The sequence below is a fragment of the Streptomyces sp. NPDC060002 genome (assembly GCF_042737245.1).
GTDB lineage: Bacteria > Actinomycetota > Actinomycetes > Streptomycetales > Streptomycetaceae > Streptomyces.
Genome location: NZ_JBHWUW010000013.1, coordinates 112,694 through 165,903 on the forward strand (window position 1 = coordinate 112,694; position 53,210 = coordinate 165,903).

Consider the following 53,210-nt stretch of genomic DNA (forward strand, 5'->3'; position numbering starts at 1 on the left):
CGTGCGGCTCGTGCGGCTCGTGCGGCTCGTGCGGCTCGTGCGGCTCGTGCGGCTCGTGCGGCTCGTGCGGCTCGTGCGGCTCGTGCGGCTCGTGCGGCTCGTGCGGCTCCTGCGGCTCGTGCGGCTCGTGCGGCTTGCGCTGCCCTTTCCGCCCTTCCGGCGGCCCCTCCTGCCCCTCCCGCCCCTGCGTCCCTTCCAGGCCTTCCGGCTTCCGGGTGTTGTCGGCCCCCGGGCCGGGCCCGGCCGCTTCTCCATGGCACCGCCGTGACCAGCCTCTCCGCCCACCGCCGGCCCTGTCCATCCGTCACGACACCCATGTCGTCACCGTACGGGTGGATGGCAGCATGGCGGTTTTGGGCACTGTCCCTGACGTCCCAGGAACGACCATGAAACGCCCAGCAAACGACCAGCAAGGGGAAGAAACGTGTCTGCTCCACGCCTCCGGACGACACCGCTGCCAGGCATCGGAGTCCAGTACGACCTCGTGACGCGGGAGCAGCGCCACCTGTCCGTGGTGGCCCACCGCGACGGCACGCGGACGGTCGGTCTGTACCAGGCGGACGACCCCGAGTCGTGCGCCGAGTCCCTACGGCTGACCGGAGCCGAGGCGGGCTCGCTGATCGACGCGCTGATGCCGTCCCACCACAGCGCGAGCCTGCTCTACACCACGGACCTCGGACTGGTCGCCGAACGCATCGAGGTGGCGGCCACCTCGCGCTGGAACGGGCGGCTGCTGGGCGACACCCGGATGCGGACGGAGACCGGTTCCTCGATCGTGGCGGTGCTGCGGCGGGCCGAGGCGATCCCGTCCCCGGCCCCGGACTTCCGTCTCGCGGGCGGCGACACCCTCATCGTCATCGGCACCCGCGAAGGTGTGGACGCGGCCGCGGCCATACTCGGCCGGGAGTGATCGAGTGCACTCCGCGGTCCTGCTGATCGAGTTCGGTTCCATCATCCTCGGCCTCGGCCTGCTCGGCCGGTTCGCCGCCCGTTTCCGGTTCTCGCCGATCCCGCTGTACCTGCTGTCCGGTCTGGCCTTCGGCGAGGGCGGGCTGCTGCCGCTCGGCGCGAGCGAGGAGTTCGTCGCCACCGGTGCCGAGATCGGCGTCATCCTGCTGCTGCTGATGCTCGGCCTGGAGTACACGGCCAGCGATCTGGTCTCCAACCTCAAGGCCCACTATCCGGCCGGTCTCGTCGACTGCGCCCTCAACGCCCTGCCGGGCGCGGCCGCCGCGCTGCTGCTGGGCTGGGGTCCGGTGGCGGCCGTGGTGCTCGCGGGCGTCACCTGGATCTCGTCGTCCGGGGTGATCGCCAAGGTGCTGGGCGACCTGGGCCGGGTCGGCAACCGGGAGACCCCGGTGATCCTCAGCGTGCTGGTCCTCGAGGACCTGGCCATGGCGGTCTACCTGCCCATCGTCACCGCCCTGGTGGCCGGGGTCGGGCTGGCGGCCGGCAGCGTCACCCTGGCGATCGCGCTGGGCGTCGCGGGACTCGTGCTGTTCGCGGCGGTGCGCTACGGCCGGGTCATCTCCCGGTTCGTGTCGAGCGACGACCCGGAGAAACTGCTCCTCGTCGTGCTGGGGCTCACCATCCTGGTCGCCGGCGTGGCGCAGCAGCTCCAGGTGTCGGCGGCCGTAGGGGCGTTCCTGGTGGGCATCGCGCTGTCCGGGGAGGTCGCCGAGGGCGCGCACACGCTGCTGAGCCCGCTGCGCGACCTGTTCGCCGCCGTCTTCTTCGTCTTCTTCGGGCTGCACACGGACCCGGCGAGCATCCCTCCCGTCCTGCTGCCCGCCCTCGCGCTGGCGGTCGTCACCGCCGCGACGAAGATCGCCACCGGCTACTGGGCGGCCCGGCGGTCCGGGATCTCGGTCAAGGGGCGCTGGCGTGCGGGCGGCGCGCTGGTGGCTCGCGGGGAGTTCTCGATCGTCATCGCCGGGCTGGCGGTCACCGCCGGGGTCGAGCCCTCACTCGGACCACTGGCCACGGCGTACGTCCTGATCCTGGTCGTCGTGGGCCCGCTCACCGCCCGCTACACGGAGCCGCTGGCTGCTTGGTGGGCACGGCGCCGGACGCCGCACGACCACGGCACGACCGAGCCGCTGTCCGAGGCGAGGACGCGGACTCCGGTGCGCGACTGAGGCGGGGTGAGGGCCCGGACCCCCCTCCGGGCCCTCACCACACCCCGTGGCATACGTCACAGCACAGCGTGTCCGGATCACGGAGTGGTGAGGAGACGGTCATGGCATGCTCATGGCTCGTTACCGGCCAGTAGGAATCCGCTGCCAGGCCGGTCCCCCCTTCCTCTCCCCCACCTCCAGGACCGACCTTGCGCACACGCACGAGGCACTCCCGTGCCCTCATGCCCGCCTTAGCCGTATCCGCCCTCCTCCTCGCCGCGGGCTGCTCCTCCCCCTCCTCGCAGGCCGAACCCTCCTCCTCGGCAGCCGGCCGTCAGGCCGACGCGGAGACCGCCGCCTCCGCCGCCGACCGCTCGCTGGCGGTGGCCGCCGCCCCCACGGGCAGCACCGCGACCGCCACCGCCCACCCCGGGGACTCCGACGGACGAGCCCATCGGACGAAGCTCAGCGTCAGCTCGTACGACGGCAAGACCCGACGGGCCGTCATCGCCTCCGACACCGCACCCTCCTCCACGAGCTCCTCCACGCCCTCGGTCCCCTCCTCGTCCCCGGCCTCGCCAGGCGCGTCGTCCACGCCGCACCGCACCGCCGTCGGCGACGTCATCGCCAGCGCCCCCGCGCCCGGTGCGCCGGACGGGCTCCTCGCCGAGGTCACGAAGGTGATCGGCGAGACCGACGAGGGCACCGAGGTGCAGACCGCGCCGGCTCAGCTCAACGCCCTGCTCGGGGACGACACCGCCAAGGGCAGCGTGCCGGTCGACCCGGCCGCGTTCGCCGTCGACGAGCTGCTGCCCGACGTCGACGTCTCCTGGTCGAAGACGGCTGGCGTGCACGTCGGCCCGCAGGGCGCGACGGTTCCGCTCGGCAGCCTGCGGCTCGACGTGCGGGCCGACCTTCCGACCGTCGCGAACACGTCCGCGTCGGCGGCCGCCTCCGTCTCCGGCTTCGTGCAGGTCGCCCCGCAGGTCGACTTCCGCTACGGCGGCGAGGGCGCCGACGCCGCGCCCGCCTCGGCATACCTGGGCGTGTCCGGCGACTGGACCTCGGGCTGGTCGCTCACGGGCCGCGCGGGCGCCTCCGCCACTCCGGTGCGGATCCCCTTCGCCACCCTGCACGCCGATCCGGTCCTCCAGGTCGGCCCCGTGCCCGTCGTGGTCAACCTGGACCTGACCTGCTACCTCCAGATCAGCGGCGACGGCAGGATCACCGTCGACGTGGAGCAGAGCCTCCAGGGCGACTTCGAGGCAGGCGGCACCTTCAACCTCGGCCAGGGCTGGGCCCCCGTCAGCTCCTCGGACATGAAGAGCACCCCGGTGCGCACCTCCGTCACCACCGCCGGCAACGTGAAAGCGGCCCTCGGCGCCCAGGCCACGGTCGGCCTGTACGGCAGCGTCGGCGTCGTCGCCGATCTGGCGCCCTACGTCCGCGGCGAGGGCACCGGCACGGTCACCGGCACCGACTCGGTCTTCGATGCCGACGGCGCCTGGGCCGTGTACGGCGGTGTCGACCTGAGCGGCACCCTGCGACTCCAGCTGACGATCTTCGGCACGCCCGTGTTCCAGCGGGACATCCCGCTGGGCGCGCTGCACCGGGAGTGGAAGCTGGCGGGCGGCGGCTCAGCCTCCTGACCGGACCACCGGCTTCAGGCCGCGCCGCCAGGGGTCCAGCCCTGGCGGCGCAGCACCGCGGACACGTCCGGTATCTCGTAGTGCTCGCCCTTGAGGACCTTGCCGTCCGCACGGCGGGCGACCTGGCCGCCGGGGCCCAGCTTGGTCATGTTGGACCGGTGGATCTCGGCGAGCACCGCGTCGAGGTCGATCCCGTGCACCAGGGCCGTGCCGTAGGCGACGTAGACGACGTCGGCCAGCTCGTGCGCGAGCCGGTCCAGCGGGCCGCTCACCGCCACCTCGGCGACCTCCGCCGCCTCCTCGGCGAGGAGCTCTCCGCGGTGCGCGGCGAGGCGGGGCGACACCTCCGCCGGCGTGCTGCGGGCGTCGAGCCCGAAGGCACGGTGGAACTCACGGACCAGTTCGGCGGGCGAGGAACTCATGCACCGACTGTAACGACGGCCACTGACACTCCGGTCCGGAACCGGCCCGGTGAGCCCCGCCCTGGTCAGCACCGCGTCCCGGCTGGCAGGATCGCGCCCATGTCCCCGTTGTTCTCCCGTATCGGCAGGCGCCGCGCCCTCCAGGGCACAGCCGCCGGTGTCGTCGTCCTCGGGCTGCTGCTGTGGTGGCTGCTGCCGCTGGGCGAGGACCCGCCGAGCGGGTCGATCACCTTCAGCACGGGCACGTCGAGCGGCGTCTACTACGAGTACGGCAGCCGCCTGCGCGCGGAGCTTGCCCGCGACATGCCCGACCTGGACGTGAAGCTGTCGACCAGCAACGGATCGCAGGAGAACGTCGCGCGCGTGGCGACCGGCGAGGCCGACTTCACCATCGCCGCGGCCGACGCGGTGGAGACGTACGAGCGGCAGCACCCCGGCTCGGCCGCCCGGCTGCGCGGGGTGGCCCGCCTGTACGACGACTACGTCCAGCTCGTGGTGCCACGCGACTCGGACGTCCGGTCCGTCGCGGACCTGCGGGGCACGACCGTGGCGACCGGGCTGCCCCGCTCGGGCGTGCGGCTGATCGCCGAGCGGGTGCTCAAAGCGGCGGGCCTGGACCCGGCGAAGGACATCAAGGCCGTGTCGCAGGGCATCGACACCGGTCCCGAGCAGCTGAAGAAGGGCAGGATCGACGCCTTCTTCTGGTCCGGCGGGGTGCCGACGGCCGGGCTGGAGAAGCTGGCCGACAACTTCACCTTCCGGTTCGTGCCGATCGGCCCCGACCTCGTCGCCAAGATGCACGACCAGGACGACTCCACCGGGTTCTACCGGGCCACGAACATGCCGGAGTCGGCGTACCCCACGATCCAGAACGGCTCGACCGTGGCGACGATCGCGGTGTCCAATCTGCTGATGACCCGTACGGACATGGCGCCCCGGCTCACCGAGTGGCTGACCCGGACCGTGATCAAGAGCCGGGACGGAATCGGTGCGCATGTGCACTCCGCGCAGTTGGTCGACCTGCGCACGGCCATCTACACCGACCCGCTGAAACTGCACGAGGGCGCCCGGCGCTACTACCGCTCCGTCAAGCCGTAGGAGCCCCGGCTACGACGTCGGCGACCTCGGCACCGACACCGTCGCCGTCAGTCCACCGGGCTCGTGGTGGTCGTACGAGAGGGAGCCGCCGCCCGCCGCGAGCAGGGCCCTGGAGATGGACAGGCCCAGCCCCGAGCCCTTGATGTTCTGGTGGCGGCCGCTGCGCCAGAAACGGTCGCCCACGCGGGTGAGTTCCTCGTCGGTCAGCCCCGGTCCGTTGTCGGTGACGACGACGGTCGAGGTCTCGCCGTCGGCCGCTACCGTGACCGTGACGCTCTCCCCCTGCGGGGTGAACTTCACCGCGTTGTCGATCACGGCGTCCAGCGCGCTGGACAGCGTCACCGGGTCGGCCCATGCCGTGGTGGGCGGGCAGTCGCCGACCAGCCGGACGCCCTTGGCCGCGGCGGTGGGCGCCCAGGCGGCCACGCGCTCGGCGGCCAGCGCGCCGATGTCGGTGACCCGCAGGTCGGCCTCGGCGTGCTCGGCCAGGGCCAGGTCGAGCAGGTCGTCCAAAACCTGGGCCAGTCGCTTGCCCTCGTTCTGGACGGAGGCGATCTCCTCGTTGCCCTCCGGGAGTTCGTACGCCAGCAGTTCGATGCGCAGCAGCAGTGCGGCGAGCGGGTTGCGCAGTTGGTGCGAGGCGTCGGCGACGAAGGCGCGCTGCTGCTCCAGCACGTCCTCGACGTTGTCCGCCATCTCGTTGAACGCCCCGGCCAGCCGCCGCAGTTCCGGGGGCCCGCCGGCCACCGCGACCCGGGACTTCAGGCGGCCGCTCGCGATCTCGTGGGTGGTGGCGTCCAGGACCCGCACCGGCCGCAGCACCCAGCCGGTCAGCCGCAGCGCGGCGCCGATGGCCAGCAGCATCGCGGCGATCTCGCCCGCGCCGACGACCAGCCAGCCGTGCAGGATCCGTGACCGCATCGGCCCGGTGGGCGAGTCGGTGACGACGACGGCGACGACGTCACCGTCCCGGATGACCGGCGACGCCACGACGAGCCGGTTGCGCTGCCACGGCCACACCTGCCGGGGGTCGTGGCTGCGACGGCTGAGCAGCGCCTCCTCGAAGGCTTCCCGCACCTCCCCCGTTTCGGGGAGGTACCAGTCCCTCGGGGCATGAGCCATGGGGGTGTCCGTGCCGTAGAAGACACCGGCACGAATGCCGTAGACGTCGTAGTAGCTGTCGAGCTCCCTGCTGAGCGTCGCGCGTCGCTCGTTCGTGGCCGACGCGGAGTCGTTGACGCCCGACGAGGCGGTGACGAACTGGGCGAGCGCCGCGAACCGCGCGGTGTCGTCGATGCGGTCGACGACCACGTTCTGTTGCTGGGCGCCCGCCACACTGGCGGCCAGCGGCACCCCGAGGGCCAGCAGCACGGCCGCCATCAGCACGATGAGCAGCGGCAGAAGACGTGTACGCAACCGCGGTCCCCGCTACGCGCCCGGGGCGACGAGCCGGTAGCCGACGCCGCGTACGGTCTCGATCAGCGCGGGCATGCGCAGCTTGGCGCGCAGCGAGGCCACGTGCACCTCCAGGGTGCGCCCGGTCCCCTCCCAGCTGGTGCGCCACACCTCACTGATGATCTGCTCGCGGCGGAAGACCACACCGGGACGCTGGGCGAGCAGCGCCAGGAGGTCGAACTCCTTGCGGGTCAGCTGGACGACCGAACCGTCCACCGTGACGCGCCGGGTGGGCAGTTCGATGTGCACGGGGCCCAGGCGCAGCGCGTCCTCCCCGCCGGCCTCCGGGTCCTCGTGGACGGTGCGGCGGCTGACGGCGTGGATACGGGCGAGCAGTTCCCCGGTGTCGTACGGCTTCACCACGTAGTCGTCGGCGCCCAGGTTGAGGCCGTGGATGCGGGAGCGCACGTCGGAGCGGGCGGTCACCATGATCACCGGCGTGGCGGTGCGCTTGCGGATCTTGCCGCAGACCTCGTACCCGTCCTGGTCGGGAAGGCCCAGGTCGAGCAGCACGACGCTGAAGCCGGGGCCCTCCGGGACGAGCGCCTGGAGCGCCTCCTCGCCACTGCGCGCGTGGGTGACGTCGAAACCGTGCCGCTTCAGGACCGCGGACAGGGCGGCGGCGACATGGTTGTCGTCCTCGACGAGCAGCAGTCTCATGCCGGCCTCCTCCGGTTCATCGGTCGTACGGTCTGACTCACTAAAACGGGCGTTCGGTTCTCCGGTCGGAAAAACACGGGCACACGCGTGTGTGCATCATGGCAGTCACGCTGATGGACGAGGACGCAGTCAAGAGGGTTCCGGTTGCACCGGGCTTCCGTTATCCGCCCGATACGCCCGCAGGTCGCAAGTGCTACGACACGTGTCCGATTGCTATCGGATCGTGATGCTCAGATTCCCCTCAGATGTAATGACGCTGGTCGCGGCAGGTCACTACTGTCCTCCGAAACCGAGGAGGACGGAGCACCAGAGCGATGACCGAAGTATCGGTGACCAAGGAAGACGCGGTCGCGAGCGGTGAACTGGTCGTCCTGAAGAGCGTCAACAAGCACTTCGGCGCGTTGCACGTTCTCCAGGACATCGACCTCACGATCCACCGCGGCGAGGTCGTCGTGGTCATCGGACCCTCCGGGTCCGGAAAGTCGACCCTGTGCCGCACCATCAACCGCCTGGAGACGATCGACGACGGCGCGATCACCATCGACGGGAAGCCGCTGCCTCAGGAGGGCAAGGCACTGGCCCGGCTGCGCGCCGACGTCGGCATGGTGTTCCAGTCGTTCAACCTGTTCGCGCACAAGACGGTGCTCGAGAACGTGATGCTCGGCCAGGTCAAGGTCCGCAGGACCGACAAGAAGCAGGCCGAGGAGAAGGCGCGCGCCCTCCTCGACCGGGTCGGTGTGGCCACCCAGGCCGACAAGTACCCCGCGCAGCTCTCCGGCGGTCAGCAGCAGCGCGTCGCCATCGCACGGGCGCTGGCGATGGACCCGAAGGTCATGCTCTTCGACGAGCCGACGTCGGCTCTGGACCCCGAGATGATCAACGAGGTCCTCGAAGTCATGCAACAGCTGGCCAGGGACGGCATGACGATGATCGTCGTCACCCATGAGATGGGTTTCGCACGATCGGCTGCAAACCGCGTGGTGTTCATGGCGGACGGACGCATCGTCGAAGAGGCTGCGCCCGACCAGTTCTTCAGCAATCCGCGCAGCGACCGTGCCAAGGACTTCCTGTCGAAGATCCTGCACCACTGACCTGCATCACTGACGGAACCCGCACCGCACGCAGTACTTCATCACTCTTCTAAGGAAGTTCCTCATGAAGCTTCGCAAGGTCACCGCCGCCTCCGCCGTAGCCCTCGTCCTCGCCCTGACCGCGACCGCGTGCGGCGGCGACGACAACAAGGACGACAGCGGCAGCAGCAGCTCCAGCGGCGGCAGCGGCAAGATCAAGGTCGGCATCAAGTTCGACCAGCCCGGCCTCGGCCTGAAGAAGCCCGACGGGTCGTTCGCCGGCTTCGACGTGGACGTCGCGACCTACGTCGCCAAGCAGCTCGGTTACGAGCCGGACCAGATCGAGTTCGTCGAGACCAAGAGCGCCGACCGCGAGAACGCCCTCGGGCGCGGTGACGTGAAGTTCATCGCGGCCACCTATTCGATCAACGACGAGCGCAAGAAGAAGGTCGACTTCGCCGGCCCCTACCTGCTTGCCCACCAGGACCTGCTGGTCAAGTCGGACTCGAAGATCGCCAAGGGCGACGACCTCAACGGCAAGAACCTGTGTTCCGTCACCGGTTCGACCTCCGCGCAGAACGTGCAGAAGTCGATCGCCCCGAAGGCGAACCTCAAGGAGGTGAGCTCCTACTCGGAGTGCATCGCCGGCCTTCAGAACGGCTCCGTCGACGCGGTCACCACCGACGACTCGATCCTCGCCGGCTTCGCCTCGCAGGACCAGTACAAGGGCAAGTTCAAGCTCGCGGGCCTGAAGCTCAGCAACGAGAACTACGGCGTCGGCGTCAAGAAGGGCGACACCGCGACCGTCGACAAGATCAACAAGGCGCTGGAGCAGATGGTCAGTGACGGCGCCTGGCAGAAGGCCGTCGACGCCAACTTCGGCCCGGCGGGCTACAAGAACGAGCCTGCCCCGAAGATCGGCGTCATCGTCCCGAACGCCTCGTAACCACAGCTCAGCAAAGCGGGGTATCCGCGGTGCGCCGCCGTCCGTCGCGATCACGGCGGCGGCGCGCCCCGCCCACCACATACGCCACCCACCCGGAAGCGCGGGAGATCGTGTTCGACTTTCTTGAAGGTTACGACGTCCTAGGGGCGTTCTGGATGACGGTGAAACTCACCGCCCTCTCCGCCGTGGGCTCCCTGATCTGGGGCACCCTGCTGGCCGGGATGCGGGTCAGCCCGGTCCCGCTGATGCGCGGGTTCGCCACCGCCTACGTCAACATCGTCCGGAACATCCCCCTGACGGTCATCATTCTCTTCAGTTCGCTCGGCCTCGCCGACGTCTTCGGCATGACCCTGGGCGCCGAGGACTTCAAGGTCCAGGGCTTCCGGCTCGCCGTGCTCGGTCTGATCGGCTACACGGCGGCCTTCGTGTGCGAGGCGATCCGTTCAGGCATCAACACGGTGCCGATGGGGCAGGCGGAGGCGGCCCGGGCCATCGGGCTGAGCTTCACCCAGACCCTGACGCTCATCGTGTTGCCGCAGGCCTTCCGTTCGGTCATCGGCCCGCTGGCCAACGTCCTGATCGCCCTGACCAAGAACACCACGGTGGCGGCCGCCATCGGCGTCGCCGAAGCCGCCTACCTGATGAAGACGATGATCGAGAACGAGGCGCAGACGCTGCTCATCGGCGCGGTCTTCGCGTTCGGGTTCGTGGTACTGACTCTGCCGACCGGCCTCTTCATGGGCTGGCTCAGCAAGCGACTGGCGGTGAAGCGATGAGCTCGGTCCTCTACGACACTCCCGGCCCCCGCGCCAAGCGGCGCAACGTCATCTTCTCGGTGGTCTTCTTCGTCCTGCTCGCCCTGTTCGTGTGGTGGGTGTGGCAGAAGATGGACGAGAAGGACCAGCTCACCTCCGCCCTGTGGAAGCCGTTCACCGAGTCCGAGGCCTGGACGACGTACCTGCTCCCCGGCCTCGCCAACACGCTGAAGGCCGCGGCCCTCGCCATGGTGATCGCCCTGCCGCTGGGCGCCGTCTTCGGTATCGCGCGGCTGTCCGACCACCGGTGGGTGCGGGGCGTGGCCGGCACGGTGGTCGAGTTCTTCCGGTCGATCCCGGTGCTGCTGCTGATGCTGTTCGCCAACGAGTTCTACGCCCGCTCCACGGACGTCACCAGCGGGGACCGACCGCTGTACGCGGTCGTCACGGGCCTGGTGCTCTACAACGCCTCGGTGCTCGCCGAGGTCGTCCGGGCCGGCATCCTCTCCCTGCCCAAGGGCCAGACGGAGGCCGCGTACGCGATCGGCCTGCGCAAGGGCCAGACGATGAACAGCATCCTGCTTCCGCAGGCGGTCACCGCGATGCTCCCGGCGATCGTCAGCCAGCTCGTGGTCATCGTGAAGGACACCGCGCTCGGCGGTGTGATGATCGGCTTCACCGAGCTGCTCAACTCGCGCGGCACGCTGGCGGCCAACTACGCCAACGTGATCCCGAGCTTCATCGTCGTCGCGATCATGTTCATCGTGCTGAACTTCATCCTCACCAGCTTCGCGAGCTGGCTGGAGCGCTACCTGCGGCGCAGCAAGCGCAGCACGGGCGCGGTCCTCGGCGTCGACAAGGTGGACGACCTGAACGCGGCCGAGGTCGGCGGCGGCTTCGGCGCCGGCGCGGGCGGCGGCATCTGACGCGCGATCAGGTGCTGTGACCTGTACGGAGGCAGTGGCGTGCGCGCCGCTGCCTCCGTCACTTGACGCAAGCAGCGGCAATGGGTTGCATACGTTCTGTGATCGTGCACCCTGCTCCTACCTCTTGTTCCCTTACGTCCCTGAGGACACCGTCGCGGGCAGGGGGCGGCACGCCGTGGACCCGGTGATCATCGTCGGAGCGGGGCCGGTGGGGCTCACGCTCGCCCTGGCGCTGGCGCGCCAGCAGGTGCCGTCCGTGGTCCTCGACGAGGGCCCCGGCAAGGACGAACCACGGCTCGCGCGCACCGTCGTCCTGCGCGAGGACACCGCCGCCCTCGTCGAGCGGCTCACCGGAGCATCCCTCGACGAGGCCGGGGTCCACTGGGCCGGATGGCGGTCGATGCGGCGCAAGCAGGTGACGCGCGAGGTCGTGTTCGACGACGCGGCGGATCCCGCTCCCCTGCACATCGCCCAGCATGTGCTGACGGGCATCCTGCGCGCCGCCCTCGTGGGACAGCGGCTCGTGAAGATCGCCGTGGACAGCCGCCTGGCCGGCGTCGAGCAGGAACCTTCCGGCGTCACGGCCCACACCCGCGGCCCGCACGGCACCTGGTGGCGGGGCAGCCACCTGGTCGGCTGCGACGGGCCGCGCTCCACGGTCCGCAAACTCCTCGACATCCGCTTCCCCGGCCGTACGGCGGTGGAACGACACGCCGTCGCCGCGCTGCGCACGGAACTTCCGTGGCCCGACGAGGCGTTGCTGCATCGGACACCGCCGTGGCGGGTGTCCGGTCCCTCCGCCGGGGAAGTCACCGGACGCCCGCTGCCGGACGGCGTCTGGCGCCTCGACTGGCTGCTGCCGCCCGGCAAGGACCTCGTCACGCCCGAGCTGCTCGTGGCCCGTGTCCGCGAGACCCTGGCCGGCTGGAGCGGCGGTTCCACGCCCGCCTACGAACTGCTCGACACCGGCGTCCACACCGTGCACCACCGGCTGGCCCGCCGCTGGCGCGTGGGGCGGGTCTTCGTCGCCGGGGACGCCGCGCACCTGCTCGGCGCGCTCGGCACCCAGGGCCTCGACGAGGGCCTGCGGGACGCCGACAACCTGGCCTGGAAGCTGGCCCTGGCCTGGCACCACGGGTCGCACGAGGCGTTGCTCGACAGCTACCAGGCGGAGCGGCGCGCGGCCGTCGCCGCCCGGCTGCGCGCCGCCGACCAGGCGCTGCCGGTGCTGCGCGGCGGCGCGGGCATAAGGGCGTACGTCCCCGGCACGGCCCGCGGTCACGACGTGCTGCTCACCGACGGTCACCTGGGCCGGGGTCCGCTGGGCGCGCCGGGCGCCTACGACGGCTCGCCGCTCGCGCCCCGGCACCTGGAGGCGGAGGTGCCGGTGGACACGCCTTTGGGCGCGCCGGTGGAGGACGTGCGGGTGACGGCGGAGGACGGCTCGTTCGTACGGCTGCGGGACCGGCTGGGGCGCGGTGCCCTGCTCGTCCTGCTGATCGCGCCGGGCACCGGCGTGTGGGAGCGCAGGCACTGGGTGGGCGCCGGGATCATGCCCCGGCTCGCCGCCGCGGTGACAGCCCTGCCGAGCCCGGCCGAGCTGCTCGTGGCCGAGAGCTACCCGGGCGCGGCCGCGCACACCGTTCTGCTGATCCGGCCCGACGGCCGTCTGGTCACCGCGCTCAACGGGGTACGCGCGGCCGACCTGTACGCGGCGGCGGAGGCGACGGTGGGCGGTCCTACGGGGCCGCGGGAGACGTCGGAAGCGGGGGCCACGGCGGGCTCCGCGGCCAAGTGACGTAAGTCCCCACCCGGCATCCGCCCGCGAGAAGACCGGACGACGACCGAACGACGACCCGAGGAGAACCGGGAAAGAGCCGAACGGAAAACACACGATCGTACCGGCGGTGACGGTGCGGTCCACATGGTGACAGTGAGTTGACCGGGGTACACCGGCGTGGTGTACTCCGGATCGTGACCGACACCGATGTGCGCCTGTGGCGGAGGGTCCATATGGACCTCGTCCGCTATGCGGGCTGCGTGTGTCGCCCGTCCTGCTGAACTCGCATCCCCCTTTCCCACCGGCGCGCGCCGCCGATGCGCACCTCGCCGCGTGCGCGGCCGTGCGCTCCCGCGAACGTTCTCAGGACGGTACCCGTGTCTGTCTCCCCCTCCGTGCCCACCGCCGCCGTCGCCGCGCCCACGCAGGCCGACCTCCTCGACTTCGTCCGGCGCACGGCCGCCGATGCCGAGCTGATCGCCTCGCTCCCCCTCGACCCGGAGGGCCGCACCTGGGTGCGCCTGGAGGGTCCCGGCGGCAGCGAGGCCTGGCTGATCGGCTGGCCGCCCGGCACCGGCACCGGCTGGCACGACCACGCCGACTCGGTCGGCGCGTTCCTGACCGCGCAGGGCGAGCTGCAGGAGTACTCGCTCGCCGCGCGGCTGCCCACCGACGGCTGGAAGACCCTCGAGCTGACGGACGGCGTGGACCGGGAGCGCGCGCTGCCGGCCGGCCGGGGCCGCTCCTTCGGACGCCACCACGTCCACGAGGTCCTCAACCGGTCCACCGAGGAACACGCCGTCTCCGTCCACGCCTACTACCCCCCGCTGCCGCGCATCCGCCGCTACAGCCGTACGGGACACGTCCTGCGGCTGGAGCAGGTCGAGCGCCCGCAGGACTGGCAGTGAGCGGTCCGGGCGCACCTCGGGAGGGACGTCCGGCGGGCGAACGGCCGACGGGCGTGGACGAGCTGCTCGAGCGGGTGCGTGCGGGGTACGCGCGCGTGGAGGCGCGGGAGGCGTACGAGGCCGCCCGCGCGGGTGAGGCGCTGCTCGTCGACATCCGGTACGCGGCCCTGCGCGAGCGGGACGGTCTGATCCCCGGTGCCCTCGTCGTGGAGCGCAACGAACTGGAGTGGCGCCTCGACCCCCAGGGCAGCCATCGCCTTCCCGAGGCCACGAGTCATGACGTGCGGGCGGTCGTGATCTGCAACGAGGGTTACGCGTCGAGCCTGGCCGCCGCCTCCCTGCACCAGCTGGGGCTGCACCGGACCACCGACCTCGTCGGCGGTTTCCAGGCGTGGCGGGCGGCGGGGCTGCCCGTGACGTCGTAGCGGGGCTGTGGTGCGCCGGGCTCAGTCCCGCGGCGGGCAGTACAGCGGGGCCGTGTCCGCGTTGTCCCTGGTGACCAGGCGGACGGGTGTCTTGTCGATCCTGTCGGCCCTCTTGTCCTTGCGCAGCAGGGAGATGACGTTCTGCACCGCCAGTTCGCCGGTGTCCGCGGCCGAGTTGGAGACGGTGGCGGCGAGGCTGCCGGCCTTGAGCGCGGCCAGCGCCTCGTCGGTGCCGTTGACCGTCACGATCCTGACGTCCTCGGCACCGGCCGCGTCGAAGGCCTTGCGGGCGGCGAACGCCATCTCCTCATTGGCGACGAAGGCGTAGTCCAGGCCGGGATTGTCCTTGATCATGGCCGCGGCGACCTTCCCCGCCTTGACGGGGTCGTACATGCCGGGCCGGCTCGCGACCACCTGGGCGTTGTCCGGCAGCCTCTTGGTGAACGCCTCGGTGAGCAGGTCGGAGGCGGCACCGGGGGCTCCCGCGATCACGGCGACGCCGACCTCGCGGCCGGCGGCGTCCCGCTCGATCCACTCGGCGTCGAGCTTCCCGACCTCCTGCAGGTCGACCACGACGGCCCCCAGGAGGTCGGACGTGTCGTCGGGGGCCACCGAGGTGAGGAAGATCGGCACCCCTGCGGCCTTCGCCTCGGCGATGTCCCCCTTGAGGGCGTCGACGTCGACGGTCTGTACGACCAGCGCGTCCACCTTGCGGGCGATCATGTCCCCGATGTTGGAGACCTCCGTGGCGCCGTCCTGGCGCGAGTTGGCCGTGAAGAGATGGACGCCGTTGTTGCGGGCCGTCCGCTCGACGGACTCCTGGAGGCACGTGTGGAACTCGGTGGTACCGCCGTTGACGAAGCCCAGCGTGATCCTGCCCTCGACCGCGCCCGCGGGTGCCGTGGCCTGCGAGGGCCACAACGCACAACCGGTGAGCAGCAGACCGGCGCCGAGGACCGAGACGACGAGCGGTCTTCGGGAGCGGGTGGGCACGGGCATGGCAAGGCCGCCTGTCGGAAGGTGCGGGAGACAACCCCGCAGGAGAGAAGGGGGTTCACGGGCGGCAGCAGACGGTACCGGCAGGCCGGACGAGCTCACCCTTCTGGGAGCGCAAGGTAATCCTGCGCTCCCCGGGGGTCTCGGAGATCACTTCTACCGGTAGGGAGGGGAGCGTCGCTCACTCCTTCGCCGTCGCCACCGTCACCGCGCGCACCCTCAGCGCCACGCGTCCGGGCACAGCGGTGGCGACCAGCGCGAGAAGCCCGGCCCCTGCGACCACCGTGGCGTACACGAGCGGTACGACCGCCGGGGCCGCCCGCCCGGTCATGCCGATGCTGAACGCGGTCAGGACCGCCACGGCGATGGCACTGCCGAGGGCGACGGCGAGGAGCAGGACCGACAGGGCCTCGGTACGCAGCATGCGCAGCACCTGCCGACGGGTCGCCCCCGCGAGGCGCAACAGCGCGAACTCCCGGACCCGCTCGGCGACCGACATGGCGAGCGTGTTGACCACGGCGATGGCCGTGAACGCCAGCACGAGTCCCATGGCCAGGAAGTTGACCTCGGCGTTCGCCCGCTGCCGCTCGGCCCGCAGCGTGTCGGCGACGGTCGGGGAAATCACCCTGAGTCCCGGGAACTCACGCAGCGTAGTCGCGAGTTGTGTCTGTGTACGGGTCGTGCTGACGAGCAGGGAGGAGGCGAGCGGGTTGTCGACGTGGCGGGCGACCAGGTCGTGCGCGAAGGTGAGGTCGCCGAAGCCGAGACCCCTGGCGTAGACGGCGGTGACGGTGAGTGTGGCGGGCGTGCCGTCGCCGAGCGTGAGCTTCAGGGTGCTTCCCGGCGCCAGATGGAGCTGGTCCGCGGCCAGTTCACTGACGGCGACGGTGTGCTCGGTGAGCCCGTCGAGGGAGCCGGCGGTGACATCGGGGTCCCAGGTACGGCTGACGGCGGCCGGAGTGACGCCCTGGGCCGCGTACTTGTCGAGGCCGACCCGGACGGTCGTACGGACCACTTCGGTGACGACGTCGTGCTGCGTACGCAGTCGTCGTGCCGCCTCGCCGGGCACACCGGGCCCCTGGGAGGCGACGACCCAGTCGGCGCGTACGCCCTCGCGGACCTGGGCGCGGGCCGCGTCGCCGAGCGTGGGCTGGACGAACAGCACCGTGCAGGCCATGCCGACGAGCAGGGTGAGAGGGGTGACGACGGAGGCCATGCGGGCGGCGTTCCCGTGGAGGTTGGCGGTGGCGAGCCTGCCGCCGGGACCGGTCAGGCGCAGCGGACCGGCGAGGAGAAACGCGGCTGCCTTGACCAGGAGCGGCCCGAGCAGCGCGACGGAGGTGGACAGGACGACGACGGCGAGGAATGTCACGGGCGTCGAGGCGGGCTCGGTGCGCAGGAAGCCGAGCAGGGTGACGAGGACCGCCCCGGCCGCGAGCAGCAGCAGGCCGGCGAGGAGGCGCCCCCAGGCTGGCCGGGTGGGCTCGGTCCGGGCCTCGGCCAACGCCTCGGCAGGGCGGATCCGGGACACTCGGCGGGAGGCGATCCGCGCTGAGCCCCAGGCACCGAACAGGGTCGCGGCGACGGCGGCGAGCGGAGGGAGGGCACTCACGGTGTGCTGAAGCGTGGCCGGTACGGCGCCGAGGGCGACGAACCTGTCGTGCAGCCAACTCCCCAGAGGAAGCCCCAGAAGCGCGCCGGCCGTGCCCGCGGCCAGCGCGACGATCAGGGCCTCGCGCCCGAGGAGGCTGCGGATCTGCCCGGAGGTCGCGGCGATGGCGCGCAGCAGGGCGAGTTCGCGCCGGCGCTGCTGGACGGAGAGCGCGAAGGTCCCGACGACCACCAGGACCGCCACGAGCAGCGAGGTGCCACCCATCGCTCCGCCCATGCTGACCAGCTTGACGCGGGCCGCGGCGGCGTCCAGGAACTCGACGGGCCCTCGGTCGTCCCCGGTGCTGACCTGGGCTCCGGTGCCGTGCAGCGCCGCGGCCAGGGCCTCGCGGAGCCGGCTCGGGTCGGTGCCCGCCTTCGGCAGCACGCCGAACGCGGTGACCTGCCCGGGGTGTGCGGCGAGACGGCGGGCCTCGCCGGTGGAGAAGAAGAGGGCGCTCTGGTGGCGTACGGCTGTGGCGGGGGCGGCGATGCCGGAGACGCGGTAGGTGCGCGGGGCCTGTGTCGACTGGACGGTGAGCCGGTCGCCGGGGACGAGGCGGGCGCGTGCGGCAAGGTCGCGGTCGACGACCACGTCGGTGGCGGCTGCGGGCGCGGTGCCCGCGGTGAGCCGGTACGGCGTCAGCGCGGCGGAGTCCCAGGCGTGGCCGTAGGCGGGCCTACCGTCGGTGTGCGGGGTACCGGCGGCGGTCAACGGCTCGGCGAGGAAGGTGAGTTCGGGGATCACTCGAGCGACACCGGGTGCGGTGGTGAGTCTGCGCTCGAGAACGGCCGGGAGCCAGGCGCGTTCGGCGATGGGTTTGGCCTTGTGCTTGACCTTGGTCTTGCCCTTCTTGTGCTTGACGGTGGTCCGGTGGACGTTCTGGTCGGCGGAGACCACGACCGGCGACGCGGCATAGCGCTCGGTGCGGATGGTGCCCCGCAGCCCCGTCTCCAGGAGGGTCCCGCACGCACTGATCAGGGCGGCCGCGCACAGCAGCGCGAGGAAGGGGCCCAGGAAGCCCGCTTTGCGGGCACGAACGGTCTTCAGGGCGTAGCGCAGCATCATGAGGGATCGACCTCGCTTCCGTCACTGACGGAGAGGGTGGTGGAGGGAGTGACGGAGAGGGCGACGGAGGGGGTGGGATCGGGAGGGGAGGCGGGGAAGGCGAGGAAGCGGGTGAGGAGGGCGCGCGCGCCCGCTGGTGTCGCTGATTCGGGTCGCTTGTAGCGGTTGAGGAGAGCGATGTACTCCTCGAAGAGGTCCCGGAGTTCGGGCAGTGTGAGCCGGATGGTGCCGCGTGAGTAGGGGAACGCGTCCGCCCACGGGCCGTCCTCCTCCGCGTCCCGCTGGAGCCGCTCGAAGAGGTCCAGATCGGCTGCGTAGGCATGGTGGTTCAGCTCGTCCATGACGAGCCGCATCTCGGGACTCTGACGGCTGCGCGGCGGGAACCGGCGGTCCCCGGGGACCGCCCGCCACCAGCGCTCCCGATGCGTGGACGGCTCCGCGTGCCGCGCTTCGGCCGGGTTCTCGCCGTTCTCGCCCCGGTGCGCGGACCTCTCTGTGTGGGCCTCCTCGACGAAGCCGTACCTGGCCAGCTCACGCAGGTGGTAGCTGGTGGATCCGGTGTTCAGGCCGAGGGCGCGGGCGAGGGTCGCCGAGGTGGCCGGGCCGTGCAGGGTGAGGTGTTCGAGCATGCGCTGACGGCGCGGCTGGGCGAGCGCCCTGAGAGCGGCGAGGTCGCCGAGTTCGGCGGGGGCCACGGAGGCGTGTTCCGCGTCCGGGGGCTCGTTGGCACCGGGTTCCTGGGACATGCGCACACACTCGCCTGTGCACAGCTGCTTGTGCACTGCGGTGGCCCGGCGTCCTCAGTGGGGGGTTGTCCCCACCCCACTGCCGGAGAACGCCGCGTTGGGCACCCCTCGTTCAGAACCCCTCGTTCAGAACCCCTCGTCGTCCAGGAACTCCGTGTCCTGGCCCTCCTCCTCCAGTGCCCGGCGGACCACTCGCAGGGCCATGCCCTCGGGGTAGCCCTTGCGCGCGAGCATGCCGGCGAGGCGGCGCAGCCGTTTGTCGCGGTCGAGACCACGGGTCGAGCACAGCTTGCGGGCGACGAGCTCGCGCGCCGTCGCCTCCTCCTGATCGGAGTCGAGCTGGCCGACGGCCTCTTCGATCAGTTCCGAGTCGACCCCCTTGGTCCGCAGCTCCTGGGCGAGCGCTCTCCGGGCCAGCCCCCGGCCGTGGTGCCGGGACTCCACCCAGGCGTCCGCGAAGGCGCCGTCGTTGATCAGCCCGACCTCCTCGAACCGCGAGAGCACCTCCTCCGCCACGTCGTCCGGGATCTCCCGTTTCCTCAGGGCGTCAGCGAGTTGCTTCCGGGTGCGCGGGGTCCCGGTGAGCAGGCGCAGGCAGATCGCCCGTGCCCGCTCAGCCGGATCCCCTGAAGGCTCCCCCTGCCCGCCCCTCGACGAGGAAGAGGTGCCCTCGTCCTCGGCGGACGGTTCCGCGAAGCCGCGCCGACGGCGCCCACGCCCCCCGCGTGGACCTCCCTCGCCGCCGCGCCGCGCCCGGCCGCCACGGGGCCGGGCGTCGCCGTCCGTCCCCTCAGCACGGTGCGAGCCGCTCTCCGGCCGGTCGCCGCCGGCCTGGGCGGGGCCGCCGTCGGCCCCGCCCCCCGCCCCCCGGGGGGCGTCGGGGGAGACGTACTCGGCCCAGTCCGTTCGTCGCGTCACGGATCAGCTCTTGGCGGCCGCGGCCTTGGTCTTGGCCGTCTTGGCCGCGGCAGCCGGAACCGGCTTGGCGGCGTCGTCCGCGGGCGGGCCCGCGGTGCCCGCGGTGCCCGCGGTGGCCGCAGTGGCCGCGGCCGGCTCGGCGGCGGGCTCCTCCGGACGCACGCCGACGCCCAGCTTCTCCTTGATCTTCCTCTCGATCTCGTTGGCGAGGTCGGGGTTGTCCTTCAGGAAGTTACGGGCGTTCTCCTTGCCCTGTCCCAGCTGGTCGCCCTCGTACGTGTACCAGGCGCCGGCCTTGCGGACGAAGCCGTTCTCCACGCCCATGTCGATCAGACCGCCCTCGCGGCTGATGCCATGCCCGTAGAGGATGTCGAACTCGGCCTGCTTGAAGGGCGGCGCGACCTTGTTCTTGACGACCTTGACGCGCGTGCGGTTGCCGACCGCGTCCGTACCGTCCTTCAGGGTCTCGATGCGACGGATGTCGAGGCGCACCGAGGCGTAGAACTTCAGCGCCCGGCCACCGGTGGTGGTCTCCGGGGAGCCGAACATCACGCCGATCTTCTCGCGGAGCTGGTTGATGAAGATCGCGGTGGTCTTGGACTGGTTGAGCGCGCTGGTGATCTTCCGCAGTGCCTGGCTCATCAGACGGGCCTGGAGACCGACGTGGCTGTCACCCATCTCGCCCTCGATCTCGGCGCGCGGGACGAGCGCGGCGACGGAGTCGATGACGATGAGGTCGAGGGCGCCGGAGCGGACCAGCATGTCCACGATCTCGAGGGCCTGCTCGCCGTTGTCCGGCTGCGAGAGGATCAGGTTGTCGATGTCGACGCCGAGCTTCTTCGCGTACTCGGGGTCGAGGGCGTGCTCCGCGTCCACGAAGGCGACCTGTCCGCCGGCCTTCTGCGCGTTCGCCACGGCGTGCAGCGTCAGCGTCGTCTTACCGGAGGACTCCGGGCCGTACACCTCCACCACGCGGCCACGCGGCAGCCCGCCGACCCCGAGGGCGACGTCGAGTGCGGTCGACCCGGTGGGGATGACCTCGATGGGCTCGTTCGGTCGCTCGCCGAGACGCATCACGGCGCCCTTGCCGAACTGCCGTTCAATCTGTGCGAGTGCGGCATCCAGTGCCTTCTCGCGGTCGGTTCCTGCCATGGGTTCCACCCGGTTTGCTTGAGTCGATCGCTTCACGTCAAAGACGCTAACGCCTGCCACTGACAATGCGCCCCGACGCCGGTCCGGCCTGTGGATAACTCGGGCGCTTCTCCGTCCAAACCGGGACGGAACACCCGACCAGCGTCTCACCGGAGCTTTAATAAGAATGGATGTTCGATTTCCGTGTCAAGCGCACCACGCGGCACTTCCGAGGCTACGTTCACGCGCCGACAACACCGTCCGACCCGGCTCACGCGGGCCTCTCGTCCCGCGTGAGCCGGCTGCTTCCCCGGGCGTACGGCGGGTGTCTTCGGCGGGACGACGACGGCGTACGACGTGGCCGGGACGCTCGGTGCATGGACCAGCAGAAGACCGGACACGCCCGCGGCGGAGCGGCAACCGGGCACCCGATCCCGCACCCACGCCCCCTGGACAGCCGGTACCACCAGTACCTCCGGTACCCCCGATACCGCCGATACCACCTCTACGAGGCGACGGCGCTCCTGCTGATCCTCTCCGGGCTCGTCCACCTCGTGGTGTTCGCCGTCGACGGCGGCCCCTGGAACGGGCCCGTCTCCTGGCGCAAGCCGGTGACCTTCGGACTCGCCTTCGGGGTGACGCTCCTCGCGGTCGTCCGGGTCACCTCGTACGTGCGTGTCGGACCACGGCTGTGTGCCGCGCTGCTCGGGGCGTTCGCCGCCGACTGCGTCGTGGAGGTCACGGGCATCACCCTCCAGGCGTGGCGCAAAGTGCCCTCGCACCTGGACACGGAGACGCCCTTCGACACGGCCGTGTCCATGACGCTGGCGGTCGGCGGCGGGGTCCTCGTGGTGCTGCTCGCCTGGTTCGCCGTGGCGTCCTTCCGGCACCGGCCGACCGGCCCGGCCGGGATGGCCCTCGCGGTGCGCTCCGGTTTCGCGGTCCTGCTCGTCGCGCTCGCCTCGGGGGCGGCGATGATCGCGCGCGGTGTCGTGCTCTCCCGCACCGGACACCAGGAGGCGGCGTACCACTCGACGGCCTCGCTCAAGCCCCTGCACGGGGTGAGCCTGCACGCCGTCCTGGTGCTGCCCGCCCTGGCCTGGCTGCTGTCCCGCACGCCCTGGAGCGAGGCCGTACGCCGGCGGATCGTAGCCGCGGCGGTGGGTTGCTACGTGGCCGCGGTCGCCGCGGCCGGAGTGTGGGCGGTCCTCAGGTACTGACTGCCGCTCCCCTCAGCCGGACTCGTCCCGCGACCCTTCCGGCCGGTGCCGCACCCGCCCCCACAGCTGCCGCGCGCGCGTGAGCGGCCCCTCCCCGCGTCCCCGGTGTCCGTGGACGCGGGGGTCGTCCGTGACGTCGTAACGCTTCACGTAGGCGCCCAGGAACGCCTGGAGCGTCGCGACCGCCGGGATGGCGATCAGCGCGCCGACGGCCCCGAGCAGGGCGGTGCCCGCGATGACGGAGCCGAAGGCGACCGCGGGATGGATGTCGACGGTCTTCGAGGTCAGCTTGGGCTGGAGCATGTAGTTCTCGAACTGCTGGTAGACCACGACGAAGACAAGCACCCACAGCGCGTACAGGGGCGAGACCGTGAAGGCGATCAGCATGGGCAGGGCGCCCGCGAGATAGGTACCGATGGTGGGGAGGAACTGCGAGACCACGCCGACCCAGACGGCGAGCACGGGCGCGTACGGAATGCCGAGGGCCTCGAGCAGCACGTAGTGCGCGACGCCTGAGATCAACGCCATCAGCCCGCGCGAGTACAGATAGCCGCCGGTCTTGTCGACGGCGATCTCCCACGCCCGCAGCACCTCGGCCTGCCGGGCGGGCGGCAGGACGGAGCACAGCGCGCGGCGCAGGCGCGGTCCGTCGGCGGCGAAGTAGAACGAGAACAGGGCGATGGTCAGCAGCCGGAAGAGACCGCCGAGGACCTGTGTGGAGACGTCCAGCACCCCGGCGGCGCTGTTCTGGGCGTACTTCCTCAGCCACTCGGAGTGGAGCAGGCCCTCCTGGATGTCCACGCGCCTGAGGTCGGTGTGGAACGTGGTGTTGACCCAGTTGATCACCGAGTCGAGGTACTCCGGAAAGCCCTCGATCATCTTGATGATCTGACCCGCGAGCATCGAACCCAGCAGCGTGAAGAAGCCGGCGACCACGATCAGCAGGCCGAAGGAGACCAGGAAGGTGGCCAGCCCCCTGCGCATCCCCCGGGCCGACATCCGACTGACCGCCGGCTCTATGGCGAGGGCCAGGAAGAACGCGATCAGGATGTTGAGCAGCAAACCGATGAGCTGGTGGAAGGCCCACAGACCCAGTTGGAACACACCGATGAGAGCGAGCGCGAGCACCATGGCGCGCGGAAGCCAGCGGGGCATGCGCGCGCCCTGCCCGGCGCCGCCTTCGGCCGGGGGCGGTCCGGTGGGCGGCGTCGCGCCGAGCGGGGATGTGTGCCGGGCGACCTGCCCGGTCTCGTCAGTGGGTGCCACGGACCAAGTCTCGCCTACGGCACCGACAATCGGAGAACCGCCTGCGGTCTTCCTGTGGGATCAGCGCATCTCCTGTGGAACGTTCATCACCGTGCACACCACGCGCCACACGTCCTTGGCCTCCCAGCCGCGCGCCAGCGCCTCGTGCACCGTGCGTCCGCCGAGTTCCGCCATCACGTGATCGCGCGCGAACGTCTCGGCGTACCCCGCGCCGAAGTGCTCGTCCATTCGCTGCCAGAAGACCGTCAACCGCATGACATCAGTATCCCGCGCGCGGGGGTGGCCCTCGCCGGGACCGCCTGCCGAGACCGCTTTCCGCCCTACGGTCTGACGCATGGCCGAATCCGGAGCATCCCCACTCCCCCCGACGCCCCCGGCGCGCTCCCCCCTCTTCCGCGCCGAGCACTTCGTCTGGCTCACCGCGCGCGTGCTGGAGCAGCGCCTCTTCGCGCACGACTTCCTGCACGGCGCCGCCGACCCCGTCGAGACCGCCCTCGACGCCTACCGCAACGAGGACGGCGGATACGGCCACGCGCTGGAGCCCGATCTGCGCGGCCCCGTGAGCCAGCCCCTGCACACCGCGCGGGCACTGCGCGTCCTGGACTGCGTCGGGCGCCTCGGCGGCCAACGCGTGGAGCGGGTGTGCCGCTACCTGACCTCGGTCTCCACCGGCGACGGCGCACTGCCGGCGATCCATCCCAGCCAGCGCGGGTACCCGGCGGCCCCCTTCATTCCGATCGTGGACGACCCGCCCAGCGACCTTCTGTCCACCGGGCCGGTGGTGGGTGTGTTGCACCGCAACGACGTATGGCACGCCTGGCTGTTCAGGGCCACGGACTTCTGCTGGCAGGCGGTGGATTCCCTGGGGCGGTCCCACCCGTACGAGATCCAGGCCGCCGTGGCCTTCCTGGACTCCGCCTCCGACCGCCCGCGCGCGGAGGCGGCCGCCGACCGTCTGGGCCGCCTGGTGCGCGCGCACCGGCTCGCGGTGCTGGACCCGGACCACCTGGACGGGTATCCGGTCGCACCCGGCTACGCCCCCGGCGAGCACCACTTCCCGTACGACTTCGCGCGGACACCGCACTCCCTCGCGCGGGCGTGGTTCACCGACGACGAGATGGCACGCTCCCTGGACCACCTCGCCGGCGATCAGCAGCAGGACGGCGGCTGGCCCATCCGGTGGCGCCACTGGGCACCCGGCACCGCCCTGGAGGCCCGCCCCATCGTGACGATCGAGGCCCTGCGCACCCTCAGGGCCTACGGCCGCGCCATCGGCTGATCCCGCCCGTGCCGCCGGCGCCGCCCATCACCTGGACCGGCCTTCCTTGCCTTGCCCTGTCTCTCACCCGCCCAGGGCCCGGACTCCCGCCGTCACCACCACGGCGGCCGCGACGACCAGCAGGAAGGGAGCCCGCAGCACGAGGGCGACGACGGCCGCGGTGAGCCCCGCGGCCCTCGCGTCCAGCACGAGTGCCTGCCCGTCCGCGAAGGTCTGCTGGGCGGTGAGGGCGGCGAGCAGGGCCACGGGGAGCAGGGCGGCGAACCGCCTGACGAGGGACCGTTCGAGAAGGCCCGCGGGGACGAGCAGTCCGGCGAGCTTGACGGCGTAGCAGCCGAGAGCGGTCGCGCCGATCGCGATCCAGGTGTTCAACGCTCCTTCTCCCCCGTGTCGACCCCACCGGCCTCGCCGCCCTGACGCCGACCCTCGAGGTACAGGACGACCGGCGCGGCGAGCGCGGCCGCCAGCACGGGCACTCCGGCGGGCAGCACGGGCAGCAGGCCCAGCCCCAGGAGCACCGCGAGCCCGGCGACGGCCCGCTCGGCGGTGGTCTTCAGCATGGGCGCGAGCAGCGCCAGGAAGACGGCGGGCCCGGCCGCGTCGAGCCCCCACGCGTCCGTGTCCCCGATGGCTTCGGCGCCCAGGGCGCCCAGCAGCGTGGTGAGGTTCCACAGCACGTAGAGAGTCAGCCCGGTGACGCCGAAGCCGATGCGCGCGGCACGCCGTCCGGGCTGGGCGAGGGAGACCGCCGCCGTCTCGTCGATCACCCATTGGGCGGCGAACGGGCGCACCGCGCGCGGGAGCGCCAGCGACTGCGACAGACGCAGGCCGTAGAAAGCGTTGCGCACGCCCAGGAAGAAGGCGCCCGCAGCCGCCGTCAGGGGATTGCCGCCCGCCGCCAGCGCCCCGACGAGCGCGAACTGGGACGCCCCCGTGAAGACGAGGAGACTGAGCGCGCAGGTCTGCCACACCGAGAGTCCGCTGCCCGCCGAGGTCACCCCGAAGGCGAACCCGGAGAGTCCTACGGCGATCCCGACCCCGAGGGCGTCCCGTACGACGGCGGCGTCGGGCCGTCCTCCGCCGTCGGCGCGTATGTCCGTGAGAGCTGTCTGTTCTGCCACGGCCACGACGGTACGAGCAGCCCTCCGGGTGGGTCTTGTACGTTCTTGCGCTCACGCTGGTACGCCCCCGGAGGGACTCCGACGATCCGGGCGAAGTGGCGGTTCAGGTGCGGCTGGTCGGTGAATCCCACCTCGACGGCCGCCTCCGCGGGTGCGGTCCCCGCGTCCAGCAGCCGCCGCGCCCGCCGCACACGGGCATCGGTCAGCCAGGCATGGGGCGGCAGCCCGTATGCGTCCCGGAAGGCCCGCAGCAGCGCGAACGAGCTGGTCCCCAGGTCCGCGGCCAGTTCCTCCAGCGTCGGCGGATCGGCCAACCGCTCCTCCAGCACGCCACGCGCGCGGGCGGCGATCCGTGCCCCGGCCGACCGCACCTCCCGCTGCGGCAGCGGCCCGCCGTTGAGCCGCAGCAGCCGCGTCACCGCCACCCGCAGGAGCGTGTCGGCGGCCAGCGCGTTGCCCTCCTCAGCGGCTCGGAGCACCTGGTGCACCAGACCGACGGCGTACGCGTCGTCCAGCACGGGACTGACGAATCCCGGGTCACCCCGAAGCGTCGTGGTCTCGGCCGCGATCTCGGCCACCACGTCGGGCGACGGATACACGGCCCCGTACCGCCAGCCCTCCGGCACCCCGGCCCGCCCCGTGTGCGGCGTGTCCGGGTTGACCAGTGCGAGCGCCCCGGCCCCCGCGTACTGATCGGCCCCACGGTGGTGAAAGACCTCCACCCCCTCGGCGATGCCTGCGATCACGAAGTGCTCGTGGGTGTGCCTTACGAACGTCTTGCGGACATACCGGGCCCGCAGCAGATCGACACCGGGCAGCTCCGCATACCGCCAGTGCCGCGCCAGCTCGCCCGGTCCAGGACCCGAATGCGCCACCTACCCATTCTCCGCGACGCGCCGCCGGACGGCCGCGCCACAGCGCCTCCGGGTCACCGCGCCTCCCGGGCCACCGCGACGCCGGCCGCCGCGGCCCCCGCCGCACGGCGAACGCCGACGGCCCGGGCGCGAGAGACGCCGTATCTGCGCAGGTCAGAGGAATTGTCAGTGGCCGGGTGCAGGATGGACGCATGGTCAGCTCCGCACACCGAGCCCTCGACGGCTTCTCCCCCGCGACCCGCGGCTGGTTCACGGGGGCGTTCTCCGCGCCCACCGCGGCCCAGGCGGGCGCGTGGCAGGCTATCGGCGAGGGCTCGGACGTGCTGGTGGTGGCCCCGACCGGCTCCGGGAAGACCCTGGCCGCCTTCCTGGCCGCCCTGGACCAGCTCGCCTCGGCGCCCCCTCCCGCCGACCCGAAGAAGCGCTGCCGAGTCCTCTACGTCTCCCCCCTCAAGGCCCTCGCGGTCGACGTGGAGCGCAACCTGCGCAGCCCCCTGACGGGCATCCGCCAGGAATCCGTACGTCTCGGCCTGCCCGAGCCGGAGGTCAAGGTCGGCATCCGCTCCGGCGACACCCCGCCCGCCGAGCGCCGCGCGCTGTCCACCCGCCCCCCGGACATCCTGATCACGACCCCCGAATCGCTGTTCCTGATGCTGACGTCGGCCACGCGCGACGCGCTGACGGGTATCGAAACGGTGATCCTGGACGAGGTGCACGCCGTGGCGGGCACCAAGCGCGGCGCGCACCTGGCGCTCTCCCTGGAGCGGCTGGACGAACTGCTGCCGAAGCCGGCCCGCCGCATCGGCCTGTCGGCCACGGTCCGGCCGGTCGACGAGGTGGCGCGCTATCTCTCCCCGCACCGCAAGGTGGAGATCGTCCAGCCGAAGTCCGGCAAGCAGTTCGACCTCTCGGTCGTCGTCCCGGTGGAGGACCTGGGCGAGCTGGGCGGCTCCCCGGTCGCCGAAGGCTCCGAAGGGGCGGAGCGCCCGTCGATCTGGCCGCATGTCGAGGAGCGGATCGCGGACCTCGTCCAGGCCCACCGCTCCACGATCGTGTTCGCCAACTCCCGCCGACTCGCCGAACGCCTGTGCAACCGGCTCAACGAGATCGCCTACGAGCGGGCCACCGGCGAGCCGCTGGACGAGCACCACTCCCCCGCCGAGCTCATGGGCGGCTCGGGCGCGGCCCAGGGCGCCCCGCCCGTCATCGCGCGCGCCCACCACGGCTCGGTCTCGAAGGAACAGCGCGCCCTGGTGGAGGAGGACCTCAAGGCGGGCCGGCTGCCCGCCGTCGTGGCGACCTCCAGCCTCGAGCTCGGCATCGACATGGGCGCGGTGGATCTCGTCGTCCAGGTCGAGTCCCCGCCTTCGGTGGCCTCGGGCCTCCAGCGCGTCGGCCGCGCGGGACACCAGGTGGGCGCGGTGTCCACCGGCGTGGTCTTCCCGAAGTACCGCGGTGACCTCGTCCAGGCCGCGGTGGTCACCGAGCGGATGCGCACGGGCTCGATCGAGGCCCTGAAGGTCCCCGCCAACCCCTTGGACGTCCTGGCGCAGCAACTCGTCGCCATGACGGCGCTCGACACCTGGCAGGTCGACGACCTGCTGACCACGGTCCGCCGTGCCGCCCCGTTCGCGTCCCTCCCGGAGTCCGCGTTCACGGCGGTCCTGGACATGCTGGCCGGCCGCTACCCGTCCGACGCGTTCGCCGAGCTGCGCCCGCGCGTCGTGTGGGACCGCGTCGCCGGCACGGTCACCGGCCGCCCCGGCGCCCAGCGTCTCGCCGTCACCTCCGGGGGCACGATCCCCGACCGGGGCCTGTTCGGCGTCTTCCTGGCGGGGGCCGACCCCAAGAAGGGCGGCGGCCGGGTCGGCGAGCTCGACGAGGAGATGGTGTACGAGTCGCGCGTGGGCGACGTCTTCACGCTCGGCACCAGTTCCTGGCGCATCGAGGACATCACCCGCGACCGGGTCCTGGTCTCCCCCGCCCCCGGAGTCCCGGGCCGTCTGCCGTTCTGGAAGGGCGACCAGCTGGGTCGCCCGCTGGAGCTCGGCCGCGCGGTGGGCACGTTCCTGCGCGAGGTCGGCTCCCTGTCCAAGGAGGACGCCCGGCTCCGGCTGCTCACCGCGGGGCTGGACACCTGGGCGGCCGACAACGTGCTCTCCTACCTGGACGAGCAGCGCCAGGCCTGCGGGCATGTCCCTGACGACCGCACGATCGTCGTGGAGCGCTTCCGGGACGAACTGGGCGACTGGCGGGTCGTCGTGCACTCCCCCTTCGGCGCCCAGGTCCACGCCCCCTGGGCCCTCGCACTGGGCGCCAAACTCTCCGAGCGCTACGGCATGGACGCCCAGGTCATGCACGCCGACGACGGCATCGTCCTGCGGCTGCCGGACGCCGACCTCATGAGCCTGGACCTGCTCGACCGGGAGCCGACGAAGGCCGGCACGGAATACGACGCCGAGCAGGCACCCGTCGGCGCGGCGGACGTCGTCTTCGACAAGGGCGAGGTCGATCAGATCGTCACCGATCAGGTCGGCGGCTCGGCCCTGTTCGCGGCCCGCTTCCGCGAGTGCGCCGCCCGCGCGCTGCTGTTGCCGCGCCGCAGCCCCGGCAAGCGCACCCCGCTGTGGCAGCAGCGCCAGCGCGCCGCCCAACTGCTCCAGGTGGCGAGCGAGTACGGCTCGTTCCCGATCGTCCTGGAAGCGGTCCGCGAGTGCCTTCAGGACGTCTTCGACGTTCCCGGCCTCGTGGAGCTGATGGGCGACCTGGAAGCCCGCAAGGTACGCCTGGTCGAGGTCACCACCCCGGAGCCGTCGCCCTTCGCCCGCTCCCTCCTCTTCGGCTACGTCGCCCAGTTCCTCTACGAAGGGGATTCCCCGCTCGCCGAGCGCCGCGCGGCCGCCCTCTCCCTGGACTCACGCCTGCTCGCCGAGCTGCTCGGCCAGGCGGAACTGCGCGAACTGCTCGACGCCGAGGTCCTCACGGAACTGGAGCGGGAACTCCAGTGGCTCACCGAGGACCGCCGGGTGAAGGACACCGAAGGCATCGCGGACATCCTGCGCCTCCTCGGCCCGCTCACCGACGCCGAGCTGGCCGAGCGCGGCGCCGAACCCCACTGGGCGCAGGAACTGGCCGCCGCCCGCCGCGCCATCCGGGTCCGTATCGCCGGCGCCGACCACTGGGCCGCGATCGAGGACGCGGGCCGGCTGCGGGACGCACTCGGCACGGCACTCCCGGTAGGTGTGCCGGAAGCCTTCACGGAACCCGTCAAGGACCCGCTCGGCGACCTCCTCGCTCGCTACGCACGCACCCACGGCCCGTTCACCTCGGCGGGCGCGGCCGCCCGCTTCGGCCTCGGCGTGGCGGTGACCGAGGGCGCCCTCCAGCGGCTCGCGGCGGGCGGGCGCGTCGTCCAGGGCGAGTTCCACCCGGCCGGCATCGGCCAGGAGTGGTGCGACGCGACGGTCCTGCGCAGGCTGCGCCGCCGCTCCCTGGCCGCCCTGCGGCACGAGCTGGAGCCGGTCCCGCCGCCCGCGCTGGCCCAGTTCCTGCCCCAGTGGCAGCACATCGGCAAGGGCCACTCCCTGCGCGGCGCCGACGGACTGGTGCGCGCCGTAGAGCAGCTCCAGGGCGCGTCGGTGCCCGCCTCGGCCCTGGAGAAGCTCGTCCTTTCCTCCCGTGTGCGGGACTACGCCCCGGCGATGCTCGACGAACTCACCGCGGCCGGAGAGGTGCTCTGGGCCGGAGCGGGCGCCCTCCCCGGCAAGGACGGCTGGATCTCCCTCTACGTGGCGGACGCTGCGCCCCTGCTCCTGTCGCCGCCCCACCCTCTGGAGCTGACGGCACTGCACCAGTCGGTCCTGGACGCCCTCTCCGGGGGCTACGGCCTGTTCTTCCGCCAGATCGCCGACCAGGTCCGCGCCACCACACACCCCGACGCCACCGACCCGCAGCTCGCCGACACCGTCTGGGACCTGGCCTGGTCCGGTCGGCTCACCAACGACACACTCACCCCCCTGCGCGCCCTGCTGGGCTCGGGGCGCACGGCCGGCTCCACGGCCCACCGCGCCAAGCGCAGCGTCCCGCGCGGTCGCTACGGCTCGCTGACGGCCGCGGCCCGCCCCGCTTCCCGCAGCGGCCCCCCGACCGTCGCCGGACGCTGGTCCCTCCTGCCGGCCCACGAGCCCGACCCCACGGTCCGCGCCCACGCCCTCGCCCGTACCCTCCTCGACCGACACGGCGTGGTGACGCGGGGCGCGGTCGCGGCCGAGGGCGTCGAAGGCGGCTTCTCGGCGACGTACCGCATTCTGTCCGTCTTCGAGGAGAGCGGTCAGGCCCGTCGCGGGTACGTCGTCGAAGGCCTCGGCGCAGCACAGTTCGCCATGGACGGCGCCGTGGACCGACTCCGCGCGGTGGCCAACGCCCGCGACCGCGGCGAGCCGCTGCCCGGCCCGAACTCGGCGAGGAGTTCCTCGGACGGCTTCGCCTTCCCCGACGGCTCCCCGTCCGACGACGCCTGGGACGTCCCGGGCCTCGACGCCGGCCCCCCCTCCCCCTTCGACGCCCCGGCAGCCCCCGCCTCGCCGGACGAGTACGTCTCGCCCCGCGACTTCGCCTCCCCGGGCGCAGGCGGCCCCCGCGGAGGCAGCGGCTTCCCGAACGGCTCAAGCGGTCCGAACGGCTCAGGCTTCCCCGACCAACGCAACCCCCGGCACGCCCAGAACCGCAACCGCCACGGCACCCCGTCCGGCGTCTCCCGTGCCGTAGTCCTCGCCGCCGCCGACCCGGCGAACGCGTACGGCGCCGCCCTGGGCTGGCCCGAACCGCCGAGCGGCGCCGGGCACAAGCCGGGCCGCAAGGCCGGCTCCCTGGTAGTGCTCGTGGACGGCGAACTGACGCTCTACATGGAGCGCGGCGGCAAGACCCTGCTGGCCTGGCCCTCCACCCCGGACGGCGAGGGCACCCCCACCGACGACCCACGCCTGCACACCGCCGCGGAGGCTCTCGCGGACGCCGCGCGTGCCGGCTCCCTCGGCACGGTCACGGTGGAGCGCGTCAACGGCGCCTCGGCCCTCACCTCCCCCATCGGCACCCTGCTGGAAGGAGCGGGCTTCATCGCGACCCCTCGCGGTCTGCGACTGCGCGCATGACCGCCGCACTCCGCCCGGAGCGACTCGCGTGTCACCCTTGACCCATGCCCGAAGGTGACACGGTCTGGCAGGCCACGAGGCGACTGCACGACGCCCTCGCGGGCAAGGTACTGACCCGCTCGGACCTCCGGGTGCCCAAGTACGCCACCGCCGACCTCAGTGGCCGCACCGTCCTGGACGTCACTGCACGCGGCAAACATCTCCTCACCCGCGTCGAAGGCGACCTGACGCTCCACTCACACCTGCGGATGGACGGCTCCTGGAAGGTGTTCACGAACGACCAGCGCTGGACCGGCGGCCCGGCGCACCAGATCCGGGCGATCCTCGGCACCCACGACCGCACCGCCGTCGGTTACCGCCTCCCCGTCCTCGAACTGTTGCGCACCGCCGACGAGTCACGAGCCGTCGGTCATCTCGGCCCCGACCTGCTGGGCCCCGACTGGAACCCCGAGCGAGCCCTCGCCAACCTCCTGACGGACCCCGCCCGCTCCCTCGGCGAGGCCCTGCTCGACCAGCGCAACCTCGCCGGCATAGGCAACGTGTACAAGAGCGAGCTCTGCTTCCTCCTCGGTGTCACCCCATGGCTCCCCGTCGGCGTGCTCCCCGCCGACCGCGCCGCGAAGCTGCCCGCCCTCGCGAAGAAGCTCCTGGAGGCCAACCGCGACCGTCCGGTCCGCAACACGACAGGCCGCCGCGGCCAGAACCTGTTCGTCTACGGCCGCGCACCCCGCCCCTGCCTGCGCTGCGGAACACAGGTCCGGGTCGCCGACCAGGGCGACGGCTCCCGTGAGCGCCCGACCTACTGGTGCCCCGTCTGCCAGATCGGCCCCGTCCCGGCACCGGGCTCCCCGCCGACGCGTCGCCTCCGCCCCCGCACCCCCCGTTGACCCTCCACAACGACCGTTCCGCGAAACCGTGTTGCCGTCCCGAGCCCGTCCAGTCTCTCCAGCACCCGGACATGCCATCATAATTGACGGACCGTCAGAAACCCTCGTACCGTCCTTTCATGGCCGTCAAGGCGTACGACCTCACCGGACGCACCGCATTCGTCACCGGCGCCGCGAGCGGAATAGGCCGCGCCTGCGCCGTGCTGCTCGCCCAGGCGGGCGCCACCGTGCACGGCGCGGACCGCGACGAGCAGGGCCTGCACGAGACGGCGACGCTGATCAAGGACCGGGGCGGCACGGCCCGCACCCACCCTATCGACGTCACCGATCGCGCCCAGGTCCGGCAGGCCGTCGAGTCCTGCGGGCGGCTGGACGTCATGGCCGCCGTCGCCGGGATCATGCACAGCAGTCCGGTCCTGGAGACCCGGGACGAGGATCTCGACCGGGTCCTGGCCGTCAACTTCAAAGGTGTGCTGTACGCCTGCCAGGAGGCGGCCCGTCTGATGCTGGCGCGCGACACCGGCGGCAGCATCGTCACCATGGCCTCGGGTGCCGTGGACACCGGCGGCCCCGGCCTGCTCTGCTACGGCGTCGCCAAGGCGGCCGTGGTCCAGTTGACGAAGACTCTGGCGACTGAGGTCGGCCGGCACGGCATCCGCGTCAACGCCGTCGCCCCGGGCTGGATCCGCACCCCCATGACCGACCGCCACGACGCCGGCGCACAGGCGCACACCGAGGCGCTCATGGCGCGTATGTCGCCGCTGGGCCGGGTCGGTGAACCCGAGGACATCGCTCACGCCGTGCTCCACCTGGCCTCGGACGCGTCGGCGTTCACAACGGGCCAGATCCTGCGCCCGAACGGCGGCGTAGCCATGCCCTGGTAACCACCACCTCCAGACACCTTCTCGGCCCCCTCAATATCCGCAACACTCCCCCCCAGACCGACCGCACCCGCACCCCACCCAGCCCCGACCCACCCCCCAGCCCCACCGCACCCCCGCTCCACCCAGCCCCGACCCACCTCACCGCACCCGCACCCGCACCCGCCCCACCTCGTCCCGACCCACCCCGGCCTCCCAGCCACACACCCCGGCTCGACCGCACTACCAGGCCCCCACCCCGAACCGGAGGCCGTCCACACATCGCCAACCCGCCCGCGACGGCCTCGGCCTCCTCCCAGGCCCCACTCCACAACAGGCTCCCCGGCGCCCAGCCCTCTGCCAAGCCCACAGCCGCCAGTCCACAGCCACTCGCCGCCCGCCGCCCGCCGCCCACACCCCCAGACTCCCCAGATTCCCCAGCCAGTGCTGCCCTTCAGCCCGCCCAACCCGAGACCGTGTTCCAGCCGGGAGCGTGTTCCAGACAGGAGCACAGAGCATTCAGGCCGAGCGCCGCGCCGAGGACCAGGGCGGCGCCGCCCAGCCGCCTACTCACCCCACCCGGGACAGGCCACCCGGCCCCCATCCACAGACACCTTCGACCCGGCGGCTCCCCCACAGCCCCACCTGCCGCCCCGCCGCCGTCCCCCACAGCCCCGCCGCCGTCCCCCGCGCCCCGACCGTCCCCGCCGCCCTCACCGTCGGCTCTCCCACCCCCCCACGACGCCCCGCCAAGCGGCTTTCCATCGCCCCTCCCCGACCGCCCCCACCGCACGCGCCTTGGCCACGCAGTGCACCGGGAGCAGGCTCAGCCCCCATCCTCCGGCGGCTACCGCACCCTCCAGCGCCCCGGCGTCGGGCGCCACGGCGAGCCTCAGCACGGCCCACCACCACGCCACGCCCAGCCCCAGGCCCAGCCCCAGCGCGGCCCCTCGCCCCGCTATTCGCCCCACCATGGCCGTCGCCTCCAGCCCGAGCCTCACCACGACACCCAGTAACCCCCCGCGCCTCCCCAGAGACCGACGCTAGACGCCCGCCCCCACCCCAGGCAGGGCGCACGGGCGGCACACCGGCGCATCGCCGAGCCGATCCGCCGCCCGCGCCCCTGCCGTCTCACACGCTCTCCGCCTGGAACATCCAGTGATGCTTCTCGAGATCGCCGGTGATCCCGATGAAGATGTCCTGGCTCACAGGATCCGCGTCACCCGTGGCCGCCACCCGTTCCCGCATCCGGGTGATCACCGCGCCCAGAGCGGCGACGAGCGTGCCCACCGCGTCGGAGTCCTTGACCCAGCCCCCCGGCGCCGCGCCGATCCCGCTGCCGGCCGCCACCGTCGCCGCACGTCCGTCCGGCGAGACACCCAGCGCCGAGGCACGCTCCGCAACGGTGTCGGAGTGGGTGCGGGCGACGTCCACGACCTCGTCGAGTTGGAGGTGGACGGACCGGAAACGGGGCCCGACAACGTTCCAGTGGACCTGCTTGGCGACAAGCGACAGGTCGACCAGGTCGACGAGCGCGCCCTGCAACGCCTCCGCGACGGTCTTCAGGTCGGCGTCGGACAGGGGACTTTTCACGACGTTCATCCGTACCTCCGGTGGTTGGCCCCCGTCGTGCCCCTCCACGATGACCGCGGCACCTCGCACCGGCAAACGGACGACGGACGCGAAAGACCCCGGCCGCACCCTCTCCGGATCTTCCCGGAGAGGCCCCGGCCGGGGCCTCACACATGCCTACATACGTGCCTGCGTCGCGTCACACGCTCACGCGTCACACGCCCGCGCGCGTGAATGTCACGCGGCGACCACGTCCACCGCCTCGGCGGGTGCCTTGATGGTCACCCGCTCCGGTGGCACACCGGTCACCGATACGGAACCCAGCATCGGACGAACCGACGTCGGTACAGGCTCCCTGGGGGTGGCGGCAGCAGACTGAGCCAGCTCGGCGAGAGCGAGCTCGTCGCTCACTTCCCGCATGAGCTCGGACATCCGTACGTCCAGCGCGTCGCAGATGGCGGAGAGCAACTCGGAGGATGCCTCCTTCTGCCCCCGCTCCACCTCGGAGAGATAGCCGAGTGAGACTCGGGCGGACGAGGAGACTTCGCGCAGAGTACGGCCCTGGCGCTGGCGCTGCCGACGCAGCACGTCACCCAGCAGGCGACGGAGCAGAATCATCGGTGGCTCCCTCCTCGGACCGCGTAGCCGCATCCTTCACGCCCCACCGTACCGCCTCGCGCTGCGGCCGTGCGGGGAGCGATGTCGTGTTCACTCAGGGCTGCAAACATCAAAACCCCCCGTTCTGTTCCGTATCCTGTGCCCGCTCGTTCCCGGCGTGTTCGCCGACAAGCTCTGTCAGGAGCAGTGCGAGTACGCTCCGTACACTCTCTCTACGAATTTCCGCCCGGTCGCCGTTCAACCGCAGGGCCTCCACTTTTCCGCCGCCGGCGGAACCGGAATCCGCCCCGAAAGGGCCGTCCACCGCCACGAAAACCGTCCCCACCGGCTGTCCGTCCTGGGGGTCGGGGCCGGCGACGCCCGTGGTCGCGATGCCCCAGTCGGCCCCCAGCGCCTTCCGCACTCCGGCGGCCATCTGGGCCGCGACCTGGGCGTCCACGGCTCCGTGCGCGGCCAGCAGGTCCGCGTCGACCGCGAGCAGGCCGTGCTTGAGGTCGGTGGCGTAGGCGGTCACGGAACCACGGAAGGCCTTGGACGCGCCGGGGATCGTGGTGATCTCCGCCGCGACCAGGCCACCGGTCAGCGACTCGGCCACGGCGAGCGTCTCTCCCCTCACCGTGAGCAGTCGCACCACGTCGGCGGCCGGGGAATTCACGCTTGCGTCTCCTCCGACGCGGCCTTGCGCTCGGCGATTCCCTGCCTGCGCAGCACCACGGCCTGTCTCACGTAGTCGAGCCCGGTCACCACGGTCAGGACGACCGCCGCGGCCATCACCCACCACCTCAGGGTGGCCAGCCACCCCGTCAGCGCCAGGACGTACATCCCGACCGCCACGCCCTGCGTGAGCGTCTTCAGCTTGCCGCCCCGGCTCGCCGGGATGACCCCGTACCGGATGACCAGGAAACGCAGCAGCGTGATCCCGAGTTCCCGGCCGAGGATCACGATCGTCACCCACCACGGCAGGTCGCCGAGCGAGGAGAGGCAGATCAGCGCCGCTCCCATGATCGCCTTGTCGGCGATGGGGTCGGCGATCTTCCCGAAGTCGGTGACGAGGTTGTACCTCCGCGCCAGATGACCGTCGAACAGGTCGGTGATCATGGCGATCGCGAACGCCGCCCAGGCGAACGCCCGCCATGCCGGGTCGTAGCCGCCGTCGGCCAGCATCAGCGCTACGAAGCCGGGCACCAGGATCAGCCGAAGCATGGTCAGCAGATTGGCGATGTTCCACACGCTCGCCTGGTTGACGGCGGCGGCTGCCAGCTTCGCACCCCGCGGCGGCCTGCCGCCGTCCTCCGGATCGGCGATCGCGGCCGCGCCGGCCGGCACTCCCGAGGGAACCACCACGGCTCCCGCCGCCTGCGCGGCGGCCTGCGAACCCGGGGAACCCGGTGAGGTCTGCGAGACCGGTGAGGTCGAGGGCGGGGAGGTCTGCGAAGCCGGTGAGGCCTGCGAGGAGCCGCCCGCAGCCGATGCCGGAACACCCGTCATCTGCCCGCCTCCTCACTACACCCGATCGAGCCCGGCAGGGGCTCGGCCACCAGGTCGACACCTTCCGTACCGACCACCTTCGCCTCGACCATACGACCGACGCTCAAGTTTTCGCCCGATGTGAGCAGCACCTGGCCGTCCGTCTCCGGAGCCTGGTGCTCCCCACGGCCGTACACGCCCTCCTCGTCCACCGACTCGACCAGTACGTGCACGGTCTCGCCGACCCGCTCCTCGGCCCGCTGCGAGACCAGCTCCTCGGCGAGTCGGGAGACCCGGGCGAGCCGCTCGGCCACGACGTCCACGTCGAGCTTGTCGTCGTACGTCGCGGCCTCGGTGCCCTCCTCGTCGGAGTAGCCGAAGACGCCGATCGCGTCGAGGCGCGCGCCGTTCAGGAAACGCTCCAGCTCGGCCAGGTCGGCCTCGGACTCGCCGGGGAAGCCCACGATGAAGTTGGAGCGCACACCCGCCTGGGGCGCCTTGCTCCGGATGGTGTCGAGCAGTTCCAGGAAGCGGTCGGTGTCGCCGAAGCGGCGCATCGCGCGCAGCACGCCGGGCGCCGAGTGCTGGAAGGACAGGTCGAAGTAGGGCGCGATCTTCGGCGTCGAGGTCAGCACGTCGATCAGGCCGGGCCGCATCTCGGCCGGCTGGAGGTAGCTGACACGCACCCGCTCGAGGCCGTCGACGTCCGCCAGTTCGGGCAGCAGCGACTCCAGCAGCCGGATGTCGCCGAGGTCCTTGCCGTAGGAGGTGTTGTTCTCGGAGACCAGCATGATCTCCTTGACGCCCTGCTCGGCCAGCCACCGCGTCTCGTTCAGCACATCGCTCGGCCGGCGCGAGATGAAGGAACCGCGGAAGGACGGGATGGCGCAGAAGGTGCAGCGCCGGTCGCAGCCGGAGGCGAGCTTGACCGAGGCGACCGGGGCGCCGTCGAGCCGGCGGCGCAGGGGCGCGCGGGGGCCGGAGGCCGGGGCCACACCCTCGGGAAGATCGTTCGGCCCGTGCCCGGGCAGGGCGACCGACGCGGCCGAATCCTGCCGCTCCGCCGGACTGATCGGCAGCAGCTTGCGCCGGTCGCGCGGGGTGTGGGAGGCGTGGATGCCGCCGTTCAGGATGGTCTGGAGGCGGTCGGAGATGTCGGAGTAGTCGTCGAAGCCGAGCACACCGTCGGCCTCGGGCAGGGCCTCGGCGAGTTCCTTGCCGTACCGCTCGGCCATGCAGCCCACCGCCACGACGGCCTGGGTTCTGCCATGCCCCTTGAGGTCGTTGGCCTCCAGCAGGGCGTCCACGGAGTCCTTCTTGGCGGCGTCGACGAAGCCGCAGGTGTTGACGACGGCGACGTCCGCGTCCTCGGCGGCCTCCACGAGCTGCCAGCCGTCCGCCTCCAAACGGCCTGCGAGCTCCTCCGAGTCCACCTCGTTACGGGCGCAGCCAAGGGTGACCAGTGCGACGGTACGGCGTTCAGGCATGGGCTCAAGACTACTTTGTCCCACCGACACCGAACGTCGACGGGGTTGGCGATCTTCGCCAACCCCGTACACCCGAAGGCACGCCTGGCCTATCCGACCTGAGGGTCGCCCTTCGTGTACGTCAGCCGCTCCACGGCGCCGGGCCGGAAATCGTCGTCGAGCTTCTTGCCGTTGACGTAGAGATCGATCGCACCGGCGTCGCCGAGGACGAGGTTGATCTTCTCGCTGTCCTGGAAGGTCTTGGAGTCGCCCTGCTTGAGCAGGCCGTCGAAGAGCAGCCGGCCGTTGTGGTCCTTGGCGGCGACCCAGCTGCGGCCGTCGGTGGCGCTGACCTGGACGGTCACCTTGTCCTGGGGGGCCGCGGCGATGGCGCTGTCGGAGGGTTCCGGCTTCTGGCCGACGGGCTTGTCGGTCTTCGTCGTGGGTGAGGCGGTCTTGCCGGTCGCGGGAGTGGTGCCCTCGGCGACCTGCTCCTTCGACCCGTCGTCGTCGCCGCCCGTGAAGGCGGTGAAGCCGACGAAGCCGACCACGGCGACGATCGCGGCGACCATGGCCGCGGTCCAGTTCGGTCCGCGCCGCTCGGGGCGGATACGTTCCGCCTCGAAGAGGGGCGCGGCCGGGGTCGGCGCCGGACGGCCGCCGTGGGTGTCGTCGAACCGCTCCATCAGCGGGGCGGGGTCGAGGTGGACGGCCCTGGCCAGGGTCCGGATGTGCCCGCGGGCGTAGACGTCCCCCCCGCAGGGGGCGAAATCGTCGGACTCGATGGCGTGGATGATGGCGATGCGGACCCGGGTGGCGGAACTGACGTCATCGACGGTCAGCCCGGCCGTGATGCGGGCCTGCTTCAGGGCGCGGCCGATGGAGAGGGGGGCTTCCTCGGACGGGTCTTCGAACGGACGCTCGTCTTCAGGGGAGTTGCCGATGGACACGGGGGCGCCTTTCGAGCGTGTAGCCACCTGTGCTGGAGGTTCAGTCTAGGGGGGGTGCCAAAGGGAGGGGCAACCGGGCGGTACGACTTTGTACGCCATCGGTATGGCCGGTCACACCGATGACGGGCCGGTTACGGCCCCGGCGGGGAGCCGCACCTGTCCTCTCGCTCAACTGGACGTATGCCAAAGGGAAACGGTTGCCCACTGCTCTCTAACGGGTGAGTCACGGCCGGCCTGCGCTTCCCTGACTGACGTCTACCCCCCAGAGTCCCCCCGGATCACGGCGAGCACGCCGTCCAACTCGTCCGGCTTCACGAGAACGTCACGCGCCTTGGAACCCTCGCTGGGCCCGACGATGTTCCGCGACTCCATGAGGTCCATCAGCCGTCCGGCCTTGGCGAAGCCGACGCGCAGCTTGCGCTGGAGCATGGACGTCGATCCGAACTGGGTGGAGACGACCAGCTCGGCGGCCTGGCACAGCAGGTCGAGGTCGTCGCCGATGTCCTCGTCGATCTCCTTCTTCTGCTTGGTGCCCACCGTGACGTCGTCCCGGAAGACCGGCGCCATCTGGTCCTTGCAGTGCTGTACGACGGCCGCGACCTCGGCCTCGGTCACGAAGGCGCCCTGCATACGGGTCGGCTTGTTCGCGCCCATCGGCAGGAACAGCCCGTCGCCCTTCCCGATCAGTTTCTCGGCGCCCGCCTGGTCCAGGATGACGCGCGAGTCGGCGAGCGAGGAGGTGGCGAAAGCGAGCCGCGAGGGCACGTTCGCCTTGATCAGGCCGGTGACGACGTCGACCGACGGGCGCTGGGTGGCGAGCACCAGGTGGATGCCGGCCGCGCGCGCGAGCTGCGTGATGCGCACGATCGAGTCCTCGACGTCACGCGGCGCGACCATCATCAGGTCGGCGAGCTCGTCGACGATCACCAGCAGGTACGGGTACGCCTGGAGCTCGCGCTCACTGCCCGCGGGCGGCTTGACGGTGCCCTCGCGCACCGCGCGGTTGAAGTCGTCGATGTGCCGGTAGCCGTACGCGGCGAGGTCGTCGTAGCGCAGGTCCATCTCGCGTACGACCCACTGGAGCGCCTCGGCGGCCCGCTTGGGGTTGGTGATGATCGGCGTGATGAGGTGCGGAATGCCCTCGTAGGCGGTGAGCTCGACCCGCTTGGGGTCGACCAGGATCATCCGGACGTCCTCCGGGGTCGCCCGGATCATGACCGAGGTGATCAGACAGTTGATGCAGGACGACTTGCCGGAGCCGGTGGCGCCGGCGACCAGCATGTGCGGCATCTTCGCCAGCGAGTGCATGACGTAGCCGCCCTCGACGTCCTTGCCGAAGGCGACCAGCATCGGGTCGTCGTCCTCGGCGGACTCGGCGAGCCGCAGCACGTCGCCGAGGTTGACCATCTCCCGGTCGGTGTTCGGGATCTCGATGCCGACCGCGGACTTGCCGGGGATCGGGCTGATGATCCGCACATCGGGGCTGGCGACGGCGTACGCGATGTTCTTCGCCAGCGCGGTGATCCGCTCGACCTTCACGGCCGGGCCCAGCTCGACCTCGTAGCGGGTGACCGTCGGCCCGCGCGTGAAGCCGGTGACGGCCGCGTCGACCTTGAACTCGGTGAAGACGTTCGTCAGCGAGGCGACGACCGCGTCGTTGGCCGCGCTGCGCACCTTGCCGGGGCCGCCGCGCTCCAGCAGGTCGAGCGAGGGCAGCGAGTAGGTGATGTCGCCGGACAACCGGAGCTGCTCCGCGCGCGGCGGCAGCTCGCGCGTCTCCTGGGGGGCCGACTTGGTCAGGTCCGGGACCGCTCCCCCGCCCGTCCTGAGCTTCTCCTGCTTGGGCCGGGAGGCCGGTGCCGGAACGGGCGTGGGCGTGGTCGGCTCCCCGTCGCCGCCGCTCACCCCCTGGGTGAGGTCGGCGACGATCCGCGAGGGCGGCATGCCGTGCAGGACGGCGCCGTCGAGGTCGGCCGCGGCGGCCGCGGCGATGTCCACGGCGTCCAGCCGCCGGTCCATGGCCGGCTGCGGCACCGCGGAACGCCTGGGACGGCCGCTCCGCCGGGAGAGCGCCTCCTGCTCGGCGTCCTCGGGATCGTGCGCCTGGGGGGCGCCCGAGCGCCGGCGGGGGCGCCCGGGGGGCAGCGCCTCGCGCCACTGCTCGTCGTAGCGCGCGTCGTCGTCGAGGTCGTCGTACTCGTCCGCCGCCGGGTCGTGCAGCACACCCAGCCGCACCCCGAGCTGCCGCAGCCGCTGCGGGATGGCGTTGACCGGGGTCGCCGTGACGACCAGCAGCCCGAAGACCGTGAGCAGCACCAGCAGCGGGACGGCGAGAACCTCGCCCATGGTGTACGTCAGCGGAGTCGCCGCACCCCAGCCGATGAGTCCGCCCGCGTCCCTTATCGCCTGCATGCCGTCGCTGCGGGCGGGCGCGCCGCAGGCGATGTGGACCTGGCCGAGCACGCCGATGACGAGCGCGGACAGGCCGATCACGATACGGCCGTTGGCCTCGGGCTTCTCGGGGTGCCGGACGAAGCGCACGGCGATGACCGCCAGCAGGATCGGCACCAGCAGGTCGAGCCGCCCGAAGGAGCCGGTCACCAGGATCTCGACGAGGTCGCCGACCGGGCCGCGCAGGTCTGCCCAGGTCCCCGCGGCGACGATCAGCGCGAGGCCGAACAGCAGCAGCGCGACGCCGTCCTTGCGGTGGGCGGGGTCGAGGTTTTTCGCGCCGTTCCCTATGCCGCGGAACACGGCGCCGACGGCGTGCGCCAGTCCGAGCCAGATGGCGCGCACCAGCCGGTAGACGCCCCCCGTGGGGCTGGGGGCCGGCGCGGACACGGGTTTCCTGGCCGCGGCTTTCCTGGCGGGCGCCTTTTTCGCCGGGGCCTTTTTGGCGGCGGCCCTCTTCGCCGGAGCCTTCGCGGGAGCAGCCGCCTTCCTGGCGGGCTGCTTCTTGGCTGCGGACGGACGTGAGGCCATGGGTGTGAGGTTACCGGTGGAGACCACAGCGGACACGTGTGCCTACTGCTTCACCCGTTCGTGTCGCCGTTCCGAAGGCGCGGAACTGACACGTTCTCCTTCGGTGAAGGTGGAACTGACGCGCCCTCACGCACAACTGGATGCGTCGCACGCGTCAGTTCCGTTCAGTTCGGCGACGGCAGCGCGGCCGTGCCGCTGCCGGTGCCCGGCTCCAGGGCGTCCAGCGCCCGGCGCAGACCGGTGAGTTTGCGCTCCAGGTGCGCCGCCGTGGCCACCGCCGCCGCGTCCGCCGACTCATCGTCCAACTGCTTGGACAGGGCCTCGGCCTGCTCCTCGACGGCCGCGAGCCGCGCGGAGAGCTCGGCGAGCAGCCCCGCCGACTCCTTGACGCCACCGCCCGCGGCGGCCTTGCCGCCACCGCCCTCCAACTGCAGACGCAGCAGCGCCGCCTGCTCGCGCAGCTGGCAGTTCTTCATGTAGAGCTCGACGAACACCGAGACCTTCGCGCGCAGCACCCACGGGTCGAACGGCTTGGAGATGTAGTCCACCGCGCCCGCCGCGTATCCGCGGAAGGTGTGGTGCGGCCCGTGGTTGATCGCGGTGAGGAAGATGATCGGGATGTCCCTGGTCCGCTCCCGCCGCTTGATGTGCGCGGCCGTCTCGAAGCCGTCCATGCCCGGCATCTGGACGTCCAGCAGAATGACCGCGAAGTCGTCCGTCAGCAGTGCTTTGAGCGCCTCTTCCCCGGACGATGCCCGCACCAGCGTCTGATCGAGCGCAGAGAGGATCGCCTCCAGCGCCAGCAGATTCTCCGGCCGGTCATCGACCAGGAGGATCTTGGCCTTCTGCACCATGGCCCGCCCTCCTCGCCCCGGCAGTGCACCGGGCGCCGCCCCTGGGGACGACTCCGTTGCGCCGCCCTTCCTTGTGCCGGTCATGGTAGCCGCACCCCGACCGTCGCCACACCCTGTCACCGTGATGTCACTGTGCACGTAGCAGGAACGCAGCAGGAGACCAGAAGGTTCCCCGAATTCCATCCCGCTACACGACAACGGACACCCTGAGTCAGCAACTCCGGGCGCCTCCCGAAGGTTCCCGCCACGCCGCAGGTCACCTCACTCGTCCCTCATCCACTGCCGCATCACCGACAGCAGGTGATCGGGGTCCACCGGCTTCGTCACGTAGTCGGAGGCGCCCGACTCGATCGCCTTCTCCCGGTCGCCCTTCATCGCCTTCGCGGTCAGCGCGATGATCGGCAGCCCGGAGAACTGCGGCATCCTGCGGATGGCCGTGGTAGTCGCGTAGCCGTCCATCTCGGGCATCATGATGTCCATCAGGACGACCGCCACGTCGTCGTGCTGCTCCAGGACCTCGATGCCCTCACGGCCGTTCTCCGCGTACAGCACCGACAGACCGTGCTGTTCCAGGACGCTGGTCAGCGCGAAGACATTGCGGATGTCGTCGTCGACGATCAGCACCTTCTCACCGCCGAACCGGATGCCTTCGCGCGCGTGCGCCCCGGCCTCCTGCACTCGGGCCGGCCACTGCTCCGGCCGCCCCACCTGCTCGCCGCCGCTCACCAGTCGGCGCCGACGCCGGAAGAGAGCCGCCGGCCCGTTCTGCGCGTCCTGGTACGACCGCACCTCGGCCGGCATCTGGATCTCCGCCTCGGACAGCTCCGACAGCTCGCGCGCCCCGTTCTCCGAGGCCACCAGGTCACCGGCCTCCAGAGCGGGCACGACCTGCTGGTAGCCCTGCGGCGGCAGCTCGCTCGGGTGCAGCGGCAGATACAGCGTGAACGTCGAGCCACGGCCCGTCTCGCTCTGCGCGTGGATCTCACCACCGAGCAACTGCGCGATCTCCCGCGAGATCGACAGCCCGAGGCCGGTACCGCCGTACTTACGGCTGGTGGTGCCGTCCGCCTGCTTGAACGCCTCGAAGATCACTCGCATCTTGCTCGCCGCGATCCCGATGCCGGTGTCGGTCACCGAGAACGCGATCAGCGGCGCGTCCGCGTCGGTCAGCGAACCGGCCTCCAGCAACTGCTCCCGGATCGCCACCGGAACCTCCGCCCCGGCCGGCCGGATGACCAGCTCGACCGACCCGGAGTCGGTGAACTTCACGGCGTTGGACAGCAGGTTGCGCAGCACCTGGAGCAGCCGCTGCTCGTCGGTGTGCAGCGTGGCCGGCAGCTCCGGCGACACCCGCACGGACAGGTCGAGGCCCTTCTCCGCGGTCAGCGGGCGGAAGGTGGCCTCCACGTAGTCGACCAGCTGGACGAGCGCGATCCGCGTCGGCGAGACGTCCATCTTGCCCGCCTCGACCTTCGACAGGTCGAGGATGTCGTTGATCAGCTGGAGCAGGTCGGATCCCGCGCCGTGGATCGTCTCGGCGAACTCGACCTGCTTCGGCGTCAGGTTGGTGTCCGCGTTGTCGGCGAGCAACTTGGCCAGGATCAGCAGCGAGTTCAGCGGTGTGCGCAGCTCGTGCGACATGTTGGCGAGGAACTCGCTCTTGTACCGCATCGACACCGCGAGTTGCTCGGCGCGCTCCTCCAGAACCTGCCGAGCCTCCTCGATCTCGGTGTTCTTCACCTCGATGTCGCGGTTCTGCTGGGCCAGCAGCTCGGCCTTCTCCTCCAGTTCGGCGTTGGACGCCTGAAGGGCCTTCTGCCGCTGCTCCAACTCGGCCGACCGCTCCCGCAGTTGCTCGGTCAGCTCCTGCGACTGCTTCAGCAGCTGCTCCGTCTTGGTGTTGACGGAGATCGTGTTGACGCTGGTCGCGATCATCTCGGCGAGCTGGTTCAGGAAGTCCTTCTGGATCTGCGTGAACGGCGTGAACGACGCCAGCTCGATCACCCCGAGCACCTGGCCCTCGAACAGCACCGGCAACACGATCACCTGCGCGGGCGGCGCCTCGCCGAGCCCCGAGGAGATCTTCAGATAGCCGGTCGGGGCGTTCGCGACGAGAATCGTCCGCTTCTCCTCCGCCGCCGTCCCGACCAGCGCCTCACCGGGCCGGAACGAGGTCGGCATGGAGCCCATCGAGTAGCCGTACGAGCCCAGCATCCGCAGCTCGTACAGGTCCGCGCCGCCCTCGGCCGGCGGCATCGCCAGGAAGAACGCACCGTGCTGCGCGGCCACCAGGGGCGGCAGCTCGCTCATGATCAGCGAGGCCACGTCCTGAAGGTCGCGCCGGCCCTGCATCAGGGCGGACACGCGCGCGAGGTTGCCCTTGAGCCAGTCCTGCTCCTTGTTGGCGATCGTGGTGTCGCGCAGGTTGGCGATCATCTTGTTGATGTAGTCCTGGAGTTCCTGGATCTCCCCGGACGCGTCCACGTCGATCTTCAGGTTCAGGTCACCACGGGTCACCGCGGTCGCCACGCGCGCGATGGCACGCACCTGCCGGGTCAGGTTCCCGGCCATCTCGTTCACGGACTCGGTCAGGTCGCGCCAGGTGCCGTCGACGTCACGCACGCGTGCCTGACCGCCCAGCTGCCCCTCGGTACCCACCTCGCGGGCGACCCGGGTGACCTCCTCGGCGAACGACGACAGCTGGTCGACCATCGTGTTGATGGTCGTCTTCAGCTCGAGGATCTCCCCGCGCGCGTCGATGTCGATCTTCTTCGTCAGGTCACCCTTGGCGATGGCCGTCGTGACCATGGCGATGTTGCGCACCTGACCGGTCAGGTTGGACGCCATGCCGTTCACCGAGTCGGTGAGGTCCTTCCAGGTGCCCGCCACACCCGGCACATGCGCCTGACCGCCCAGGATGCCGTCCGTGCCCACCTCACGGGCCACCTTGGTGACCTGCTCGGCGAACGAACTCAGCGTCTTCACCATGGTGTTGAAGGTGTCGGCGAGCTGCTGGACCTCGCCGCGCGCCTCGATCGTCACCTGCCGCGTCAGGTCGCCGTTGGCGACGGCCGCCGCGACCTGGGAGATGTTGCGCACCTGCATGGTCAGGTTCTTGGCCATCAGGTTGACGTTGCCGCTGAGGTCCTTCCAGATGCCCGTGACGCCCGGCACGTGCGCCTGACCGCCCAGGATCCCCTCGGTGCCCACCTCGCGGGCCACCCGGGTCACCTGCTCGGCGAACGACGACAGCTGGTCCACCATCGTGTTGACGGTGGTGACGAGCTCCAGGATCTCGCCCTTGGCGTCGACCGTGATCTTCTTCGACAGGTCGCCCTTGGCGACCGCGGTCGTGACCTCGGCGATCTGACGCACCTGGATCGTCAGGTTGTTCGCCATGAAGTTCACGGACTGCGTGAGGTCCTTCCAGGTGCCGGAGACACCCTGCACCTCGGCCTGCCCGCCGAGCTGCCCCTCCGTACCCACCTCACGGGCCACACGCGTGACCTCCTGGGCGAACGACGACAGCTGGTCGACCATCGTGTTCAGGGTGTTCTTCAGCTCGAGGATCTCCCCGCGCGCGTCCACGGTGATCTTCTGCGACAGGTCACCGCGGGCCACCGCGGTGGCGACCTGGGCGATGTTGCGCACCTGGGCGGTGAGGTTCCCGGCCATGCCGTTCACCGAGTCCGTCAGGTCCCGCCACACACCGGCCACGCCGGGCACCTGCGCCTGCCCGCCCAGCCGGCCCTCGGTACCCACGTCCCGCGCCACCCGGGTCACCTGGTCGGCGAAGGCGGAGAGCTGGTCGACCATCGTGTTGATGGTGTTCTTCAGCTCGAGGATCTCCCCGCGCGCGTCGACGTCGATCTTCTGCGACAGGTCACCACGGGCCACGGCCGTCGTCACCTGCGCGATGTTGCGCACCTGGGAGGTCAGGTTCCCGGCCATCGAGTTGACGGAGTCCGTCAACTCCTTCCAGGTGCCCGACACCCCGTCCACCCGGGCCTGCCCGCCCAGCCGGCCCTCGGTGCCCACGTCCCGGGCCATCCGGGTCACCTGGTCGGCGAACGACGACAGCTGGTCCACCATCGTGTTCACGGTGTTCTTCAGCTGGGCCATCTCGCCGGAGACGTCCACGGTGACCTTCTGCGACAGATCACCGTTGGCCACGGCCGTGGTGACCTGCGCGATGTTCCTCACCTGTCCGGTGAGATTCCGGAACGCCGTGTTGACGGAGTCCGTCAGGTCCTTCCACGTCCCGGCCGCACCCGACACCTGAGCCTGGCCGCCCAGCTCACCCTCGACCCCGATCTCCCGCGCCACGCGGGTCACCTCGGCGCCGAAGGCCGACAGCTGGTCGACCATCCCGTTGACGGTGTTCTTCAGCTCCAGCATCTCGCCGGCCACGTCCACCGTGACCTTCTGCGACAGATCTCCGCTGGCCACGGCCGTCGTCACGGCCGCGATGTCCCGCACCTGCGTGGTGAGGTTCCGGAAGACGGTGTTGACGGAGTCCGTCAGGTCCTTCCAGGTACCCGCCGCGCCCGGCACGTTCGCCTGGCCGCCCAGCTGTCCCGCGGCCCCCACCTCGTTGGCCACACGCGTGACCTCGTCGGCGAAGGTCCGCAGCGTCTCGGTCATCTGGTTGATCGTGTCCGCGAGCTGCGCGACCTCACCGCGCGCCGACACCGTCACCTTCTGCGACAGGTCACCGTTGGCGACCGCCGTCGTCACCTCCGCGATCCCGCGCACCTGGGCCGTCAGGTTCCCGGCCATGGTGTTCACCGAATCGGTGAGCTCCTTCCACACGCCGTCCACGCCGGACACCTGCGCCTGGCCGCCGAGGATGCCCTCGGTGCCCACCTCGCGGGCGACCCGGGTCACCTCGACCGAGAACCCGGAGAGCTGGTCCACCATCGTGTTGACGGTGTTCTTCAGCTCGAGCATCTCGCCCTCGACGTGAACCGTCACCTTCCGGGACAGATCACCCTTGGCCACGGCCGTCGTCACCAGCGCGATGTCCCGCACCTGCGCCGTCAGCCGGTACGCCATCGTGTTGACGGACTCGGTGAGGTCCTTCCACGAACCGGACATACCGCGCACCTGGGCCTGACCGCCCAGCTTGCCCTCGGTCCCCACCTCACTGGCCACACGCGTGACCTCGTCGGTGAACGTGGAGAGCTGGTCGACGAGGTTGTTGACCGTCCGCCCGACCTTCAGGAACTCGCCACGCAGCGGATGCCCGGTCCCTTCCGGCGCCTGCGTCCTGAGTTCCATCCGCGGCGACAGATCACCCTCGGCGACCGCCGACAGCACCCGCCCGACCTCGGAAACAGGCCGTACAAGGTCGTCGACCAGCGCGTTCGAGTTGTCGACGGCCGTGGCCCACGACCCCTCACAGGCGCCCGTCTCGAGCCGTTCGGTGAGCTTTCCCTCACGTCCCACCATGCGCCGCACCCGCGACAGCTCACCCGTGAGATGCAGGTTCCGGTCCGCGACCTCGTTGAAGACGGCCGCGATCTCCGACATCACGCCGTCGCCGGACACCGTGAGCCGCTTGCGGAAATTACCGTCCCGCATGGAGCCGAGGGCCCCCAGCAGCCGGTTCAGGGCCGCCGTGTCCACGACGGTCGTCCCGCCACCCGGTGTCCGTGGCCTGCTCAGAGACTGTCCGCCTTTCGCGCGCGCCTTAGTGCCCCGCGTCGCTGCGCCAGACTCCACTTGTCCCTCCCGCAGGGGTCGACCGTTACCGCTGTGCCTGGGTGTTACTGCTCGCCGCACCTGTTGCCGCTCGGTTTTCCGCCCGATGAAATCAGGCGGACCCGGGGGACTGCTGCCCCCTGTACTCAGAAGACACCCAGTCTGCCCGGACCTTCACAACAAGCCTGCCCAGTGTTTCACCCTTGCCGAACCAGGCCATAACAGTTCGGCAGCTTCGCACATCGTCCGCACACCCTCGGGCGGAAACACTGGCGACCGGCATCCTTAGGGACCGCGAAGGTAAGTAACCTTGCATACGGCTGTCCAGCCACGCCGGTCCGACCGGCCTGGGCGGTGGCACGAGCACGAGCGGGCATCGGAGGGGCGGCCGCACACATGACCACCGGACTGATCCCGGGGGGACAGACCCCGGACCCCCGGCCCGTCGGCACGCGCCCGCCCCACCAGCGAGGCGACCTGACCGGCCAGGGAGCCCTGCACGTCGACGACCGGCCGAGGAGTTCAGTGATCACCGCGCGCGCGGCTGCCAGTTTCGAGCCCGTCGGGAGATCGGTGGCGACCGCCCGCTCCTTCGTCCGCGACACCCTCCAGGGCTGGGGCTTCGCCGACATCATCGACGACGCCGTGGTCCTCACCAGCGAACTGGTCACCAACGCGGTCGTCCACGCGGGCACCCACGCCGAGGTCCTGTGTCTGCGCAGCGCCGACGGCGTACGCGTCGAGGTGTCCGACCGGTACCCCGAACGTGAGATCCCCCTCCAGGGCTCGCTCGCCACCATGGGCAGCCCGGACCGCGAGGGCGGCCGTGGCCTCCAGCTGTGCGCGGCCATCGCCGGCCGCTGGGGCGTCGAGTACACCCCCACCCACAAGCAGGTCTGGTTCCAGCTCGACCTCCCCGACCGCCCGGTCGGCACCCGCACGGCCGGCCCCGCCCTCCCGGCCGACCTCCTCCCGCTCGCCGACAGCCGGGTGCGCGTGGCCGTCGTCCAGATCGACCGTGCGGGCGCCATCTCGGCCTGGAACGAGGACGCCGAGGAACTCTTCGGCTACCCGGCGGACCAGGTCACCGGCAAACCCCTCACCGACCTCGCCGCCTGGCCGCACACGCCCGGCACGAGCACCGGCATCGTCGAGGCCCTCCAGCTCTCCCGCTGGGAGGGCAGCTACGGCATCCGCGGCGCCAACGGCCGTGTCACACCCGTGTACGCCTCCCACCTCCGCGTCCGCGACACCGACGGCGAACCCTCCACGGTCTGTCTCCTCGTCCGCGACCACGAACGCGCGGTCCTCCAGACCCCGTCGCGCGGCCCGGCCTCCGACCAGGCCACCACCTCGGACGGCCAGAACACCGACCCCTTCGAGGTGTTCATCGGCTCCCCCGCCCCGGACGACCTCGACGGCCTCCTCCAGCGCACGGTCGAGCGCGCCCGCGACATGCTCGACGGCGACTCCGCCTTCCTCCTCCTGGCGACCGACGACGAGACGGAGCTGGAGGTCCGCGCCTCCACGGGCCTGCCCTCCGCCCGCCAGCGCTTCGCGCGCGTGCCCGTCGAGGCGGGCCCCGGCCGCTACGGCTCGGCCCGCATGCCGGCCGTCCACGAGGACCTCCTGGCCGTCCCCGGCGCCGTACCCCTGCTGAACGGCACGGGCATGCGCTCCGTCGTCACCGTCCCCCTCAAGGTCGAGGGCCGCCTCACGGGGTCCCTCGGCGTGGCGGCGGAGGACGCGGGCCGCTACTCCAACGAGGAGGCCCTGCGCCTCCAGTTCGCGGCCGACCGCATCGCCCTGGCCGTGGAGTCGGCCCGCCTCGGCGAGCTGGAGCGCCTGCGCCGAGGCTCCCTCAGCTTCCTCGTCGAGGCCTCCGACCTCCTCGCGGGCACCCTGGACCGCGATCAGACCCTGGCTCTGATGGCCCAGATGACGGTCCCGACCCTGGCCACCTGGTGCGCGGTCTACACGATCGCCGACCAGGCCTCCGACCCCTACCTGTCGTACGTCCTGCACGAGGACGAGGAACTCATCGACGGCATCAAGTCGTTGCTCTCGAAGATCGCACCGCCCGACCCTGTCCCCACCCCGGGCGCCCGGGTCTGGGCGGCCCCGGCCGCCGCCGCGCACGACGCGGCCCTGCGCAGCTCCATGCGCAGCCTCGGCCTGACCGGCGGCCCGACCCACCAGATGGCGTCCGGCATCGGCCCCACGCTCGCCACCGCCTCGGCGGTGGGCGGTGAGACGGTCGTCCTCCCCCTGGTCGCCCGCAACCGCGTCATCGGCATGCTGACCCTCGGCAAGCCCACCGACGAGCACTTCCGCCAGGAAATCCTGGAACTGGCCGAGGACTTGAGCCGCCGAGCGGCCCTCGCCCTCGACAACGCCCGCCTCTACTCGGAGCGCACGGCCATCAGCCAGGCCCTCCAGCGCAGCCTCCTGCCCCCGGAGACTCCCAAGATCGACGGCGTCGAGGTCGAGGTCATCTACCGAGCGGCCGGCGAGGGCAACGAAGTCGGCGGTGACTTCTACGACGTCTTCCCCATCAGCGACGGCGTCTACGGCTTCGCCATCGGCGACGTCTGCGGCACGGGACCGAACGCGGCGGCGGTGACGGGACTGGCCCGGCACGCTCTGCGGCTCCTGGCCAGGGAGGGCCTGAGCGGCCCGGCCGTCCTGGAGCGTCTCAACTCCGCCATCCTCGACGAGGGTGCCCGCAGCCGCTTCCTGACCCTCCTCTACGGCGAGATGCGCCCGCATGAGGACGGCAGCGCCGAGCTGAAGGTGGTCTGCGCCGGCCATCCGCTCCCCCTGCGCCTGCGCCAGGACGGCACGGTCGAGGCGGCCGCCGAGCCGCAGCCGCTGCTGGGCGTCATGGAGGACCTGGAGCTCTACGAGCAGACGGTCATCCTCGATCCGGGCGACGTCCTGCTCTGCGTCACGGACGGCGTCACCGAACGCCGTGAGGGCACCCGCATGCTGGGCGACGACGGTCTCGCCGACGTCCTCACCACCTGCACGGGTCTCACAGCCGGCGCGGTCGCGGCCCGCATCATGCGCGCGGTGGAACGCTTCGCGTCCGACGCCCCGTCCGACGACATGGCGATCCTGGCGATGCGAGTGGCGTGAGAAAAAGAACGCCGGACATGAAGAAGGCCCCCGCCCGAAAGGGTGGGGGCCTTCTTTGTGGAGCCCTCTAACGGAATCGAACCGTTGACCTTCTCCTTACCATGGAGACGCTCTACCGACTGAGCTAAGAGGGCCGGTCGCTTTTCAAGGTTTCCCTCGCGGCAACAGAACAGATCGTACCCCGAACTGGCCGGTGTTCCCAAACTCGTTCAGAAGGCGGGTTGAAGCAGTCCGCCGAGCGCGTTGCACGCGGACACGATCCGCTGCATGTCCCGCTTCGTCAACGAGGCGTCCACCGGCAGCGCCAGGGTCTCGTCCGCGGCGAGCTCGGTCTCCGGGAGCGACACACACCGCCGGAACTCGGGCAGCCGGTGCACCGGAGTCTTCACCGGCACCCGGCACTCGACTCCCTTTCCTCGCAAGGCCCGCGCGAAGGCATCCCGGTCGGGCCGCCCGTTCCCCGGCACCCGTACGACGTACTGCTGATACGTGTGTCCGTCCCCGCCGTCCGGCATCCGCACCCCACGCAACCGCCCGTCCAGGTAAGCCGCCCGCTCCCGCCGCTGTGCGACCTCGTCGTACGGCGCCTCGGACTCGCCCTGCTCCAGCACCAGCAGCCCGTGCCGCTGTCCCACCCCGTGCAGCCGCCCCACATCCGCCGGCCTGCCGAAGCGGTGCACGACGACGACGGCCGCGGTGCACGTAGTGACGACAGCTTCGACGGCGGCCGGGTCCAGGCAGTACGTCACCGGGTCGACATCGGCGAACACCGGAAGCGCACCCGCAAGGGCAACTGATCCGGCGACTTCCACATTCCCGAACGCCGGCACGATGACCTCGTCACCGACTCCGACACCTGCGGCCCTGAGCATTGCAGCAGTACCCATGCCGTGGATGCTGAAGGCGGAACATGAACTTCAAGTGGCCGAAAACAAAAAAGGGTTGGTCCCTGAACCAAAGTTCAGGGACCAACCCTTTGAATGATTGTTCGGCGGTGTCCTACTCTCCCACAGGGTCCCCCCTGCAGTACCATCGGCGCTGTGAGGCTTAGCTTCCGGGTTCGGAATGTAACCGGGCGTTT

The 53,210-nt window shown here is 71.3% G+C and carries 42 protein-coding genes, 1 tRNA gene and 1 rRNA gene; 19 read left to right on the plus strand and 25 right to left on the minus strand.

The window, feature by feature from the left end:
• From ACFWBD_RS14990 to ACFWBD_RS15005, 4 genes are all read left to right on the plus strand, one after another.
• Positions 1-268, plus strand: a 268-nt coding sequence (locus ACFWBD_RS14990) for a hypothetical protein (RefSeq protein ID WP_385666999.1), incomplete at its 5' end; no start/stop codon positions are given.
• A gap of 156 nt (positions 269-424) precedes the next feature.
• Positions 425-910: a cation:proton antiporter regulatory subunit gene (locus ACFWBD_RS14995; protein WP_385667001.1), complete on the plus strand. Its 486-nt coding sequence runs from the start codon at positions 425-427 to the stop codon at positions 908-910.
• Between the two features lie 4 nt (positions 911-914).
• Entirely contained in the window at positions 915-2,138 is a 1,224-nt protein-coding gene (locus tag ACFWBD_RS15000) for a cation:proton antiporter (RefSeq protein WP_385667003.1), read from the plus strand.
• A gap of 221 nt (positions 2,139-2,359) precedes the next feature.
• A complete protein-coding gene (locus ACFWBD_RS15005; protein ID WP_385667005.1) occupies positions 2,360-3,766 on the plus strand; it encodes a hypothetical protein in 1,407 nt (468 codons plus the stop codon).
• A 14-nt stretch (positions 3,767-3,780) separates the two neighbouring features.
• On the opposite strand, the gene ACFWBD_RS15010 is transcribed toward ACFWBD_RS15005, so the two are convergent.
• Entirely contained in the window at positions 3,781-4,188 is a 408-nt protein-coding gene (locus ACFWBD_RS15010) for a MazG nucleotide pyrophosphohydrolase domain-containing protein (RefSeq protein ID WP_385667007.1), read from the minus strand.
• Between the two features lie 99 nt (positions 4,189-4,287).
• Between ACFWBD_RS15010 and ACFWBD_RS15015 the strand changes: the two genes are divergently transcribed.
• Entirely contained in the window at positions 4,288-5,286 is a 999-nt protein-coding gene (locus tag ACFWBD_RS15015) for a TAXI family TRAP transporter solute-binding subunit (RefSeq protein ID WP_385667009.1), read from the plus strand.
• 9 nt (positions 5,287-5,295) lie between these two features.
• Here ACFWBD_RS15015 and ACFWBD_RS15020 read toward each other — a convergent pair whose 3' ends face one another.
• Complete coding sequence (locus tag ACFWBD_RS15020) at positions 5,296-6,702, minus strand: ATP-binding protein (protein WP_385667011.1); 1,407 nt, start codon at positions 6,700-6,702, stop codon at positions 5,296-5,298.
• Positions 6,703-6,714: 12 nt separating this feature from the next.
• Positions 6,715-7,401 (minus strand): response regulator transcription factor, encoded by a 687-nt coding sequence (locus ACFWBD_RS15025; protein WP_351766143.1) that lies wholly within the window; start codon positions 7,399-7,401, stop codon positions 6,715-6,717.
• A gap of 314 nt (positions 7,402-7,715) precedes the next feature.
• On the opposite strand from ACFWBD_RS15025, the gene ACFWBD_RS15030 reads away from it, so the two are divergent.
• The 8 genes from ACFWBD_RS15030 (at position 7,716) to ACFWBD_RS15065 (ending at position 14,211) form a co-directional block, all read left to right on the plus strand.
• Positions 7,716-8,492, plus strand: coding sequence for an amino acid ABC transporter ATP-binding protein (locus tag ACFWBD_RS15030; RefSeq protein WP_385667014.1), 777 nt, complete (start codon positions 7,716-7,718; stop codon positions 8,490-8,492).
• A gap of 64 nt (positions 8,493-8,556) precedes the next feature.
• Positions 8,557-9,417, plus strand: coding sequence for a glutamate ABC transporter substrate-binding protein (locus ACFWBD_RS15035; RefSeq protein ID WP_385667016.1), 861 nt, complete (start codon positions 8,557-8,559; stop codon positions 9,415-9,417).
• Positions 9,418-9,527: 110 nt separating this feature from the next.
• Positions 9,528-10,193, plus strand: a complete 666-nt coding sequence (locus tag ACFWBD_RS15040; protein WP_385667018.1) for an amino acid ABC transporter permease — start codon at positions 9,528-9,530, stop codon at positions 10,191-10,193.
• The gene (locus ACFWBD_RS15045) at positions 10,190-11,098 is read left to right on the plus strand and encodes an amino acid ABC transporter permease (protein ID WP_385667020.1); all 909 of its coding nucleotides are present in this window, start codon (positions 10,190-10,192) and stop codon (positions 11,096-11,098) included. Before ACFWBD_RS15040 ends, ACFWBD_RS15045 begins: the two co-directional genes overlap by 4 nt.
• Positions 11,099-11,273: 175 nt before the next feature.
• Entirely contained in the window at positions 11,274-12,896 is a 1,623-nt protein-coding gene (locus tag ACFWBD_RS15050; protein WP_385667021.1) for an FAD-dependent monooxygenase, read from the plus strand.
• Between the two features lie 191 nt (positions 12,897-13,087).
• Entirely contained in the window at positions 13,088-13,159 is a 72-nt protein-coding gene (locus tag ACFWBD_RS15055; RefSeq protein ID WP_309544753.1) for a putative leader peptide, read from the plus strand.
• A 96-nt stretch (positions 13,160-13,255) separates the two neighbouring features.
• The gene (locus ACFWBD_RS15060; RefSeq protein ID WP_385667022.1) at positions 13,256-13,786 is read left to right on the plus strand and encodes a cysteine dioxygenase; all 531 of its coding nucleotides are present in this window, start codon (positions 13,256-13,258) and stop codon (positions 13,784-13,786) included.
• Positions 13,783-14,211, plus strand: coding sequence for a rhodanese-like domain-containing protein (locus tag ACFWBD_RS15065; RefSeq protein ID WP_385667023.1), 429 nt, complete (start codon positions 13,783-13,785; stop codon positions 14,209-14,211). The genes ACFWBD_RS15060 and ACFWBD_RS15065 overlap by 4 nt, the downstream gene beginning before the upstream one ends.
• A 21-nt stretch (positions 14,212-14,232) precedes the next feature.
• Here ACFWBD_RS15065 and ACFWBD_RS15070 read toward each other — a convergent pair whose 3' ends face one another.
• The 5 genes from ACFWBD_RS15070 to recA all read right to left on the minus strand — a co-directional run bounded on the left by ACFWBD_RS15070 (position 14,233) and on the right by recA (position 20,742).
• Complete coding sequence (locus ACFWBD_RS15070) at positions 14,233-15,210, minus strand: sugar ABC transporter substrate-binding protein (protein ID WP_385667024.1); 978 nt, start codon at positions 15,208-15,210, stop codon at positions 14,233-14,235.
• A 178-nt stretch (positions 15,211-15,388) separates the two neighbouring features.
• Positions 15,389-17,926 (minus strand): FtsX-like permease family protein, encoded by a 2,538-nt coding sequence (locus tag ACFWBD_RS15075; RefSeq protein ID WP_385667025.1) that lies wholly within the window; start codon positions 17,924-17,926, stop codon positions 15,389-15,391.
• Positions 17,923-18,672 (minus strand): winged helix-turn-helix domain-containing protein, encoded by a 750-nt coding sequence (locus tag ACFWBD_RS15080; protein WP_385667026.1) that lies wholly within the window; start codon positions 18,670-18,672, stop codon positions 17,923-17,925. Before ACFWBD_RS15080 ends, ACFWBD_RS15075 begins: the two co-directional genes overlap by 4 nt.
• 126 nt (positions 18,673-18,798) lie before the next feature.
• Positions 18,799-19,590, minus strand: coding sequence for a recombination regulator RecX (recX, locus tag ACFWBD_RS15085; RefSeq protein WP_385667027.1), 792 nt, complete (start codon positions 19,588-19,590; stop codon positions 18,799-18,801).
• 3 nt (positions 19,591-19,593) lie between these two features.
• Positions 19,594-20,742: a recombinase RecA gene (gene recA, locus ACFWBD_RS15090; RefSeq protein WP_385667028.1), complete on the minus strand. Its 1,149-nt coding sequence runs from the start codon at positions 20,740-20,742 to the stop codon at positions 19,594-19,596.
• Positions 20,743-21,098: 356 nt separating this feature from the next.
• Here recA and ACFWBD_RS15095 point away from each other — a divergent pair, with 356 nt between their 5' ends.
• Positions 21,099-21,941 (plus strand): hypothetical protein, encoded by an 843-nt coding sequence (locus ACFWBD_RS15095; protein ID WP_385667029.1) that lies wholly within the window; start codon positions 21,099-21,101, stop codon positions 21,939-21,941.
• Between the two features lie 12 nt (positions 21,942-21,953).
• Here the strand turns inward: ACFWBD_RS15095 and ACFWBD_RS15100 are convergent, their stop codons facing one another.
• Both ACFWBD_RS15100 and ACFWBD_RS15105 read right to left on the minus strand, forming a co-directional pair.
• The gene (locus ACFWBD_RS15100; RefSeq protein ID WP_385667030.1) at positions 21,954-23,207 is read right to left on the minus strand and encodes an AI-2E family transporter; all 1,254 of its coding nucleotides are present in this window, start codon (positions 23,205-23,207) and stop codon (positions 21,954-21,956) included.
• Between the two features lie 60 nt (positions 23,208-23,267).
• Complete coding sequence (locus ACFWBD_RS15105) at positions 23,268-23,462, minus strand: DUF3046 domain-containing protein (RefSeq protein ID WP_385667031.1); 195 nt, start codon at positions 23,460-23,462, stop codon at positions 23,268-23,270.
• Between the two features lie 79 nt (positions 23,463-23,541).
• Between ACFWBD_RS15105 and ACFWBD_RS15110 the strand changes: the two genes are divergently transcribed.
• The gene (locus tag ACFWBD_RS15110; protein WP_385667032.1) at positions 23,542-24,486 is read left to right on the plus strand and encodes a hypothetical protein; all 945 of its coding nucleotides are present in this window, start codon (positions 23,542-23,544) and stop codon (positions 24,484-24,486) included.
• 63 nt (positions 24,487-24,549) lie between these two features.
• Here the strand turns inward: ACFWBD_RS15110 and ACFWBD_RS15115 are convergent, their stop codons facing one another.
• From ACFWBD_RS15115 to ACFWBD_RS15125, 3 genes are read right to left on the minus strand one after another with little or no spacing between them, the layout of a single operon-like run.
• Positions 24,550-24,858: an AzlD domain-containing protein gene (locus ACFWBD_RS15115; protein WP_385667033.1), complete on the minus strand. Its 309-nt coding sequence runs from the start codon at positions 24,856-24,858 to the stop codon at positions 24,550-24,552.
• The gene (locus ACFWBD_RS15120) at positions 24,855-25,607 is read right to left on the minus strand and encodes an AzlC family ABC transporter permease (RefSeq protein ID WP_385667034.1); all 753 of its coding nucleotides are present in this window, start codon (positions 25,605-25,607) and stop codon (positions 24,855-24,857) included. Before ACFWBD_RS15120 ends, ACFWBD_RS15115 begins: the two co-directional genes overlap by 4 nt.
• The gene (locus ACFWBD_RS15125; protein ID WP_385667035.1) at positions 25,508-26,482 is read right to left on the minus strand and encodes an AraC family transcriptional regulator; all 975 of its coding nucleotides are present in this window, start codon (positions 26,480-26,482) and stop codon (positions 25,508-25,510) included. The genes ACFWBD_RS15120 and ACFWBD_RS15125 overlap by 100 nt, the downstream gene beginning before the upstream one ends.
• Positions 26,483-26,673: 191 nt before the next feature.
• Between ACFWBD_RS15125 and ACFWBD_RS15130 the strand changes: the two genes are divergently transcribed.
• The 3 genes from ACFWBD_RS15130 to ACFWBD_RS15140 all read left to right on the plus strand — a co-directional run bounded on the left by ACFWBD_RS15130 (position 26,674) and on the right by ACFWBD_RS15140 (position 33,403).
• On the plus strand, positions 26,674-31,632 hold the full coding sequence (locus tag ACFWBD_RS15130) for an ATP-dependent helicase (protein ID WP_385667036.1): 4,959 nt from the start codon (positions 26,674-26,676) through the stop codon (positions 31,630-31,632).
• A 44-nt stretch (positions 31,633-31,676) separates the two neighbouring features.
• A complete protein-coding gene (locus ACFWBD_RS15135) occupies positions 31,677-32,519 on the plus strand; it encodes an Fpg/Nei family DNA glycosylase (protein ID WP_385667037.1) in 843 nt (280 codons plus the stop codon).
• Between the two features lie 119 nt (positions 32,520-32,638).
• Positions 32,639-33,403: an SDR family NAD(P)-dependent oxidoreductase gene (locus ACFWBD_RS15140; RefSeq protein ID WP_385667038.1), complete on the plus strand. Its 765-nt coding sequence runs from the start codon at positions 32,639-32,641 to the stop codon at positions 33,401-33,403.
• 1,107 nt (positions 33,404-34,510) lie between these two features.
• Here the strand turns inward: ACFWBD_RS15140 and ACFWBD_RS15145 are convergent.
• The 9 genes from ACFWBD_RS15145 to ACFWBD_RS15185 all read right to left on the minus strand — a co-directional run bounded on the left by ACFWBD_RS15145 (position 34,511) and on the right by ACFWBD_RS15185 (position 49,012).
• Entirely contained in the window at positions 34,511-34,981 is a 471-nt protein-coding gene (locus ACFWBD_RS15145) for a Dps family protein (protein WP_385667039.1), read from the minus strand.
• A 207-nt stretch (positions 34,982-35,188) separates the two neighbouring features.
• Positions 35,189-35,569, minus strand: a complete 381-nt coding sequence (locus ACFWBD_RS15150) for a helix-turn-helix transcriptional regulator (protein ID WP_351766100.1) — start codon at positions 35,567-35,569, stop codon at positions 35,189-35,191.
• A gap of 109 nt (positions 35,570-35,678) precedes the next feature.
• The gene (locus tag ACFWBD_RS15155; protein ID WP_385667040.1) at positions 35,679-36,224 is read right to left on the minus strand and encodes a CinA family protein; all 546 of its coding nucleotides are present in this window, start codon (positions 36,222-36,224) and stop codon (positions 35,679-35,681) included.
• On the minus strand, positions 36,221-37,057 hold the full coding sequence (pgsA, locus tag ACFWBD_RS15160) for a CDP-diacylglycerol--glycerol-3-phosphate 3-phosphatidyltransferase (protein ID WP_385667041.1): 837 nt from the start codon (positions 37,055-37,057) through the stop codon (positions 36,221-36,223). The genes ACFWBD_RS15155 and pgsA overlap by 4 nt, the downstream gene beginning before the upstream one ends.
• Positions 37,054-38,523 carry a 30S ribosomal protein S12 methylthiotransferase RimO gene (gene rimO, locus ACFWBD_RS15165; RefSeq protein WP_385667042.1) on the minus strand — a complete coding sequence of 490 codons (1,470 nt, stop codon included), beginning with the start codon at positions 38,521-38,523 and terminating at the stop codon, positions 37,054-37,056. Before rimO ends, pgsA begins: the two co-directional genes overlap by 4 nt.
• An 89-nt stretch (positions 38,524-38,612) precedes the next feature.
• Positions 38,613-39,452 (minus strand): helix-turn-helix domain-containing protein, encoded by an 840-nt coding sequence (locus ACFWBD_RS15170; RefSeq protein WP_385667043.1) that lies wholly within the window; start codon positions 39,450-39,452, stop codon positions 38,613-38,615.
• Between the two features lie 255 nt (positions 39,453-39,707).
• The gene (locus ACFWBD_RS15175; protein ID WP_385667044.1) at positions 39,708-42,434 is read right to left on the minus strand and encodes a DNA translocase FtsK; all 2,727 of its coding nucleotides are present in this window, start codon (positions 42,432-42,434) and stop codon (positions 39,708-39,710) included.
• Positions 42,435-42,598: 164 nt separating this feature from the next.
• Positions 42,599-43,288 (minus strand): response regulator, encoded by a 690-nt coding sequence (locus ACFWBD_RS15180; RefSeq protein ID WP_314224539.1) that lies wholly within the window; start codon positions 43,286-43,288, stop codon positions 42,599-42,601.
• A 261-nt stretch (positions 43,289-43,549) separates the two neighbouring features.
• Positions 43,550-49,012 carry a HAMP domain-containing protein gene (locus ACFWBD_RS15185; RefSeq protein WP_385667045.1) on the minus strand — a complete coding sequence of 1,821 codons (5,463 nt, stop codon included), beginning with the start codon at positions 49,010-49,012 and terminating at the stop codon, positions 43,550-43,552.
• A 375-nt stretch (positions 49,013-49,387) separates the two neighbouring features.
• Between ACFWBD_RS15185 and ACFWBD_RS15190 the strand changes: the two genes are divergently transcribed.
• Complete coding sequence (locus ACFWBD_RS15190; protein ID WP_385667046.1) at positions 49,388-52,129, plus strand: SpoIIE family protein phosphatase; 2,742 nt, start codon at positions 49,388-49,390, stop codon at positions 52,127-52,129.
• Positions 52,130-52,187: 58 nt separating this feature from the next.
• Here the strand turns inward: ACFWBD_RS15190 and ACFWBD_RS15195 are convergent.
• The 3 genes from ACFWBD_RS15195 to rrf form a co-directional block, all read right to left on the minus strand.
• Positions 52,188-52,263: transfer RNA gene (locus ACFWBD_RS15195), tRNA-Thr, on the minus strand.
• Positions 52,264-52,338: 75 nt separating this feature from the next.
• Positions 52,339-53,001, minus strand: a complete 663-nt coding sequence (locus ACFWBD_RS15200) for a DegT/DnrJ/EryC1/StrS family aminotransferase (protein ID WP_385667048.1) — start codon at positions 52,999-53,001, stop codon at positions 52,339-52,341.
• Positions 53,002-53,115: 114 nt separating this feature from the next.
• Positions 53,116-53,210 (minus strand): 5S ribosomal RNA (gene rrf / locus ACFWBD_RS15205); the annotation flags it as partial.

Coding starts and splice junctions, on each gene's coding strand:
- ACFWBD_RS15140 (WP_385667038.1), top strand. CDS start 32,639: ATGGCCGTCAAGGCGTACGACCTCACCGGACGCACCGCATTCGTCACC.
- ACFWBD_RS15070 (WP_385667024.1), bottom strand. CDS start 15,210: ATGCCCGTGCCCACCCGCTCCCGAAGACCGCTCGTCGTCTCGGTCCTC.
- ACFWBD_RS15015 (WP_385667009.1), top strand. CDS start 4,288: ATGTCCCCGTTGTTCTCCCGTATCGGCAGGCGCCGCGCCCTCCAGGGC.
- ACFWBD_RS15150 (WP_351766100.1), bottom strand. CDS start 35,569: ATGATTCTGCTCCGTCGCCTGCTGGGTGACGTGCTGCGTCGGCAGCGC.
- pgsA (WP_385667041.1), bottom strand. CDS start 37,057: ATGACGGGTGTTCCGGCATCGGCTGCGGGCGGCTCCTCGCAGGCCTCA.
- recA (WP_385667028.1), bottom strand. CDS start 20,742: ATGGCAGGAACCGACCGCGAGAAGGCACTGGATGCCGCACTCGCACAG.
- ACFWBD_RS15025 (WP_351766143.1), bottom strand. CDS start 7,401: ATGAGACTGCTGCTCGTCGAGGACGACAACCATGTCGCCGCCGCCCTG.
- ACFWBD_RS15035 (WP_385667016.1), top strand. CDS start 8,557: ATGAAGCTTCGCAAGGTCACCGCCGCCTCCGCCGTAGCCCTCGTCCTC.
- ACFWBD_RS15110 (WP_385667032.1), top strand. CDS start 23,542: ATGGCCGAATCCGGAGCATCCCCACTCCCCCCGACGCCCCCGGCGCGC.
- ACFWBD_RS15145 (WP_385667039.1), bottom strand. CDS start 34,981: ATGAACGTCGTGAAAAGTCCCCTGTCCGACGCCGACCTGAAGACCGTC.
- ACFWBD_RS15095 (WP_385667029.1), top strand. CDS start 21,099: ATGGACCAGCAGAAGACCGGACACGCCCGCGGCGGAGCGGCAACCGGG.
- ACFWBD_RS15045 (WP_385667020.1), top strand. CDS start 10,190: ATGAGCTCGGTCCTCTACGACACTCCCGGCCCCCGCGCCAAGCGGCGC.
- ACFWBD_RS15030 (WP_385667014.1), top strand. CDS start 7,716: ATGACCGAAGTATCGGTGACCAAGGAAGACGCGGTCGCGAGCGGTGAA.
- ACFWBD_RS15175 (WP_385667044.1), bottom strand. CDS start 42,434: ATGGCCTCACGTCCGTCCGCAGCCAAGAAGCAGCCCGCCAGGAAGGCG.
- ACFWBD_RS15135 (WP_385667037.1), top strand. CDS start 31,677: ATGCCCGAAGGTGACACGGTCTGGCAGGCCACGAGGCGACTGCACGAC.
- ACFWBD_RS15190 (WP_385667046.1), top strand. CDS start 49,388: ATGACCACCGGACTGATCCCGGGGGGACAGACCCCGGACCCCCGGCCC.
- ACFWBD_RS15180 (WP_314224539.1), bottom strand. CDS start 43,288: ATGGTGCAGAAGGCCAAGATCCTCCTGGTCGATGACCGGCCGGAGAAT.
- ACFWBD_RS15105 (WP_385667031.1), bottom strand. CDS start 23,462: ATGCGGTTGACGGTCTTCTGGCAGCGAATGGACGAGCACTTCGGCGCG.
- ACFWBD_RS15005 (WP_385667005.1), top strand. CDS start 2,360: ATGCCCGCCTTAGCCGTATCCGCCCTCCTCCTCGCCGCGGGCTGCTCC.
- ACFWBD_RS15130 (WP_385667036.1), top strand. CDS start 26,674: ATGGTCAGCTCCGCACACCGAGCCCTCGACGGCTTCTCCCCCGCGACC.
- ACFWBD_RS15200 (WP_385667048.1), bottom strand. CDS start 53,001: ATGCTCAGGGCCGCAGGTGTCGGAGTCGGTGACGAGGTCATCGTGCCG.
- ACFWBD_RS15075 (WP_385667025.1), bottom strand. CDS start 17,926: ATGATGCTGCGCTACGCCCTGAAGACCGTTCGTGCCCGCAAAGCGGGC.
- ACFWBD_RS15010 (WP_385667007.1), bottom strand. CDS start 4,188: ATGAGTTCCTCGCCCGCCGAACTGGTCCGTGAGTTCCACCGTGCCTTC.
- ACFWBD_RS15080 (WP_385667026.1), bottom strand. CDS start 18,672: ATGTCCCAGGAACCCGGTGCCAACGAGCCCCCGGACGCGGAACACGCC.
- rimO (WP_385667042.1), bottom strand. CDS start 38,523: ATGCCTGAACGCCGTACCGTCGCACTGGTCACCCTTGGCTGCGCCCGT.